The 56351-nt window shown below is 55.4% G+C and carries 55 protein-coding genes and 1 pseudogene (2 of these 56 running past the window's edge); 19 read left to right on the forward strand and 37 right to left on the reverse strand.

All coding sequences use genetic code 11. The features are described from left to right. The 3 genes in view from ACOSDR_RS11940 to ACOSDR_RS11950 are tightly spaced (at most 32 nt apart) and all read right to left on the reverse strand, a layout consistent with a single transcriptional unit that may run on beyond the window. On the reverse strand, nucleotides 1-1565 hold the 5' portion of the coding sequence (locus ACOSDR_RS11940; protein ID WP_420731411.1) for a sarcosine oxidase subunit alpha family protein. 1468 nt of this gene lie to the left of the window's left edge; 1565 of the gene's 3033 nt are visible here — the first part of the coding sequence; its start codon is at nucleotides 1563-1565; its stop codon lies beyond the left edge, outside the window. Beyond that, nucleotides 1562-1903 (reverse strand): sarcosine oxidase subunit delta, encoded by a 342-nt coding sequence (locus ACOSDR_RS11945; RefSeq protein ID WP_420731412.1) that lies wholly within the window; start codon nucleotides 1901-1903, stop codon nucleotides 1562-1564. The genes ACOSDR_RS11940 and ACOSDR_RS11945 overlap by 4 nt, the downstream gene beginning before the upstream one ends. Before the next feature lie 32 nt (nucleotides 1904-1935). Next, entirely contained in the window at nucleotides 1936-3180 is a 1245-nt protein-coding gene (locus ACOSDR_RS11950; RefSeq protein WP_420724843.1) for a sarcosine oxidase subunit beta family protein, read from the reverse strand. Between the two features lie 291 nt (nucleotides 3181-3471). Here ACOSDR_RS11950 and ACOSDR_RS11955 point away from each other — a divergent pair, with 291 nt between their 5' ends. Both ACOSDR_RS11955 and ACOSDR_RS11960 read left to right on the forward strand, forming a co-directional pair. Continuing rightward, the gene (locus tag ACOSDR_RS11955) at nucleotides 3472-4590 is read left to right on the forward strand and encodes a GlxA family transcriptional regulator (RefSeq protein ID WP_420731413.1); all 1119 of its coding nucleotides are present in this window, start codon (nucleotides 3472-3474) and stop codon (nucleotides 4588-4590) included. Further along, entirely contained in the window at nucleotides 4590-5006 is a 417-nt protein-coding gene (locus ACOSDR_RS11960) for a DUF1801 domain-containing protein (RefSeq protein ID WP_420731414.1), read from the forward strand. The genes ACOSDR_RS11955 and ACOSDR_RS11960 overlap by 1 nt, the downstream gene beginning before the upstream one ends. Here the strand turns inward: ACOSDR_RS11960 and ACOSDR_RS11965 are convergent. Further along, nucleotides 5003-5344, reverse strand: coding sequence for a hypothetical protein (locus ACOSDR_RS11965; RefSeq protein ID WP_420724840.1), 342 nt, complete (start codon nucleotides 5342-5344; stop codon nucleotides 5003-5005). The genes ACOSDR_RS11960 and ACOSDR_RS11965 overlap by 4 nt on opposite strands. A 252-nt stretch (nucleotides 5345-5596) precedes the next feature. Here ACOSDR_RS11965 and yidD point away from each other — a divergent pair, with 252 nt between their 5' ends. Next, on the forward strand, nucleotides 5597-5914 hold the full coding sequence (gene yidD, locus ACOSDR_RS11970; RefSeq protein ID WP_420731502.1) for a membrane protein insertion efficiency factor YidD: 318 nt from the start codon (nucleotides 5597-5599) through the stop codon (nucleotides 5912-5914). A gap of 288 nt (nucleotides 5915-6202) precedes the next feature. Here yidD and ACOSDR_RS11975 read toward each other — a convergent pair whose 3' ends face one another. The 7 genes and pseudogenes from ACOSDR_RS11975 to ACOSDR_RS12005 form a co-directional block, all read right to left on the reverse strand. Further along, nucleotides 6203-7594 carry an NAD(P)(+) transhydrogenase (Re/Si-specific) subunit beta gene (locus ACOSDR_RS11975; protein WP_420731415.1) on the reverse strand — a complete coding sequence of 464 codons (1392 nt, stop codon included), beginning with the start codon at nucleotides 7592-7594 and terminating at the stop codon, nucleotides 6203-6205. 24 nt (nucleotides 7595-7618) lie between these two features. Next, complete coding sequence (locus ACOSDR_RS11980) at nucleotides 7619-8044, reverse strand: NAD(P) transhydrogenase subunit alpha (protein ID WP_420731416.1); 426 nt, start codon at nucleotides 8042-8044, stop codon at nucleotides 7619-7621. Nucleotides 8045-8164: 120 nt separating this feature from the next. Beyond that, nucleotides 8165-9388 (reverse strand): annotated as a pseudogene (locus ACOSDR_RS11985) (Re/Si-specific NAD(P)(+) transhydrogenase subunit alpha); the annotation flags it as partial. Nucleotides 9389-9559: 171 nt separating this feature from the next. Further along, the gene (locus ACOSDR_RS11990) at nucleotides 9560-10909 is read right to left on the reverse strand and encodes an ABC1 kinase family protein (RefSeq protein WP_420724837.1); all 1350 of its coding nucleotides are present in this window, start codon (nucleotides 10907-10909) and stop codon (nucleotides 9560-9562) included. Between the two features lie 56 nt (nucleotides 10910-10965). After that, nucleotides 10966-11781 (reverse strand): alpha/beta hydrolase, encoded by an 816-nt coding sequence (locus ACOSDR_RS11995; protein ID WP_420724836.1) that lies wholly within the window; start codon nucleotides 11779-11781, stop codon nucleotides 10966-10968. Nucleotides 11782-11866: 85 nt separating this feature from the next. Then, nucleotides 11867-12478 carry a glutathione S-transferase family protein gene (locus ACOSDR_RS12000; protein ID WP_420731417.1) on the reverse strand — a complete coding sequence of 204 codons (612 nt, stop codon included), beginning with the start codon at nucleotides 12476-12478 and terminating at the stop codon, nucleotides 11867-11869. A 5-nt stretch (nucleotides 12479-12483) separates the two neighbouring features. After that, nucleotides 12484-14301 carry an AMP-dependent synthetase/ligase gene (locus ACOSDR_RS12005; RefSeq protein ID WP_420731418.1) on the reverse strand — a complete coding sequence of 606 codons (1818 nt, stop codon included), beginning with the start codon at nucleotides 14299-14301 and terminating at the stop codon, nucleotides 12484-12486. A gap of 137 nt (nucleotides 14302-14438) precedes the next feature. On the opposite strand from ACOSDR_RS12005, the gene ACOSDR_RS12010 reads away from it, so the two are divergent. Next, nucleotides 14439-16220: a M3 family oligoendopeptidase gene (locus tag ACOSDR_RS12010; RefSeq protein WP_420731419.1), complete on the forward strand. Its 1782-nt coding sequence runs from the start codon at nucleotides 14439-14441 to the stop codon at nucleotides 16218-16220. A gap of 24 nt (nucleotides 16221-16244) precedes the next feature. Next, nucleotides 16245-17216 (forward strand): magnesium transporter CorA family protein, encoded by a 972-nt coding sequence (locus tag ACOSDR_RS12015; RefSeq protein WP_420731420.1) that lies wholly within the window; start codon nucleotides 16245-16247, stop codon nucleotides 17214-17216. Nucleotides 17217-17309: 93 nt separating this feature from the next. Here the strand turns inward: ACOSDR_RS12015 and ACOSDR_RS12020 are convergent, their stop codons facing one another. Further along, on the reverse strand, nucleotides 17310-18320 hold the full coding sequence (locus ACOSDR_RS12020; protein ID WP_420731421.1) for an NAD(P)H-quinone oxidoreductase: 1011 nt from the start codon (nucleotides 18318-18320) through the stop codon (nucleotides 17310-17312). A gap of 86 nt (nucleotides 18321-18406) precedes the next feature. Here ACOSDR_RS12020 and ACOSDR_RS12025 point away from each other — a divergent pair, with 86 nt between their 5' ends. The 3 genes from ACOSDR_RS12025 to ACOSDR_RS12035 all read left to right on the forward strand — a co-directional run bounded on the left by ACOSDR_RS12025 (nucleotide 18407) and on the right by ACOSDR_RS12035 (nucleotide 20906). After that, nucleotides 18407-18589: a DUF1192 domain-containing protein gene (locus tag ACOSDR_RS12025; protein ID WP_420731422.1), complete on the forward strand. Its 183-nt coding sequence runs from the start codon at nucleotides 18407-18409 to the stop codon at nucleotides 18587-18589. Nucleotides 18590-18759: 170 nt separating this feature from the next. Then, complete coding sequence (locus ACOSDR_RS12030; RefSeq protein ID WP_420731423.1) at nucleotides 18760-19767, forward strand: NADP-dependent oxidoreductase; 1008 nt, start codon at nucleotides 18760-18762, stop codon at nucleotides 19765-19767. A gap of 164 nt (nucleotides 19768-19931) precedes the next feature. Next, entirely contained in the window at nucleotides 19932-20906 is a 975-nt protein-coding gene (locus ACOSDR_RS12035) for a hypothetical protein (protein WP_420731424.1), read from the forward strand. Between the two features lie 160 nt (nucleotides 20907-21066). On the opposite strand, the gene ACOSDR_RS12040 is transcribed toward ACOSDR_RS12035, so the two are convergent. From ACOSDR_RS12040 to ACOSDR_RS12050, 3 genes are all read right to left on the reverse strand, one after another. Next, nucleotides 21067-21348: a DUF7660 family protein gene (locus ACOSDR_RS12040; RefSeq protein WP_420724822.1), complete on the reverse strand. Its 282-nt coding sequence runs from the start codon at nucleotides 21346-21348 to the stop codon at nucleotides 21067-21069. 309 nt (nucleotides 21349-21657) lie between these two features. Beyond that, the gene (locus ACOSDR_RS12045) at nucleotides 21658-21942 is read right to left on the reverse strand and encodes a DUF7660 family protein (RefSeq protein WP_420724821.1); all 285 of its coding nucleotides are present in this window, start codon (nucleotides 21940-21942) and stop codon (nucleotides 21658-21660) included. Beyond that, nucleotides 21935-23968, reverse strand: coding sequence for a hypothetical protein (locus ACOSDR_RS12050; RefSeq protein ID WP_420731425.1), 2034 nt, complete (start codon nucleotides 23966-23968; stop codon nucleotides 21935-21937). Before ACOSDR_RS12050 ends, ACOSDR_RS12045 begins: the two co-directional genes overlap by 8 nt. A 442-nt stretch (nucleotides 23969-24410) precedes the next feature. On the opposite strand from ACOSDR_RS12050, the gene ACOSDR_RS12055 reads away from it, so the two are divergent. The 4 genes from ACOSDR_RS12055 (at nucleotide 24411) to ACOSDR_RS12070 (ending at nucleotide 28107) form a co-directional block, all read left to right on the forward strand. After that, on the forward strand, nucleotides 24411-25193 hold the full coding sequence (locus ACOSDR_RS12055) for a 3-hydroxybutyrate dehydrogenase (protein WP_420731426.1): 783 nt from the start codon (nucleotides 24411-24413) through the stop codon (nucleotides 25191-25193). Nucleotides 25194-25550: 357 nt separating this feature from the next. Then, nucleotides 25551-26858 carry an O-acetylhomoserine aminocarboxypropyltransferase gene (locus tag ACOSDR_RS12060; RefSeq protein WP_420731427.1) on the forward strand — a complete coding sequence of 436 codons (1308 nt, stop codon included), beginning with the start codon at nucleotides 25551-25553 and terminating at the stop codon, nucleotides 26856-26858. 14 nt (nucleotides 26859-26872) lie between these two features. Then, complete coding sequence (locus tag ACOSDR_RS12065) at nucleotides 26873-27679, forward strand: alpha/beta fold hydrolase (RefSeq protein WP_420731428.1); 807 nt, start codon at nucleotides 26873-26875, stop codon at nucleotides 27677-27679. Then, entirely contained in the window at nucleotides 27676-28107 is a 432-nt protein-coding gene (locus ACOSDR_RS12070; RefSeq protein WP_420731429.1) for an acyl-CoA thioesterase, read from the forward strand. The genes ACOSDR_RS12065 and ACOSDR_RS12070 overlap by 4 nt, the downstream gene beginning before the upstream one ends. On the opposite strand, the gene greB is transcribed toward ACOSDR_RS12070, so the two are convergent. From greB to ACOSDR_RS12100, 6 genes are all read right to left on the reverse strand, one after another. Beyond that, nucleotides 28108-28674: a transcription elongation factor GreB gene (gene greB / locus ACOSDR_RS12075; RefSeq protein ID WP_420724815.1), complete on the reverse strand. Its 567-nt coding sequence runs from the start codon at nucleotides 28672-28674 to the stop codon at nucleotides 28108-28110. A gap of 12 nt (nucleotides 28675-28686) precedes the next feature. Further along, the gene (locus ACOSDR_RS12080) at nucleotides 28687-29784 is read right to left on the reverse strand and encodes an ABC transporter ATP-binding protein (RefSeq protein ID WP_420731430.1); all 1098 of its coding nucleotides are present in this window, start codon (nucleotides 29782-29784) and stop codon (nucleotides 28687-28689) included. Continuing rightward, complete coding sequence (locus ACOSDR_RS12085; RefSeq protein ID WP_420731431.1) at nucleotides 29781-30626, reverse strand: ABC transporter permease; 846 nt, start codon at nucleotides 30624-30626, stop codon at nucleotides 29781-29783. Before ACOSDR_RS12085 ends, ACOSDR_RS12080 begins: the two co-directional genes overlap by 4 nt. Nucleotides 30627-30630: 4 nt before the next feature. Next, nucleotides 30631-31551, reverse strand: a complete 921-nt coding sequence (locus ACOSDR_RS12090) for an ABC transporter permease (protein ID WP_420731432.1) — start codon at nucleotides 31549-31551, stop codon at nucleotides 30631-30633. Nucleotides 31552-31638: 87 nt separating this feature from the next. Continuing rightward, entirely contained in the window at nucleotides 31639-32733 is a 1095-nt protein-coding gene (locus tag ACOSDR_RS12095) for an ABC transporter substrate-binding protein (RefSeq protein WP_420724811.1), read from the reverse strand. Between the two features lie 175 nt (nucleotides 32734-32908). Next, on the reverse strand, nucleotides 32909-34291 hold the full coding sequence (locus ACOSDR_RS12100) for an aspartate aminotransferase family protein (protein WP_420724810.1): 1383 nt from the start codon (nucleotides 34289-34291) through the stop codon (nucleotides 32909-32911). 214 nt (nucleotides 34292-34505) lie between these two features. Here ACOSDR_RS12100 and ACOSDR_RS12105 point away from each other — a divergent pair, with 214 nt between their 5' ends. Then, entirely contained in the window at nucleotides 34506-36407 is a 1902-nt protein-coding gene (locus tag ACOSDR_RS12105) for a propionyl-CoA synthetase (protein WP_420731433.1), read from the forward strand. A gap of 19 nt (nucleotides 36408-36426) precedes the next feature. On the opposite strand, the gene ACOSDR_RS12110 is transcribed toward ACOSDR_RS12105, so the two are convergent. Next, entirely contained in the window at nucleotides 36427-37509 is a 1083-nt protein-coding gene (locus ACOSDR_RS12110; protein WP_420731434.1) for a permease, read from the reverse strand. 21 nt (nucleotides 37510-37530) lie between these two features. Then, nucleotides 37531-37866 (reverse strand): ArsR/SmtB family transcription factor, encoded by a 336-nt coding sequence (locus ACOSDR_RS12115; RefSeq protein ID WP_420731435.1) that lies wholly within the window; start codon nucleotides 37864-37866, stop codon nucleotides 37531-37533. Nucleotides 37867-38007: 141 nt separating this feature from the next. Between ACOSDR_RS12115 and ACOSDR_RS12120 the strand changes: the two genes are divergently transcribed. Continuing rightward, a complete protein-coding gene (locus tag ACOSDR_RS12120) occupies nucleotides 38008-38253 on the forward strand; it encodes a DUF1289 domain-containing protein (RefSeq protein WP_420724806.1) in 246 nt (81 codons plus the stop codon). 7 nt (nucleotides 38254-38260) lie between these two features. Beyond that, a complete protein-coding gene (locus tag ACOSDR_RS12125; protein WP_420731436.1) occupies nucleotides 38261-39478 on the forward strand; it encodes a winged helix-turn-helix domain-containing protein in 1218 nt (405 codons plus the stop codon). A 17-nt stretch (nucleotides 39479-39495) separates the two neighbouring features. Here ACOSDR_RS12125 and ACOSDR_RS12130 read toward each other — a convergent pair whose 3' ends face one another. The 4 genes from ACOSDR_RS12130 to ACOSDR_RS12145 all read right to left on the reverse strand — a co-directional run bounded on the left by ACOSDR_RS12130 (nucleotide 39496) and on the right by ACOSDR_RS12145 (nucleotide 42362). Then, nucleotides 39496-40434 carry a DMT family transporter gene (locus tag ACOSDR_RS12130; RefSeq protein WP_420731437.1) on the reverse strand — a complete coding sequence of 313 codons (939 nt, stop codon included), beginning with the start codon at nucleotides 40432-40434 and terminating at the stop codon, nucleotides 39496-39498. Then, nucleotides 40431-41264: a pyrroline-5-carboxylate reductase gene (gene proC, locus ACOSDR_RS12135; RefSeq protein WP_420731438.1), complete on the reverse strand. Its 834-nt coding sequence runs from the start codon at nucleotides 41262-41264 to the stop codon at nucleotides 40431-40433. Before proC ends, ACOSDR_RS12130 begins: the two co-directional genes overlap by 4 nt. 31 nt (nucleotides 41265-41295) lie before the next feature. Continuing rightward, the gene (locus ACOSDR_RS12140; RefSeq protein WP_420724800.1) at nucleotides 41296-41706 is read right to left on the reverse strand and encodes a hypothetical protein; all 411 of its coding nucleotides are present in this window, start codon (nucleotides 41704-41706) and stop codon (nucleotides 41296-41298) included. A 152-nt stretch (nucleotides 41707-41858) separates the two neighbouring features. Then, nucleotides 41859-42362 carry a YbjN domain-containing protein gene (locus ACOSDR_RS12145; protein ID WP_420724799.1) on the reverse strand — a complete coding sequence of 168 codons (504 nt, stop codon included), beginning with the start codon at nucleotides 42360-42362 and terminating at the stop codon, nucleotides 41859-41861. A gap of 407 nt (nucleotides 42363-42769) precedes the next feature. Between ACOSDR_RS12145 and ACOSDR_RS12150 the strand changes: the two genes are divergently transcribed. Beyond that, nucleotides 42770-43747 (forward strand): D-2-hydroxyacid dehydrogenase, encoded by a 978-nt coding sequence (locus ACOSDR_RS12150; protein ID WP_420731439.1) that lies wholly within the window; start codon nucleotides 42770-42772, stop codon nucleotides 43745-43747. Here the strand turns inward: ACOSDR_RS12150 and ACOSDR_RS12155 are convergent, their stop codons facing one another. From ACOSDR_RS12155 to ACOSDR_RS12185, 7 genes are all read right to left on the reverse strand, one after another. Further along, complete coding sequence (locus ACOSDR_RS12155) at nucleotides 43748-44410, reverse strand: glutathione S-transferase (RefSeq protein ID WP_420731440.1); 663 nt, start codon at nucleotides 44408-44410, stop codon at nucleotides 43748-43750. It lies immediately after the preceding gene. Further along, nucleotides 44403-45407 carry a rhodanese-related sulfurtransferase gene (locus tag ACOSDR_RS12160; protein ID WP_420731441.1) on the reverse strand — a complete coding sequence of 335 codons (1005 nt, stop codon included), beginning with the start codon at nucleotides 45405-45407 and terminating at the stop codon, nucleotides 44403-44405. Before ACOSDR_RS12160 ends, ACOSDR_RS12155 begins: the two co-directional genes overlap by 8 nt. A 106-nt stretch (nucleotides 45408-45513) precedes the next feature. Continuing rightward, nucleotides 45514-46995 (reverse strand): aldehyde dehydrogenase, encoded by a 1482-nt coding sequence (locus ACOSDR_RS12165; protein WP_420731442.1) that lies wholly within the window; start codon nucleotides 46993-46995, stop codon nucleotides 45514-45516. Nucleotides 46996-47005: 10 nt separating this feature from the next. Then, nucleotides 47006-48040, reverse strand: coding sequence for an LLM class flavin-dependent oxidoreductase (locus tag ACOSDR_RS12170; RefSeq protein ID WP_420731443.1), 1035 nt, complete (start codon nucleotides 48038-48040; stop codon nucleotides 47006-47008). Between the two features lie 2 nt (nucleotides 48041-48042). Further along, entirely contained in the window at nucleotides 48043-48975 is a 933-nt protein-coding gene (locus ACOSDR_RS12175) for a flavin reductase family protein (protein WP_420731444.1), read from the reverse strand. Between the two features lies 1 nt (nucleotide 48976). Continuing rightward, nucleotides 48977-49798, reverse strand: a complete 822-nt coding sequence (locus ACOSDR_RS12180) for an alpha/beta fold hydrolase (RefSeq protein WP_420731445.1) — start codon at nucleotides 49796-49798, stop codon at nucleotides 48977-48979. Continuing rightward, nucleotides 49767-50369: an amino acid synthesis family protein gene (locus ACOSDR_RS12185; protein ID WP_420724791.1), complete on the reverse strand. Its 603-nt coding sequence runs from the start codon at nucleotides 50367-50369 to the stop codon at nucleotides 49767-49769. The genes ACOSDR_RS12180 and ACOSDR_RS12185 overlap by 32 nt, the downstream gene beginning before the upstream one ends. A gap of 105 nt (nucleotides 50370-50474) precedes the next feature. Here ACOSDR_RS12185 and ACOSDR_RS12190 point away from each other — a divergent pair, with 105 nt between their 5' ends. From ACOSDR_RS12190 to ACOSDR_RS12200, 3 genes are all read left to right on the forward strand, one after another. Then, nucleotides 50475-51407, forward strand: coding sequence for a LysR substrate-binding domain-containing protein (locus tag ACOSDR_RS12190; protein ID WP_420724790.1), 933 nt, complete (start codon nucleotides 50475-50477; stop codon nucleotides 51405-51407). A 105-nt stretch (nucleotides 51408-51512) separates the two neighbouring features. Continuing rightward, complete coding sequence (locus tag ACOSDR_RS12195) at nucleotides 51513-52673, forward strand: FAD-dependent monooxygenase (protein ID WP_420731446.1); 1161 nt, start codon at nucleotides 51513-51515, stop codon at nucleotides 52671-52673. A gap of 2 nt (nucleotides 52674-52675) precedes the next feature. Further along, nucleotides 52676-53557, forward strand: a complete 882-nt coding sequence (locus tag ACOSDR_RS12200) for a polysaccharide deacetylase family protein (protein ID WP_420724788.1) — start codon at nucleotides 52676-52678, stop codon at nucleotides 53555-53557. Here the strand turns inward: ACOSDR_RS12200 and ACOSDR_RS12205 are convergent. The 3 genes in view from ACOSDR_RS12205 to ACOSDR_RS12215 are tightly spaced (at most 4 nt apart) and all read right to left on the reverse strand, a layout consistent with a single transcriptional unit that may run on beyond the window. Next, complete coding sequence (locus ACOSDR_RS12205) at nucleotides 53540-54559, reverse strand: FemAB family XrtA/PEP-CTERM system-associated protein (protein WP_420731447.1); 1020 nt, start codon at nucleotides 54557-54559, stop codon at nucleotides 53540-53542. The two genes, ACOSDR_RS12200 and ACOSDR_RS12205, sit on opposite strands and share 18 nt — an antisense overlap. Further along, the gene (locus ACOSDR_RS12210; protein WP_420731448.1) at nucleotides 54556-55335 is read right to left on the reverse strand and encodes a class I SAM-dependent methyltransferase; all 780 of its coding nucleotides are present in this window, start codon (nucleotides 55333-55335) and stop codon (nucleotides 54556-54558) included. Before ACOSDR_RS12210 ends, ACOSDR_RS12205 begins: the two co-directional genes overlap by 4 nt. A gap of 4 nt (nucleotides 55336-55339) precedes the next feature. Then, nucleotides 55340-56351, reverse strand: partial view of a lysylphosphatidylglycerol synthase transmembrane domain-containing protein gene (locus tag ACOSDR_RS12215; protein ID WP_420724785.1) — the 3' portion only. Its footprint extends 29 nt past the window's final position; only the last 1012 of its 1041 coding nucleotides appear in the window; its start codon lies beyond the right edge, outside the window; the stop codon is at nucleotides 55340-55342.

Below are 56351 nucleotides of genomic sequence, written 5' to 3' on the forward strand. Positions count from 1 at the left end.
TTGCCATGACCCAGCGGCTTCTTGCCGGGAATGGTCCAGACCATGCGTTCAGGTCCTTCAACCAGAGGCTCAGTAGTGGGAGTCTTGGGCACTTCGCCGCTGCCAAAGCCCGCCGCCTGCGCTGCAGCGACGCCCTGCGCGAAGCCTTGTGACAGGCAATCACCCAGATCATAGGCACCGGTTCCCGACCCTGCCGCAACTGGCAGCCAGGGGCCCGCATGACCGGGGATAAAGCAGTTCTTTTCTGCGTCCCAGGTCAGTTTGCCCCGCGCCTGGCTCCACAAATGGACGGAAGGGTTCCAACCGTTTGAATTGGCCAGGATGTCACAGCCAATGAAGGTCGTATCATAGGTCAGGCTTTTGCCATCAGCAGATATTCTCGCGATCTCGCAGCCGGTCACGGAATGCTTGCCAAATGTCGCAACCACGGCGCTGCCTTTATGGATGCGGATCATCAGGGCTTCGGCCTGTTTCACCAGGGGGCCGGTCGGATCTTCCCGTAAATCGACTATGTCCACAGTGGCACCCGCTGTATGGGCGTCGATTGCGGTTTTATAGGCGCTGTCATTATTGGTGAAGACAACAACCTGACGACCGGGTAGAACGCCATAGCGATTGATATAGGTGCGCAAGGCCGCCGCCAGCATGATGCCGGGGCGATCATTGTCGGCAAATACCAGCGGGCGTTCAATCGCACCCTGGGCCAGTACAACCTTTTTCGCGCGGATTTTCCAGAAACGCTGACGGGGGATGCGATCATCCGCCTGCGGCCCCAGATGGTCAGTGACCCGCTCCAGTGCGGTCAGATAGTTATAATCGTAATAGCCAGACACGGTTGTGCGCGGCAATATGGTCACCTCGTCCAGGCGGCTTAACTCCGCCAGGGATTTTGCAACCCAGTCCAGGGCGGGCTGTCCGTCGATCAGAGCATCATCGCTGAGCAGCGCACCGCCCATTTCCTGTTGTTCGTCGGCCAGGATGACACGGGCACCGGTGCGACCTGCTGCCAAAGCCGCAGCGATCCCGGCGGGGCCACCCCCAACCACAAGCACATCACAGAAAGCGAATTTCTGGGCATAGGAATCCGGGTCCCGCTCCATTGGGGACTTACCCAATCCTGCCGCACGTCGGATAATCTTTTCATAGACCGGCGTCCACCAGGAGGCGGGGAACATAAAGGTCTTATAGTAGAATCCAGCCGGGAACAGTTTTGCGATCTTCTGGTTCACCGATTGCACATCAAACTTCACCGACGGCCAGCAGTTCTGGCTGGCAGCGGTCAGCCCGTCATACAAATCCACCACGGTGGCGCGGGTATTGGGTTCCGTGCGCGGGCCCGTTTCCAATTGCACCAGGGCATTGGGTTCTTCGGATCCGGCGCTCATGATGCCGCGCGGGCGGTGGTATTTGAAGCTGCGCCCGACCAGTTTCACGCCATTGGCCAATAGGGCAGAGGCCAGCGTGTCACCACGATAGCCGGTGTAACTCTGCCCATCATAGGTGAAGGTCAGTTTTTGGTTGCGGTCCAACCGGCCTTTGTCGGACAGGCGATAGGATTGGCTCATTTTTTAGCACCTTCGGCTAATTTCTTGTGATCATCGCAACAGGTCAATCCGTCCCAATCCTTGGGCGGCGTGGGCGCGTCTTCTCCCATTTTATAGCTGTCCCACATGACATCCGTGACGGTGTGGCGCAGCGCGTTGAACCAGCGCCCGCAGCCTTGGGTGTGTGACCACCGTTCCGCATGCACGCCCTTCGTATTCCTGCGGGTATAGATGTAATCGCCCCATTTCTGATCTGAAATCTGGCCAGGCTCCAGCGGGCGGGCGATATGGGCCTCGCCGCCATAGCTGAATTCGGTCTGATCACGCCAGCCACACCAGGGACATTTTACAAGAAACATGGCAGAAGCTCCAAATCTGAAAGGGTGTTGGCTTAGTGGGCAACAGCGGCGGCGGCCGCTTCATCGATCAGGGCACCGGTGTGGAAGCGATCCATGGAAAAGGGCGCTGCGATGGGGTGCATTTCACCATTGGCAATGGAATGGGCAAAGACATGGCCCGATCCTGGCGTTGCCTTGAACCCGCCCGTTCCCCAGCCACAGTTGAAATACATATTTTCAACCGGGGTCTTGGTCATGATGGGCGAACGATCGACAGTCACATCGGTGATGCCGCCCCATTGGCGCAGCATGCGAACCCGGCTGAAAATCGGATATAATTCCAGCACCGGGCCCACCACATGTTCGATCTGATCGAAGCTGCCCCGCTGGGAATAGGAGATATAGGGGTCGCCCGATCCGCCAATCACCAATTCGCCCTTATCGGATTGGCTGATATAGGCATGGATGGCGTTGGACATGATCACGCAATCGACGATGGGTTTCATCGGCTCGCTGACAAAGGCCTGCAAGGGGAAGCTTTCCAGGGGCATGCGGAAGCCGGCCATTTCCGCAACGACGGAGGAATGCCCGGCGGCGACAACGCCCACCTTGCCCGCCCCGATGCTGCCGCGGCTGGTCTCAACGCCTTTTACAACACCGCCTTCGATCTTGAACCCGGTGACTTCACAGTTCTGGATGATATCGACACCCATCGCATCGGCGGCACGGGCATAGCCCCAGGCCACGGCATCATGTCGCGCGGTGCCGCCGCGACGCTGTAACAGGCCGCCCATAACCGGATAGCGACAGTTCAGATTGATGATCGGCACCATCTCTTTGACCTGTTCGGGCGACAGGAATTCACTATCGATCCCATTCATATAGATGGAATTGCCGCGCCGCCCGATTTCCTGCATGTCGTGAACATTATGCGCCAGATGCAACAGGCCCCGCTGAGAGAACATGACATTGTAATTCAATTCATCGCTGAGGCCTTCCCACAGGCGCACCGCGTGATCATACAGGGCAGCGGATTCATCCCACAGATAATTGGACCGCACGATGGTCGTGTTGCGCCCCGTATTTCCGCCGCCAAGCCAGCCTTTTTCCAGCACAGCGACATTGGTAATGCCGCATTCCTTGGCCAGATAATAGGCGGTTGCCAATCCATGGCCGCCGCCGCCAATGATCACCACATCATAATGGGATTTGGGATCTGGACTGCGCCAGGCGCGTTCCCAGTTTTCGTGGTGGGTGCGGGCATTGCGGGCGATTGCGAAGATGGAATATTTCTTCATGGTCACAGATCCTCATTGAGTGGCCTTTTGTGTAATACAGCGGCCCATTCCCCCCTTTCAGAACTGCGACAGGCTTAACAAAAAATGCGACGAGACCTCCTTTCCCCCCTATGACGCGGATTGACAAGAATCCCAATCACGCCCATAGCGATGATGACGCATATGTGAAACTTGCCCCCTTGGGATACCTGTGGATGGGCAGTACACACAGAAACGGTTCTTTCCCGGGGAAAGGGCCTGTCGCTTAGACTATATTTCAGCAGGACCGGCATAAAGAAGGATCGGTTACGAATGCGCATGTTGAAGCCCCTGGCAGGATCAGGCCCTGATAAGGTCGTATTCGTGCTGATACCAAATTTTTCTTTGATTGCCCTGTCTGGTGTGGTGGAGCCGATGCGGCTGGCCAATCGGATCAGTGGCAAGACCCTGTATAAATGGGAAACTGCCAGCCGGGATGGCGCGCCGGTTCAGGCCTCTAACGGGTTTCCGATCGGAACGGATCGTTCTGTTGCGGATTTCACATTACCGCCCAGCAATGTCATCCTGTGTTCTGGCATTGATGCGCATGTTTACAAGGACAATGCGGTCTTTGGCTGGCTTCGCCGTTGGGCGCGCGAAGGCAGCCATATTGGCGCAATCTGTACCGGGGCCCATGTATTGGCCCATGCGGGCTTGTTGAACGGCTATCGCTGCACCATCCACTGGGAAAACCTGGACAGTTTTACGGAAGAATATCCAGACCTGGACGTGCGGGCGGAATTGTTTGAAATTGACCGGGACCGTTTTACCTGTGCTGGTGGCGTTGCAGGCCTGGATATGATGCTGCAGGAAATCTCCACCAAGCACGGGGCCGATCTGGCTGCGGCTGTGGCAGAGCAATTCATGCATGAGCGGATGCGCGAAGGCCATGATGATCAACGGCTGCCCCTGCAGGCCCGCCTGCGAATCAGCCATCCCAAGCTGATCCGCGCGATCTCAGAAATGGAACGCCACACCGAAGAGGCGCTGACCCGGGACGAGATCGCGGATCGTGTCGGCCTGTCCCGGCGCCAGTTGGAGCGCCTGTTCCGACGCTATCTGAATACCAGCCCGGCACGCTATTACCTGCGTTTGCGGCTGAATCGAGCCAAGACATTGCTGACCCAGACCACCATGCCGGTCACCGAAGTGGCCTTTGCCAGTGGCTTTACTTCCGCGTCCCATTTTTCAAAATGCTATCGGGATATGTTCGGGCGCACCCCACGCGCGGAACGGCGCGGTCCGGGCGGCGTTATCCTGGATGCAGAGGATGATGAGGCGGAAGACTTGGACGGCGCAGCTTTCGCCGATGAGGATTTTGAGGACGATCTGGGGGACGACCTCGGGGACGATCTTGACGATGACCTGCTGGAAGAGGGTGGTAAGGCGTAATGCCTGCCGCGTTCAAAGATGCTGCCGTTCAGGCTGTCTTTGATCAGTATGAGGCGGATGTTCGTGACAAGCTTCTGTCTCTTCGGGATTTGATTTTTGATCAAGCCGCCTTGATCCCCTCCGTCGGGCCCTTGTCTGAAAGCCTGAAATGGGGGCAACCTGCCTATCACCCCGTTGCAAACAGGATTGGCACGACGGTGCGATTGGATGCTATCCCCGGTTCGGGCGGGGCTGTGGCACTTTATGTTCCCTGCTCAACCACCCTGATTTCAGATATCTTGACTCGATATCCTGATGTGTTTGACAGTCAGGGAAAGCGGGCGCTGGTTTTCGCGCCCGACACACCCATCCCGGAATCAGAACTGCGCCATGGGATCGCGATGGCGCTGACCTATCACCGCCGAAACGTACTCTAAGACGCGGTTGGCGCAACGCTGGTTGTTTCCTGTATTGTCGGTTCCCAATCTTCACCCGCTGCCAGCAAGCAGGTGATGCCGTTTCCATTGGTATGAACAAAGGTCCATGTCCCGTTTGGGGAGACGAATAGCTCTACCAAAGACCCCCCATTGGTCATGCCAACGGCAGACTGGCGTTCCTCGAACCGGGCGGACAGACGTTGGATAATAATGTCTCTTGGCCCGCATATCTGGGGTTCGTCGCCCGCCTGTGCAGCCTGGGGAAGGCTGCCCCCAAACGCTATCAACAGGCTTAGTATGGCAAGAACTGATCCTGATTTCACATACAGCGCTTTCATAATGCTCTCCCGATCCAGAAATACAATATGACACTATGATGACAACAGAATGCACCAATTTGCATTCATCCAATATGATTGTTTTGTTACTGTAATATTAATATTGCGCAAAAATCACCCCTTTTGCATCAAAATGGCAGAAGAATTCAAATTAAGATTGAAAGGTATAATGTTTTGCTATGATAGTTATAATGTATTCGTATTAATATGGGTTTTAAGAATTTCATGGATTCCAAAATTGACACCATTGAGATGGCAATTGCAGAGGAACTGCGCCCCCGAGTCGCCCGCAAGCTCGGTATTACACTTGAATGGGATGTATTCGTAGACTCCTTTGAGAACCCACAGTTATCATCGGTATCAGGGTTAGCCGCAGCTTTTTGTCGATTTTATCGCGCTATCAGACCCGCGTCGATTGGGAATCGTTGCGGGTATGAACCAAGTTGCTCCCGTTATGCAGAATGGTGTTTTCGTCAGCATGGTTTTTGGAGCGGTCTTAAATTGACATTCTCCAGGCTTAAGAGATGCAAAGGAAATTCTGGGGGTCTTGATCTTCCTCCGTCACGTTAGAGCTATGTTTTGAGGAGAAATAGAATGCAGTACAAAGTGGAATCAATTGGTGCCGCGTTCAATGACAAAAATATTACTGCATTGTCAGATTTGTTAACTAAGCAATCGAGCCAGGGGTGGGAGTTTCATTCAGTATTTTCTGTCCAAAAAACAGGTTGCCTGGGTAACAACGAAGGGACGACTTATTTGGCTGTGTATCGAAAAGAATAAAGTTATTAAGACGAAGGGAAGCGTCATTGTAGACGCTATCCTTCGTCTTAATCACGTTCAGACTACTGCAATTATTAATCAGCCTTTCAGACTTTTCACGATCTTTTCCACCATCTGCTTGGCGTCGCCAAACAGCATCGTGGTGTTGTCGCGGAAGAACAATTCATTCTGCACCCCGGCATAGCCCGACGCCATAGAGCGTTTCAGGAACAGGACCTGACCGGCATTTTCCACATCCAGAATGGGCATGCCATAGATGGGGGAGGCCTTGTCGGTCTTTGCCGCTGGGTTGGTGACGTCATTTGCCCCGATGACAAAGGCAACATCGGTGCTGGAGAAATCGCCGTTGATTTCTTCCAGTTCCATAACCTCGTCATACGGAACATCTGCTTCCGCCAACAGCACGTTCATGTGGCCTGGCATGCGGCCTGCAACCGGGTGGATCGCATAGCGGACCGTCACGCCTTCGGCTTTCAGCAGATCCGCCATTTCACGCAGCGTGTGCTGTGCCTGGGCAACAGCCATGCCATAACCGGGCACGATGATGACACTGTCGGAATTCTTCATCATATAGGCCGCATCTTCCGGCCCGCCTGATTTGACCGGGCGGTCATCATCGCCGCCATCGCCAGATGCCCCGGCAACTTCACCGCCAAAGCCCCCCAGGATGACATTGAAGATCGACCGGTTCATGCCCTTACACATGATATAGCTGAGGATCGCGCCAGAGGCACCGACCAGCGCACCGGTCACGATCAAGGCGGTATTGGCCAATGTGAAGCCGATGCCTGCGGCGGCCCAGCCGGAATAGCTGTTTAGCATGGAGACAACGACGGGCATATCTGCGCCACCAATTGGCAGGATCAGCAGGAAACCCAAGGCAAAGGCCACCAGTACGATGGCCCAGAAGATCCAGGGCGCCTGGGTGACACATAAGGCGATAATCAAAGCCACCAACAGAATGCCCAATCCGGCATTCAATGGATGCTGACCAACGAATGACAGCGGTTTGGACCCAACGATGCCCTGCAACTTACCGAAGGCAACCAGAGATCCGGTAAAGGTCACAGCCCCGATGGCGGTGCCAAGGCCCATTTCGATCAGGGACCCAATGGCAATTTGGCCTGCGGTCCCGATATTGTATTCTTCCGGTGCGTAGAAGGCCGCAGCGGCAACAAAAACCGCGGCAAGGCCCACAAGGCTGTGGAAGGCGGCGACCAATTGCGGCAGTGCCGTCATTTCGATCTTACGGGCGATAAACGTCCCGATTGCGCCACCAACGACGATCCCAAGAATGATCCATTCATAGGACAAAACATTGGGCATTGCCAGGGTAGTCAGGATGGCAATCGCCATCCCGACGATGCCAAAACGATTGCCAACCCGGGCTGTTTCCGGGTGGCTGAGGCCGCGAAGTGCGAGTATAAAACACACTGCCGCGACGAGATATGCATAACCGGCCCATTCCATTGTCGGTCTCCCTTCCCGCCGCGCTTAGCGTTGCTTCTTTTTGAACATGGACAACATCCGGTTCGTGACAACGAAACCGCCGAAAATATTCACACTGGCCAGGACCACGGCGATAAAGCCGAAGACTTTGGACAGGCTCATGTCAGTAGGCCCCGCTGCGATCAAGGCCCCAACGATGATCACCGATGAAATCGCATTGGTGACCCCCATCAAGGGGGAGTGCAGGGCGGGCGTCACCGACCACACCACGTAATAGCCCACGACGCAGGCCAGAACGAAGGCGGTGAAGAGATGCAGAAAGGGCGTTTGCGTCGCGGTTTCTGCAGCTGAAGCCAGCCCGGTTGGATCCAGCGCGGTCACTTTCGCCGACAGAGCTTCCGCCTTCGCCGCTAAGGCCTGCGCCTGTTCTTGCAGGCTTTGGGCGGCGTTCATCAAATCTTGCTTGTCCATGGATCAGCCCTCCTTTCCATCAGTACCGGCGCTGTCATTGGCGGGCGTCTGTGCCGGGGCTGCCGCCTCTTGTGTTTCAGCAGGCGCCTTCTTGGCAGCGGCTTTTTTCGTGCCAGCTTTTTTGGGTCCTGTCTTCTTTGGCCCAGATTTCTTGGACGCCTTCTTCGCAGCGGCTTTTTTAGGCGCGGCCTGCTTGGATGATCCACTGCCCAGCGCTTCTTTCACACGGTCCTGAACAATTTCCCCATCCATACAGACCAGGGTGCCCTGAATGACCGCATCTTCCCGGTCGATCTTCATCTTTCCGGTATCTTTGTCGATCATGGGCGTCAGGAAGTTCAGCAGATTGCGCGCGAAAAGCTGGCTGGTCGTTTCGGCCAGACGGCTGGGTACATTGGCATGCCCGATCAGGGTCACATCGTGCTTTGTCACCACCTTGCCGTATTCGCTCAACGGACAGTTCCCGCCCGCTTCTACGGCCAGGTCGACGATCACAGAGCCGGGCTTCATTGATTTCACATGATCTTCCGTCACCAGAACAGGTGCTGGCCGACCCGGGATCAGGGCTGTTGTGATGACAATGTCCATCTTCTGGATTTTTTCAGCGATCAATTCCGCCTGTTGGCGTTTGTAATCGTCTGACATTTCCTTGGCATAACCGCCATCGGACTGTGCCTGTTGGAATTCTTCATTCTCAACCGCCAGGAATTTCCCGCCCAGGCTTTCAACTTGCTCCTTCGTTGCGGGGCGCACATCGGTCGCATGCACAATTGCGCCCAGGCGTTTGGCTGTCGCGATGGCTTGCAGGCCCGCAACGCCGACCCCCATGATGAACACATTGGCCGGGTTCACGCGGCCCGCTGCCGTAGACATCATCGGTAAGGCGCGACCATAATACTCCAAGGCATCCAGAACGGCCTTGTAGCCCGACATGTTGGCCTGACTGGACAGGATATCCATGGATTGCGCCCGGGTAATGCGCGGCACCAGTTCCATCGCAAACAGGGTAACACCCTGATCGTTCAGGGCTTTGACGGTATCGCCTTCTGTCAGGGCATAGGCGTGACAGGCCAGCGCCTGTCCTTTGGAAAACAGTTTAATCTCTGATTCCAGCGGCCGGGCGATCTTCAGAACAAGATCAGCCCCTTTGACCGTATCAGCCGGAGTTTTGGCGATTGTTGCGCCGGCCTCTTTAAAGGCACCATCCAGGATTGAGGCAGCATCGCCCGCACCGGTTTCTACGGTGACGGAGCAGCCAAGCGAAATGAATTTCGCAACACTATCGGGCGAGGCCGCAACGCGCTTTTCACCGTCGCGTCGCTCCTTCAATACCGCAATTTTCATGGGTTATCCCCCGTTTCCACATCCCAACACACGCCCCTCGATCCCTTTCAGGTTCGTTGGGGCACGATCCGCAATCAGTATTTATGCTCTCGACGTTACCGATATGGAACAGTCTGGGCAAAAGAAAAGGGGGGCGGGTGCAAACTTTCTTTAATGCGACTGTAACTGTCCCTAGGCAACCAGCCCGACTTTCTCAAGGGCGGCGGCCTGCCGCTGTTCCAGTTTCGCTGCATCGAAGCCGTCGATCAATTCATGAAATTGCCGGTGCCAGTTTACTTCAGCCTTCAAATGCATGAAGACGGACCCCAGGCCAATCGCGGCGCGGTCGACCAGTACGAATTCGCGGGGGGGCTGAACGCCACCCAGGCGCGACAATTCCTTCTGAACCTTTCCGGCAACTTGCGCGCCATACTGACCGTTGTCGGTTTCCTGGATTTTTTGCACCTTGTCTTCCATCAGGGGGCGATACAGAAAACGGGCCCATACATTCAGGACTTCCAGCAATTCCTTTGAGATATTCTGAAACCCCCAGGATTCATAGGCATGGACGGCCAGATCCATATCATCGTCCCGCAAGGCGCGGTACAGGTCAATCACACCGGTTACAAAGCTTGGCGGGAAGATCCGGATACAGCCGAAATCCAGCAGATTGATGCTGCGCCCGTCGTCTTGAACCGCGTAATTGCCCATATGCGGGTCGCCATGAATGACGCCATAGTCATAGAAGGGGACATACCAGGCGCGGAACATCGACAGTGCGATCTCATTGCGGGTTTCCAGGGGTGCATCGCGATAGGTCATCAGCGGGCTGCCATCCAGCCAGGTCATCGTCAAAAGCCGCTTGGTCGACAGATCGGACACGGGATCTGGTACCCGCACACGGGACTCATTGGCCAGCATATGTTGATACAGCAACATCGCCTTGGCCTCGCGCTCATAGTCCAGTTCTTCGCGCAGACGCTCCGACAATTCCTCATAGATGCGCTTGGTAGAGATCGCCTTGTCATAGCGCTCATAGATCGAAAAGATCAGCTTCAACTGTTTCAGATCAGAATCGATGGCTGAGGCCATATCGGGATATTGCAGTTTGCAGGCCAGCCGCTTTCCATCGTCCAAGGTGGCGCGATGTACTTGGCCTAGAGAAGCTGCATGGGCGGCCTCTTTTTTGAACTCTGTAAAGCGTTTGGTCCAGCCCGGTCCCAATTCTGTCGCCATGCGACGGCGGACAAAGGGCCATCCCATCGCGGGCGCATTGGTCTGTAACTGTCGCAACTCTTCCGCATATTCTTTTGGCAGAGCATCTGGAATGGTGGACAGAATTTGTGCCACTTTCATCAGCGGCCCCTTCAGCCCACCGATCGCCATCTTCAATTGGCCGGCATGTTTATCCTTATCCAGCTTCAAACCCAGATAACGCGATCCTGCCAGGCGTGCGCCCAGCCCGGCCATCGCGCCGCCCACCTGGGCCGCACGGCGCACCTGCCCGGTGAAGGATGTATCGTCGTTATAGGAATCTGACATAGTGTCTCTTCTACGTGCCGCTGGCGGTGCTGGATTGCCCAAAAAGACCGTTCCTATCACATATCGTGTTCAGTCAGCCATTGGGCAAGGGTGTCTGCGGCGGTTTGCCAGGCGTCGTCCAGCATGATGCCATGGCCGGTGCGTGGCAGAATATGGGCTGTTTCGCCCAGTAAGCGGGCTGTGGACCGAATGAAAGGCGGGGGGATCAGGCCATCATCTTCCGCCCCCAGAACAAGAATGGGCATCCGACCCGTTAATCGGTCCGGGCGGACCTGGATCAGGCCATGCATTTCCGCGACCGCACGGGAGGATTCGCCCCCCATCATCGGCAGATACTTCTTTATCAGGGACGCTGGCACATGCTTTGAAAACAGGGCTTGGCGCAGGCTGTCCATGGTCATGGCGTCGGGTCTGCCGGACTGAACCCGGCCGATATCCAACATCAGCATCGGGTTCCACATTGCCAGGCTCATCGACGGGCCGATCAGGCCTGCGGGCGGGACAGAAGATAACAGCGCCAATCCGGCGATGTTATGATCTTCCGCATATTTCATGGCAACGAAACCGCCCATGGAATGTCCGATCAGAACAGGCGGCCGGTCCAGATCTTCCACCACGGAGGCAAGGTCCTTGATATAGTCAGATATCCCGAACCTGTTGATATCCTGTTGCCCGCCGCTGCCGCCATGCCCCCGAAAGGAGGGCGCATAGCAGGTATAACCATGGGCGGCATAATAGGGCAGGAAGCGTTCAATCCAGCACCAGGCGCCCGCGAAAGCACCATGCAGAAAAACCAGCGGCACAGGTTTGCGCGCAACGCCTTCCGGTGGCGTGACTCGGAGAATTTCCAGATTTAGGGAGTCGGCGGTCAAGGAGGTTCCTTTCGAATGGTCCCTCTTAGTTAGGCCGACTCACAGTATTAGCAAAGGGTAAGGTGATATGCCGTAAACCTTCAGGCTATAGCGCAGTTGCCTGAAAGGCGGGCAGTGCCTCGCAGCGTGTGGTGAATTTGTCCAGATCGGGGACATTCAGCGTCAAGGCGGGTCGAACCTTTTTTGCGAAGCTGTGGGCGACGGCAACACTGATATCGGCCTGGCTGATCGCCTGTGTTCCCGCCATCCATCCATCGCCTGCGGCTTTGGCAAGGCCATTTAGATGCTCCAATCCGGCGATAACCTGTGCGTCATTGTGGTCGATCCAGGGCTGGTGGACTTTTTCTTCCGGATGGAAACGGGTTTCATAGAAGGCCCATTGCGCCTTTTCCATAACACCAACGCCCAGCGCCGCGATTTGCAGGACGGCACGTCGGCTGGGACCGCTGGGCGGCGTTAAGGCGCGATCGGGACCAGCCATTTGGTCGATCTCATCCAGGATGGCCCCGCTTTCGATCAGCGCACTGCCATCCTCCAGCACCAGGGTCGGAACCCGCGCCAAAGGGTTATGTTCCCGCACCACGTCTGGTCTTTCAAATACCCGCACGGCGTTATGCGTATAGGGCATGTCCAGCAAATTCAGCGCAATTGCGATACGGCGCGTATAGGGTGACAGGTAGACGCCATAAAGTTCCATCACGCTTAACCCTTTCCATACAGTGCTTCCAGGCGGTCCTGATAGCTTTGTTTAATGATGTGACGGCGGCTCTTCATCGAGGGCGTCAGCATCCCATTTTCAACACTGAATGGTTCTTCTGCAATCAGAATGCGGCGGACCTTTTCGATAATGCTCAACTCTGCATTGGCCCGATCAACGGCGGCCCGAACGGCTTTCTCAAATGAGGCATCATCCAGAAGGGATTGCCAATCGCCACCGCTGCCTTTTTGGTTATTCTTGCGCCAATCCTTCACCCATTCGGTATCCGGTACGATCAGGGCGACGATATGGGGGCGCTTGTCGCCATAGACCATGACTTGCCCGATTTCGGGTTGCAGGGCGATGACCCCTTCGATGCGCTGGGGGGAAATGTTATCCCCGCCTGAATTCACGATGATATCCTTTTTGCGATCGGTGATGCGGATGCGGCCTTTCGAATCCAATTCCCCGATATCCCCGGTATGCAGCCAGCCATCCTTGATCGTTTCGGCCGTGCGATCCGGGTCATTCCAATAGCCCAGCATGACCAATTCACCCCGCACCAGGATTTCACCATCATCTGCAATCTTGACCTCAACCCCCATCAAGGGGGGCCCGACGGTTGTCAGGTCATTCATTTCCACCCGATTGACCGAAACGACAGGCGCGCTTTCTGTCTGGCCATAGCCTTGCAGAATGCGCAGGCCCAGGCCCAGAAAGAACAGACCCACATCGTAATTCAACGGCGCGCCGCCGGAGACAAAGGCCTTCAACCGTCCCCCAAAGCGCTGTTTGACCTTGCGGCGCACCAGGAAGGACAGGGCGGCATCCTGGATCTTCTCCATCAGGGTCAGGGAGTCTGGGTCTTCATATCTTTTGCTGCCCAACTCGACAGCGCGTAACAAGAATTTTTCCTTCGTTCCCCCGACTGCGGCCGCACCCCGCAGGATTTTCGCGCGCATGTTTTCATACAGGCGCGGGACGGCGGTCATGATGGTTGGCTGTACCTCGATGATATTCTGCGCCAGCTTATCGATGCTTTCCGCATAATAGACCTGTGCGCCGATAGAGATGGGAACAAATTGGCCCACCGTATGTTCATAAGAATGGCTTAGCGGTAAAAAGGACAGGAAGACCTCTTCGCCTTCTTTCAGGCCGGGCAGGGTATGCAAAAATTCCTCTGCCCCCATCACATTGCACAGCATGTTGCCGTGGCTCAGCATGACGCCAGTTGGTTCCGCGCTGGTGCCAGAGGTATAAATGATCGCCGCCATTGTATCGCGTTTGATGGCCTTTGACTCCTCAGCCAGGGCGGTGGGCGTAATCCCCTTGGCACGTTCTGCCATGCCCAGTACATCGTCCCAGCCATGCAGTTTCAGGCCTTGGGGCAGGGACCCCGGCCATTCCATGGTGATCAGGGTCTTCAGGTCCGACCCTTCCGCTGCCTGCATGACGCGTTGCGACAGGGGGGCCAGGGAACAAATGGCAAGGGTTGCGCCGGAATCCTGAATGATATGCCGGTGATTGCTGACCGTGTTTGTTGTATAGGCGGGAACAGCGACCGCCCCGATTGCCATTATGGCCAGATCCGTAATCATCCATTCGGGACGGTTTTCGGATACGATCAGGACCCGGTCGCCTGGTTTCACGCCCAATTGCTTCAGACCATAGGCGAATTTTGTTACCCTCTCTGCGACCTGTTTCCAGGTGGAGGGACGCCATCGACCGTCAGATTTTGCCCACAGAAAGGGAGTGTCTTTAAATTTTGACGCGCGTTCGAAAAATAATGTTGGTAGGTTTGGTATGGACTCATACGCCAGCATCGCCTTGCAATCCCCTGTTTTAGCGTTCCCTGTTTCAAGTGGGCTTATTCAATTGGGTCTGGGACGAATTATCATATCGCCTTGTTCAAACGACCCTACAGACATAGATACGGATGAAATCAAAGGAGACAAGCATCATGCCAGATACGCATATTTCATCCGACTTGCCGGTTTGGGATTTAAGTGACCTTTATTCAGCGCCTGATTCCGGCGCGTTGAAACAGGACTTATCCGATGCCTTGAACCGGGCGCAAGCGTTTGAAACGCAATATTCCGGCGCTCTCAACAACTTATCGGGTGATGGACTGGCCCAGGCGGTGGTTGAGTTTGAGGCCATTGATGAAATCCTGTCCCGTATTCTCAGCTATTCGCAATTGTTGCATGCAGGCGATGTCAGTGATCCGGAAATCGGCAAATTCTCTCAGACAATGCGGGAAAAGGCGACGGAGATTAACAGCCATCTGCTGTTTTTCACTCTGGAACTGAATAAGTTGGATGATGAAGGATTCGCTAAAAAGCTGTCCGAAAGCACGTCCCTGACCCGGTATAAGCCGTGGCTGGAGTCGGTTCGCCTCTATCGTCCCTATCAGTTATCAGATGAACTTGAACGTCTGTTATTGGATAAAAGCGTTGCTGGATCGGCAGCCTGGATGCGGTTGTTTGACGAGACAATGGCCAGCCTGCGCTTCCCCTTTCGGGACCAATCACTGACCATGACGGAAATCCTGCACAAAATGCAGGACCGCGATAGCAAAACTCGAAAAGAGGCCAGCCAATCCATGGGCCGGGTGCTGTCGGAGAATATTTCCACCTTCTCGCTGATCACCAATACCCTGGCAAAAGATAAGGCGGTTGAAGATAAATGGCGCGGCTTTGATCGCCCCATCTCTTCGCGCAATTTGTCTAACCATGTCGAAGACACGGTGGTGGATGCGCTGATTCAGGCGGTACGGGAGAAGTATCCAGACCTGTCCCATCGCTATTACCGGTTGAAGGCCAAATGGCTGGGCCAGGAAACGCTGGACTATTGGGACCGCATGGCCCCGCCGCCTGCCGATGATGATCGCACCTTCTCCTGGGAGGATGCCAAACATATCGTGATGGAGGCCTATGGCAGTTTCTCGCCCGATATGGCCGGCGTGGGACAGAAGTTTTTTGATAATGCCTGGATTGATGTTCCCCCACGCCAGGGGAAATCGGGTGGGGCCTTTGCCCATCCGACTGTGCCCTCTGCGCATCCCTATCTGCTGTTGAATTTTCAAGGCAAGTCCCGCGATATCATGACCCTGGCCCATGAGCTTGGGCATGGTGTGCATCAGGTCCTGGCGGGCAAGCAGGGGCATCTTTTGGCCGACACGCCCCTGACTCTGGCGGAAACGGCATCGGTATTTGGGGAAATGCTGACCTTCAAGAGCATGCTGGCAGCAACCAAGGATCCGATGGCCCGCCGTGCGGTTCTGGCCTCTAAAATTGAAGATATGATCAACACGGTCGTGCGCCAAATCGCATTTTGTGAGTTTGAACGCCTGGTTCATGACGAGCGGAAAGAAGGCGAGTTAACCGCAGAACGCTTGGGCGAATTGTGGATGCAAGTCACCCATGACAGTCTGGGCGATGTGTTCCGGTTCGATGAGCATTATCGGCACTATTGGGCCTATATCCCACACTTTATCCACTCGCCCTTCTATGTGTACGCGTACGCCTTTGGGGATTGTCTGGTGAATGCGCTGTATGCAAAATATGAGGCAGAACCAGATGGCTTCCAGCAGAAATACATGGATATGCTGTCTGCCGGTGGAACACTGGGTCACAAGGAGCTTCTGGCGCCATTTGGTCTGGATGCCAGCGATCCCAATTTCTGGAAACTGGGACTGAGTGTAATCGAAGGCTTCATCGACGAGCTTGAGGCGACGTTTTAGGCTGTTCTTTGGGAGGGGGCGGGCATGATCAAAGGGTATGTCAGCGAGAAGGGTCGATTAGTCAGTATCGACTCCCCAATGGATCACATGGACCAGGTGATCTGGTTTGATCTGTTGCACCCGACCCTGGATGAAGAGCTGATGCTGGGGCGTCGCCTGGGAATTACATTGCCAACGCGAGAGGATATGGAGGAAATCGAAATATCCTCTCGCCTGTATTTCGAGGACAATGCGGCTTTTATGACCGCAACGCTTCCGTCTCAGGTGGAAGGCGATAATCCAATTCTGGCGCCAGTCACCTTTATCTTGTTGGACCATCGTCTCGTGACGGTGCGCTATCATGAGCCGCGCTCTTTCTTCACCTTCGCGATTCATGCCGAGAAAGCCGCCATGGGCTGCACATCGGGTGAGTCTGCCCTTATCGCGTTGCTGGAAGCGGTGGTGGATCGCCTGGCCGATATTCTTGAACATGGCGCGCGCGATCTGGATAAAATTTCGCGTGATATCCTGCAACAGGATCGCCGCTCCCCTTTAAGAAGCAAGGATTTCCAGCATTTGCTGCGAGAAATCGGACTGTCTGGTGATCTGACGTCGGATATTCGGGACTGTCTGGCGACGATGGAGCGGCTTGTGGGGTTTTTGGGACATGCATTGGGGCAGCGAAAGGTCACGAAGGAGCTTAAGGAACGGGTTAAAACCTTATCCAGGGATATTCGTTCCCTGGCAGATTACTCAGGCTTTATGTCCCAGAAGATTACCTTCCTGTTGGATGCGACACTGGGGATGATTAATATAGAGCAGAATGGCATTATAAAGATTCTATCGGTGGCGTCCGTCGTGTTCCTGCCGCCAACTCTGATCGCCTCCTTCTATGGGATGAACTTCAAATATATGCCAGAGCTGGACTCACCCTTTGGCTATCCCATCGCCTTTGGCGCAATGGTGCTGTCGGCCATCCTGCCCTATCTTTTCTTCAAATATAAGAAATGGCTGTAACCCGATATTCCAATCCCATGCGATAGAATAAGACGGGGATGGTTTATGAGCGGCCCGTTTTCTGGAATGATCGTTCTATAAATTTTATCCGTATCAATCCACCTCCATCATGATCTTGCCGATATGGCTGGAGGTTTCCATCAGCCTGTGGGCCTCAGCGGCGTCTTTCAGGGGGAAAGTCTTGTGGATCACAGGGGCCACTTTACCGGAATCCAACAGGGGCCAAACATCCCGGGCCAGATTTTCGGCAATCGTGGTCTTTTCAGCAATGGTTTGGGGCCGCAATGTCGCCCCCAGAACGGTCAGGCGGTTCATCAGGATTTTGGAGAAATCAACCTCCGCCTTTGGTCCTTTCAGGAAGGCGATGAAATTGTATCGCCCGTCGCGTCGCAGCAGTTTCAGGCCGGGATTGATATAGGGGCCGCCCACCATATCCAAAATGACATCCAGGCCGGGGCCGCCGGTCATATCCTTGGTCCAGGCGGCGGCCTGTTCGGCCCAATCACCTTCTTTGTAATTGATCGCCAGATCGGCCCCCAGTTCCAGGCAGGTCTGGCATTTCTCATTGCTGCCTGCAGTGATCGCAACCTGGGCACCATAGGCCTTGGCCAATTGAATGGCGGTCGTGCCGATCCCGCTGGACCCGCCGTGCACCAACAGGCGTTCGCCCGCGGTCAGTTTGGCGCGCATGAAGATGTTGTAATAGACGGTGAAGAAGGTTTCCGGCAGGGCGGCGGCGCGGATCATATCATAGCCCTGGGGTAAACGCAGGCAATGCCCGGCGGGCACACGGCAATATTGCGCATAGCCGCCACCGGGTGTCAGGGCACAGATTTCGTCGCCAATGCTCCAGGCCGTGACGCCCTCACCCAAGGCCACGATCTCTCCGGCGATTTCCAGGCCGGGCAGAGGGGACGCATCGGGCGGCGGCGGGTATGCGCCCGCCCGCTGGGACACATCTGGACGGTTCACCCCCGCCGCACGCACTCTTATCAGAACTTCTCCGGCGCGCGGTTGTGGCGTTTCAACTTCCGCCAGTTTCAGAACCTCTGGCCCGCCATGGGTGGTGATTTCGACAGCCTGCATATGGGCGGGAAGGGACATGAGAACTCCTTTCGGGGGGTTGCTGTGGACGCGTGTGACCGCAATACTGACAGTCGTCGTAAGACGCTGCAAGGGAGCCTGTAAAGATGTTTGACGAAGAAGAGAAACCAAAGCCCAAAGGCATCCAACCCCTGGACCTGGATATGATGAGTATCGAGGCTTTGGGGGATTACATCGCTGAACTGGAAACGGAAATTGCGCGGGTGCGGACAAAAATTGATGCGAAGAAGTCAGCCCGCGGCGCTGCGGAAAGCTTCTTTAAATCTTAAGAGGTGTGAAACCGCCAAGGACGCAAAGGAGGCGCTAAGGGCGCGGAGATAATGAGTTTGGCTTTAGAGAAACCCCTTGGCGTGCTTCGCGTGAACTTTGCGCCCTTTGCGGTTAAACCTTTTGGAAAGCGTTAAAATTCACCGCCAATGATGCGTAAAGAGAGGCCTTCATGACCACTAACAACAAGACCTGGATTCTGGATCACCACCCGGACGGCATGCCCACGCTGGACACGTTCCGAATGGAGACAAACGACATCCCCAGAGCAGCAGAGGGTGAAGTTTTGGGCAAGGCGCGCTGGCTGTCGGTGGACCCCTATATGCGCGGGCGTATTTCTGCCCAGGCGAATTACGCAGGGGGTGTCGCCATTGGGGAGGCAATGCATGGCGCTGCCGTTGCCGAAGTGGTGGAAAGCAATCACCCCGATTGGAAGCCCGGCGATCTGTTCGAAACCATCAAATTCGGCTGGCGGGAATATGCCGCCGTCCCTGGCGATGGCTTGACCCGCGTTGATCCGTCCCTGGGGCCCGAACATGCCTATCTCAGTTACCTCGGTATGCCAGGCGTGACCGCATTGATTGCCCTGGATTTGATCGGGGATGTGAAACCCGGAGAGACGGTTCTGGTCTCTGCGGCATCCGGCGCGGTGGGGCAGGTCGTCGGCCAGATTGCGAAGATCCGGGGCGCGCGCGCCATCGCCGTTGCCAGCAGTCAGGAAAAGCTGGACTGGTGCGCTAAGCTGGGTTTTGACGCCGGCATCAACTATCGCACAGAGGATGACTTGGCCGCCGCAATAAAACAGGCCTGCCCCAAAGGGGTGGATGTCTTTTTCGACAATACAGCGGGGCCGATCCACGATGCGGTAATGAACAATCTGGCCCAGAACGCGCGGATCATTATCTGTGGTACCATCAGCCTGGCCGGTCAGTTCGAACAGCCGGATATGGGCGAGCGGTTCCTGCGCAAAATACTGGTCGCCCGTGCCCGGATGGAGGGTTTCCTGATCTTCGACCATCTGGACAAATTCGACGCGGCCCGCGAACAATTGGCGGCATGGGAGAAGGCGGGCAAGCTGACCTTCAAGACCGATATCCGGGATGGCATAGACGCCATGCCCCAGGCCTTCCTGAACCTCCTGACATCCCAGAATTTTGGCAAACAGGTGGTGCGGATTTAGGGAGTGAAAGCCGATCCAACGTAACGAATTTCATCTTTCTCCAACCAACGAAACTGTTGTGAAAACGCCACAAGAACACATACTATGGTTGTGGTGGTGCTTGAGGGGTGGATGTGATGGATATGAGGGGTTTAAATAGATTTATCGCCTTGGGTGCTTTCCTTTTGAGCACGATCGCGACCCCGATCTTGGCGGATGAAATGCCGCGTCTTCCAGAACAGTCGGAATACACGAAATTCATTGCTGGTACCACCGAAGATGCCATTGCGCTGCAAAAGGCCTATTGGGGGGATTGCGGTCCCTTGCTGGAAGCTATCCCCGAAGATTCGCTGTCTGCGACAATGGAGCCGAAGAAGCGGCGGTTGGCGATTGAGTTGCTGGAGCGGGGGCTGTGCCTGCCCTATGACCCAGAACTCTCTCTCCGATTGATTGAAGCGGGTCACGATCAGAAGGATCCGCGCGCAACCCTGTTGTTGGGGTGGCGATATTGGTATGGCTATGGCGTTGACGCTGATATTGAACGGGCCAAAGCCCTGATTGATGAGGCAATGCTGGCCTTCACGCCCTACCAAACCAGTGTGACCACGGCATGGACGCAGTTTCTGAACGGCCGCCAAGTACCAGACTATGTGCGCGAGTGGGATGGTTGGTTTGCCCGGCAGGTTGATACAGAAGAGAAGAAAGTCCTGTTTGCATACCATTTGCTGGACGGGGCTTTGATCCTGCCAGACGGTCGCTTGCTGGGGTCCCGACCAAAGATTGCGTCAAAATGGTTTTCAGTGTTATCGGTCAAAAATTATGAGATACAGTATCGATATGGAATTTTGCTATACGCTGGGCGTTTTGGGGAAGAGGCGCGCAGGGATGCCGATTATATGCTTATGCGGCCAGCAAGATGCCACTTTCTGCCAGCAGTCATGACCATGGCTGAAATCAGTTTTAAAGAAGGCCTAGACGGCGTTCCTGGTGGATGGGAAAACGCTTATATTTGGTACAGGGTCGCAGAGGCATTGGGGATCGATGTAGAGAGCCAGTTAAGGACAGCGAAAATGAATCTATCCCCTTTGGATCTGTACGGGAATGACCTCCATCTAGAAAACAGAATTGATATTTGGATGGACAAAGGCTCTAGCTGTTGAACACTTTAGTGAATTAACCGGAAATTATCGCTGGTTTTACTGGTATCAACAATTTCATCATCTTTATGCACGAGCACCCAAAGTCCCTGTTTTGGGTATGAAAAATACTGTTTGCTGGTATCATGATTTCCCGATTCTGGCTGATGCCCGCTATTTCATCTTAGCTATTATAGAACGCAGCATGGAGCAGACGCGCGACCCATCGCCAGTCGGGCTGTTCGGGCGCACCTGAACCGTACCCAACGTTACGCGCCCAACTGTCTAAGGCGCGGGTCACTCCCTCCATTCCCTCCAGATAATCAATGACGCCCTGCTCTTCAAAAAGGCCGCGGTTATAAGCATCTAACAGCTTATTAATACAATCCGCCAAATCTTCATGTGAAGTAACCAACTCAGCATCCCTTGCGATTTTTTGATTAGGGGTCGCATCTGTGTTGCTCATAAGATGCTCCTTTCTATTAATAATCTAAAGGGTCGTTTGCCCTGATCCGAATATTCATACCGTGATTTTTTGTTCGTGTTTTCCAACGATTGTCCTCTACCTCCGCTGCAGTTGCCTTTCGGTATCGTAGGTCTTTTCCAGCTTCTCGGGCGGCGATGAGCCAGGGCCTTCATTTATGAAACCGCCAATTTATTCTAATGTGGAGAGAGGCGCGCTAGAATGAATTGCCCGAAGTCTCTATTTTGAATAAAATATATCTTCTTCAGGTTTTATCATTTCTCAATTTTTCGCAGTACCTATCGGCTCACCTCAACTGTGGTGAAATGCGGCTCTTAAGAGACGGGCCATCCAACGCCAATCGGGCTGCTCTGGAGCCCCAGGTCCGTAACCTACATTCCTAGCCCAGCTGTTCATCGCCGCCAATAGCGCGACCATCCCACCCAGATAGTCCGTTACGCTCTGCTCTTCAAAAAACCCTTCATCATAGGCTTCTAAAAGATCCGCAAGGAAGTCTGAGAGTTCCTCATGATTGGATACGGCTTCTTGCTGCTTTTGGAATTTGGAACTTAATGCCAAACGATCTTCTTCATTCATTTTTTGAACTCCGCTTGTTGCGTCGGTAGATGTAATTGTTGTTGATGATTTGCACAGATCGCCCGTCATCAAGTGTCGTATTTTTAGTTGGAAAGTCTTCTGATACTTCGCTGGGCGTAGCCTTTCGGTATCGAATGTCTGTTCCAGCTTCTCGGGCGGCGATCAGGCGGCGGTGGTCCAGGGTCGAGATTTTGCCATCTCGCTCATATATCCGTATTGGTGGGATATCATCCGCCTTTCCAGCCGCAAAGTCGTCGCGTGTTTCTTCTAATGATTTCCCATCCCGGAATCTCCTTGAAATTGTATCCTGCGTTGTTCGAATACGTTTGGGATCGACTTTGCCATTTTCCGGTAGGGAATCGTACTCTCTTTTTTCCATTGGATTTTCTGTTTTGGATACCGATGGGATCTGGGGTCTTGTCTTACCCTTAACGACCGGTTGAGTCTGATTTGGGCTCCCTGATTTCTGCCGCCCTTTTTTGTTACCGATACCACCAAAGCCCGCGCCTGCGGCGATTGCCATTTCGGTTGCTTTTCGGAAATCGCCGCTATTGTTTTCTGCTGCGAGGCCGAATTGTTGAAAAGCATTCAGGGCTGCTGCATCAGCATGCGCTTTCGTATCTGGGGGCGGTCTGTGATATATGGTGCCGTCCTGGTTGATCACATAGTTCCGCGCAATACCCGAACCGCTGTCGGGCGTTTGGTATTCGCCATTCGGCATGCGTAATTCATTGCGGATGTTCTCGGCTGTTCCAGTATCTGCCAGTGGCTTGAGATTGGAGATTTGATCCGCACCGATATTCTGTAATTTCAGAAACCAGTTTTTGTCTGAGTAGAAGTCATTCTGATAGGCATCAGCGATCTGTTTGACGGCATTAGGATCTTCCAGATTTTCCAATATCTGTTCATACAGGCGCGTTCGATAGTCCTCATCACTTTCGCCATCTTGCCTATGCACGCCGGATTGATCTGCTTCTGGCGGAGAGATTGATGTATCGTCAGGGTGTGGATTCGCGGTTCTACCCTGAGCCCCTTTGTCTGATCGGTCCTCCTGGTCGGATCGTTCGGGTAAATCACCTCCACCGCCTTCGGGTGCCCCGGTAGGCGTAGGTTGGTCGCCAGAATTGTGTCCAATGCCGGGCATGCTCCCCTCAGAAGCAGAGGGGTCGTTGGTGTTGATGACTGATCGGCCAAATCGATAAGGCCAGCGAGGAGCAAGAGAGACTCCTGTGCCCGGCTTGCCATTCGATGCGTCTGGCATGGGAACGGCTGTCGACGGGCCAGGATCAACGTACATACCAGGATCAATGTCGCGTGGGCTTCTAATCTCCTGATTGGAATCAGACCATGCCTTTCCATCGCGTGCATTCGGCTCATGCCGTCCGAAAATATGCTCCCAGTCCGGCGGCTGTCCAGGTCTGCGGCTTTGGGCGCCTGGATACTGTGGGGAGATGAGAAGATCTAAAATGCGATTGCCCGTTGGGCGCTTTTGCATGTGTTTCAGGCTGGATTGGGTATCAGGAACTTGAACCTTGGTGAGCAGATGCTCCAAGGATAATGCTGGCTCCTCATCCTGAATGGGGCGTCCGGTCGCGTCTGTTCGGGCCGGGTTTGGATAGGCGGTTTGCCAGAGTTTTTGGACTGTGTCTTTCAAGGTGGTTGCGGCGGGGCCTGTCTGCCAATAGTCGTCGCGCTGCATCAGTGATTTGATGTAGCCATCGACGCGGTCTCTTTCTGACTCATGGGAATCGGCAGGGTCTGGTTGTGGCGCGCGGGGTGCCTTCAGATCAGCCGCAGCCTTGCGGCGGGCCTCAATCCGGACGCGCATATGTTCATTCAATGTGAATGGTTGTTGAACGTCGGTCAATTGCGGCTCTTTGGGCCGTAATGGCGTCCCCCCATGCGCGCCGGTCGCGAGCGCGGTGCGGGCAGGCCCCATCCTGCTCGCGGCGTCTTCCAGCGACCGGCGCTTCGTAAAGAAATTAGACCCAAGCTGTTCTGGTGGGTCATAAGGAAATCGCGTCATTTAATTTACCCCCTATTTGTTCTTTTGGTAGGGTTTATAAAACCGGACTATGATGTCCGGTTAAAATACGCCTTGCCAAAATCACCCCCAAACCTCTCATGCGTCCTTCGGCAGTCTTTCTAGCCTGAAGCCTCTCTTTCACTCATCCTTGAGAAGCGACTTGACCGAAGGCTGAAATGCATGATTGTTTTTTCTATAAAACACCCTTGCCTTTGTGTCAACTATAAAAAGAACAAAAATCGTATAAATATGATAATGCACCACATTAACTCTTTGCGAATGGGGTGGCTGCAAGAAATTAGGACGGGATCGTGACGTTGGACTGGCCGGAACGCTGGCCTGTGGCGTTTCGACCGGCAGTATTTTCTGTTGCTTGTTATCTGACCGGGAATGATTAGGTTTTGACTCAGACAAACAGCTCTCAAACAAAAGGATGTCTCTCATGTTGAATGGAAAAGTGGCTCTTGTGACCGGGTCTACCAGTGGCATTGGCTTGGCGATGGCCCGGGCGCTGGCGCAGTCCGGGGTCAATGTGATGCTGAACGGGCTGGGCGACGCGGATGAGATCGAGAAGACCCGCGCCGACTTGGCCCAGGAAACCGGCCAGGAAATCGGCTATCACGGCGCCAATATGATGAAGGAGGACGAGATTGTTGATGCGGTTGAACAGACCGTAAAGACGTTCGGCAGCATCGATATTCTGGTCAACAATGCCGGTATCCAGCATGTCAGCAAGATTGAGGATTTCCCGACCGCAAAATGGGATGCGATCATTGCCATCAATCTGACCTCGGCATTTCACACGACAAAGGCCGCGCTGCCCCATATGCGCAAATCTGGCTGGGGTCGGATCGTCAACACGGCCTCAGCCCATGGTCTGGTCGCCAGTCCCTTCAAATCCGCCTATGTCGCGGCCAAGCATGGCATTGTAGGCTTTACCAAGGTAACCGCGCTGGAGACGGCGGGGGCAGGGATCACCTGCAACGCGATCAATCCGGGTTGGGTGCGCACAGAACTGGTTGAACGCCAGATTGAGGCTACGGCAAAAGACAAGGGCTGCACTGTTGAACAGGCGGCCGCGGATATGCTGGCGGAAAAGCAGCCCTCCATGGATTTCGTGACGCCAGAGCAACTGGGCGGTGTGCTGGTTTTCCTGTGTTCCCCTTCCGCGGATCAGATCACCGGGATTTCCCTGTCGGTCGATGGCGGTTGGACGGCACGATAAGATAGTCTTTCCAGGACCTTGAAAGGGTGTTTTCCCGAATTCTTCTCGGTTTGGTATAAAAAATTAAACGCTGTCCCTCGTTTGACGCATAAGACTGTTGACCAGATGGAATAGGACCGCTACCGTCCTTTCCCAGTGAGGCAAGTTGAACAGGGGGCACCGGGAGATCGGAACAATCCGACACGGGTGCTGGGATTTCAAAAGAAGGCTGTCGGGGCACCGGCAGCCTTCTTTTGTATTGGCTACTGCTGCCTGTATCAGGGGTGATATCTGAGCGATCAGCCTATGCTTTCCAGTCTTTGCTGAACGCATTACTGTGGCATGTAACAACAGTCCATCAATGGGGGAGGAATACGGATGAAACCGGATTTCCTGAAATTTGACACGTTGAGCCTGCATGCTGGGCAACAGCCCGACCCGGTGACCGGCGCGCGGGCGGTGCCGATCTATCAGACGACGTCCTATGTTTTTGACAGCACCGATCATGCCGCAGCTTTGTTCAATCTGGAACGCCCCGGTCATATCTATTCGCGCATATCCAATCCCACCGTTGCGGTGCTGGAGGAACGCATCGCAGCCCTGGACGGTGGTGTTGGCGCGGTTGCAACGGCCAGCGGTCATGCGGCTCTGTTTCTGGCAATATCAACCCTGATGGGCCAGGGCGGTCACATCGTTGCATCGAAATCGCTGTATGGCGGATCGATCAACATGTTCCTGCACACATTGCCCCGGTTCGGGATCACGGCGACCCTTGTCGATCCGCGCAAGCCGGAGGAATTTGAAGCCGCGATCCGGCCTGAAACCCGTTTGGTTTTTGCAGAAATTCTGGGCAATCCCAATCTAGAGGTTCTGGATATTGAGGCCGTGGCCGATGTCGCCCATCGCCATGGCCTGCCACTGATGATCGATGGCACGTTCAACACGCCCTATCTGTGCCGTGCTATTGATCATGGTGCGGATATCATCATGCATTCGGCAACGAAATGGCTGGGGGGGCATGGTGTTGCGATGGGGGGGGCCCTGGTTGATGCCGGGCGCTTCGATTGGTTCGCCCAGGCGGAGAAATTTCCGACCCTGACCGAGCCTTACGCCGCCTATCATGGCATTGTCTTTGCGGAAGAATATGGCCCGGCTGGATTCATTACCCGCGCCAGGGCGGAAGGGTTGCGAGACTTCGGCGCGGTGTTGAGCCCGTCCAGCGCGTTCTATCTGTTGCAGGGGATTGAAACCCTGCCGTTGCGTATGGAGAAGCATGTCGCCAATGCTCGTATTGTGGCAGATTTCCTGGCTGGACATGAAGCGGTGGAATGGGTGAATTATCCAGGCCTTGAAAGCCATCCAGATCACAAGATTGCCCAGAAATATCTGCCAAAAGGGCAGGGCAGCATGCTGGCCTTTGGTGTTAAGGGCGGTCGGGCCGCTGGGGCCAAGTTTATAGAATCGGTGGAATTGTTCAGCCATCTGGCCAATGTCGGGGATGCCAAATCTTTGGTCCTCCATCCGGCATCGACAACGCATCAACAGATGACGAAAGAACAACTGGCCGCCGCTGGGATCGGGGATGATCTGATCCGCGTTTCTGTCGGCCTGGAAGACCCAAGCGATTTGCTGGCAGATCTGAAACAAGCCCTTCGGCGGGCCTATAAAGTCGCCGCTGCGGAATAAAGGGGGCACGCGTTATGATTATCGATATGGACCATGGTCCGGTTTTCGCCAATACCGGTGGGGCGGCCTTTGACCCAGCCAAACCAACCGCCATTCTGGTCCATGGGGCAGGGGGGGATCATTCCATCTGGGGCGGCCAGAACCGATATCTGGCCCACCACGGCGCATCCGTTCTGGCAATTGATCTACCCGCCCACGGGCGCAGCGGTGGTAAGGCGATCGATAGCATCTCAGGCCTGGCCGACTTTCTGATCGCTTTTATCGCGGCGGCAAAGGTTGAAACCCCCATCCTGATTGGTCATTCCATGGGGGCATTGGCCTCGCTGGAAGCGGCCGCGCGCTTGGGCAAGGATTGTGCGGGTTTAGGGCTGTGCGGTGTTGCGGGGCAAATGCCGGTGCATCCTGACCTGTTGGGGGCGGCCCAGCGGAACGAATTAACCGCCGCCCAGTTTATCGCCAGTTGGGGCCATGGCAGCCGTGCGCATCGGGGGGGCAATCCCACCCATGGCGTATGGATGCTCAGCCAGGCGGTGACCCTGATTAATCGCACGGGTCCGGGCGTGCTGTATACCGATCTGAAGGCCTGCAATGAATATAAGGGGGCGATGGATGCCGCCGCCAAAGTATCCTGCCCAACGCAGTTCTTGCTGGGTCAGAGTGATAAAATGACCCCCTTGAAGGCGGCCCAACCCCTGATTAATGCGGTTGCAGATGCTCAAGTGACGGTGCTGCCCGCGATTGGCCATATGATGACGGTAGAATCACCGACCGATAGCTGTTCGGCGCTGATGGCCTTGTTAGAACGGGTGCAGGCCGCATGACAGACAGCCTGCCCAGCCGTGCTGATTTCTCCACACTATTGGCGATTCTCACCCGGTGGATGGATCAGGACCCTTATGGTCATGTGAACAATGTCGAATATTATTCCTATTTCGATACGGTGGTGAATGACCATCTGATCCGCAAGGCTGGCCTGGATGTCGTCAATACGCCGGTCATCGGGCTGGTCGTTGAAAGTAAATGCCAGTTCATGAAGGAAATCTCCTTCCCCCAGACTGTTCATGCGGGCATGCGGGTGGTGAAACTGGGCAATTCCTCTGTCACCTATGAGATCGCCCTTTTCCGGGATGACGAAGACAGTCCCGCCGCCATCGGGCATTTCGTGCATGTCTATGTGGATCGCAAGACGCGGGCAACAGTGCGCGTTCCAGATCAGGTTCGCGACGCGTTGGTAGAATTTATTGCGTGATCAGTCTTCTGTGTCGCCCAGATAGGCGATCTTGATGACTTCCAATTCGTCGACACCATTGGGGGTCTGGACCTTCACGACATCGCCCTCATAGGCCTTCAGCAAGGCCCGTGCGACGGGGGATATCCAACTGATTTCGCCCAGTTCCAGCCGCGCCTCATCAACGCCGACAATGCGTATTGTGATTTCCTCATCCCGCTGGTTCACATAGGTGACGGTGGCCCCAAAGAATATCTGGTCGCGATTGGTCTGCAATCGCTGATCGACGACTTCGGCGATTTCCAGACGCTTGCCCAAAAACCGCAGCCGGCGATCAATTTCCCGCAGGCGCTTTTTGCCATAAATGTAATCGCCATTTTCCGAACGATCCCCATTGCCCGCCGCCCAGGAGACAATGTCGACAATCTTCGGGCGTTCATCGCGGATCAGGTGGCGCTGCTCCGCCTGCAGGCGCTTATGGCCTGCGGGTGTCATATAGTTCTTCGCACCACGCGGCAGGGCGGGGGCGTCGTCGGGCAGGTCCTCGTCGTCCTCGGACTCCGATTCCTTTGTGAAGGCTTTACTCATTGTGTCCCGTCATCAATCTGCCAGAACCAGCGTGTCCTTTTGACGCCAGCTGATCCAGCGCCGGTCGCCGGGCTTTGCCGGGGCGACCAGGGTCCGTTCGTGGTTGGGAAGGGTGACTGAAAGTGTCAGCCCTCCATCTGTCTTCACATGAACATGGTTCTCATCCCCATGATACGCAACCTGTAGGACGGTTCCCTCCAGCGCGACACATTCCGTATCGGTGGGCTTGTCCGGACTGACCGTGGTCTTTTCAGGGCGCACCGCAATGCCGATTTCGCCGCTGGCCTCGCCATCATGGGGCAGGCGCAGGTCACCGATCCCTTCCACAGAAACAGAAACCTCGCCGCCACCACAGGATTTTACCTGGGCCTGGAACAGGTTCATTTTTCCGATAAAGTCTGCCACGAAACGGCTGGTCGGGTATTCGTACAGATCGCGCGGTGCAGCCAGTTGCCGGACGCAGCCGGATTCCATTACGGCAACCCGGTCGGCCATGCTCAGCGCCTCATCCTGATCATGGGTCACCATGACAAAGGTGATACCAACACTGGCCTGCAGGTTGCGCAGTTCCAGCTGCATGGCTTCGCGCAGTTTGGCGTCCAGGGCCGATAGCGGCTCGTCCAGCAATAGTACCTTTGGACGCTTCACCAGGGCACGGGCCAGGGCGACACGCTGACGCTGACCGCCGGAGAGTTGGTCTGGCATGCGCGCACCATAGCCAGGCAATTGCACCAGACCCAGGGCTTCCTCCACCCGCCCGGCAATCTCTTTGCTGGCGACACCTTCCATTTTCAGGCCATAGGCGACATTGTCGGCAACAGACATATGTGGGAATACGGCATAGGACTGGAACACCATGTTAACCGGGCGCTTGTTCGGGGACACGCCTTCCATATCCTGCCCATCGACCAACAATTGACCCTCGCTGGGCATTTCAAAGCCCGCAATCATGCGCAACAGCGTAGTCTTGCCACAGCCGCTGGGACCCAGCAGGGCAAAGAATTCGCCCTCCTTGATGTCGATTGAAACATTATCGACGGCTATCACATCGGACCCAAATCTCTTGGTGATACCGTTAATGCCGATGATGGTTTTTCTGGTATCGGTCATTTCTTTTTGGCCCCTTTGTTCTGCAGCCACATGGCCGTTGCCGTCAAAAACACAGTGATCACAATCAAAACTGTAGAGGCCGCGTTGACCTCTGGTGTCACAGAGAAGCGCACCATGGAATAAACTTTCACCGGGAAGGTTACGGTCTCCGGTCCGGATGTGAAGAAGGTGATGACAAAGTCGTCCAGCGACAGGGTGAAGGCCAGCAATGCGCCTGCCACCAATCCAGGCTTCATATGGGGAATGATAACATCGCGATAAACTTCCCAATCGCCTGCGCCCAGGTCCCGGGCGGCTTCCTCCTCCTCCATATTAAATCCGGCAAGGCGGGCGCGCACGATGACCGCGACGAAGGGGAAGGTGAAACTGATATGGGCGATCGTAATATTGGCTAGGCTGAGCGGCCAGGGAAGGTCATTGGGCCAGCCGATCCGCGCGAAAAAGGCCAACATCGCGACCCCCATACAGATTTCGGGAATAACAATGGGCAGGGCCATCGCCCCTTCATACACCGGCTTGAAGCTGAAGCGAAACCGCCACAACAGGATCGCAACCATTGCGCCCAGGATCAGCGATATGATGGTGGACACAAATGCGATGGTCAGCGAATTCCCGAACGCGATCATCAAATCGTCATTTTGGAACAGCTTTTCATAATATTTCAGCGAGAAACCGTTCCAGACGATGTTGCGCCGACTGTTGTTGAAGCTGAATGCCATCAAGGTCAGCAGCGGCACATACAGGAAGATAAAGGTCAACGCCATGATCGTCAGCAACGGCCATTTGCGCAGATAGTCCAAAGGACCGGCGGGTTCTAACCCAAAGAGAGATTTCTTTGCCATCGTGTCAGATCCCATCCTTGCTGTTGCGCGCCAGGACCGCCCGTAAAGCCAAGGCCCCGAAGGTGATATACATCAACAGGAATGACAGGGCGGAGCCAAAGGGCCAGTCATTGGCAGATTTAAACTGCCGTTCGATGATATTGGCGATCATCGCACTGTCGGGCCCACCCAACAGATCTGGCGTCAGGAAGCTGCCAAGGGCCGGGATGAAGGTAATAATAATGCCGGAAATGATGCCGGGCAGGGCCAGCGGCACAACGACATTCCATATGGTGCGCAAATGCCCCGCCCCCAGGTCCAGACTGGCCTCCAGATAGGATCGGTCCAACCGCTCTAATGCGGCATACAGGGGCAGGATCATGAAGGGCAGATGCACATAAACCAGCCCCAGAATGACAGCCTTATCATTATACAGCAGTTCCAAAGCCTGGAATTGTTCGCCCAGAACGGCTGCGCCAAGCCCACCCAGTCCGACCAGATCAAACATAAACCGGATTTTTTGATCGAACCATTCCAGTGTGAAATTCAGAAATCCCCGCTGACGCAAAACCGCGATCAAGGCGTAGGTCCGGATCAGCAAATTTGTCCAGAAGGGCAGCATGATCAACAGCAACAACAGGCCCTTATACCGGTTTGGGGCATAAACAATGCCCAGTGCGACCGGCAATCCGACGAACAGACAGATTATCGTCGCCAGACCTGCAACGCCCAAAGACTTCCAGAAGATTTTTAAGATATCGGGGTTAAAAACACGTATGTAATTGTCCAAGGTCCAGGTGATGTCGATGCCGACAACCCCCTGCTTTTCGCCAAAGCTGAACACCCAAATCAAGGCTAAAGGAACAAGAAAAAATAAGACGAGCCAGAAAGTCGGCGGAATGCCAACAGCCCAGAAAACCTGCTTAAATTTGCGCCACGATTCCATGCCGGATGCCCCCCATCAGAAACCCTAATCCCGCCGCGCCAACCCAAATGGGACTCGGCGCGACGGGTAGGCACTTACTGCATGCGATCAGGCAGCCAGGAAACGGGTCCAGGCTTCGTCGCGAATGCGGGCGATTTCTTCACCGGGATAGCGTTGCCATTCACATTTGGCGAGAACTTCTTCCGGCGGAAAGACGGAGGGATTCTTGTTGTAGCTGTCATTCAACAAGGCCCGAGCCGCCTGGTTTGGCGTTGCGTATTGAATATAGTCGGCGATCAGGGCCCCAACCTGTGGGTCCAGAATATAGTTGATAAATTTATGCGCATTCATCGGATGCGGCGCATCCTTTGGAATGCACAGGTTATCCGCCCAGATCAGGGAGCCTTCCTTGGGGATGACGTAGTCGATGTCGTCATCTTCAAGCATGACCTGACCGATATCGCCGGACCATTCAATGGTGATGTCAACTTCACCCGACAACAGCAAATCCTGACCGTTATCTTCAGCGATGGTTTTGAAGGCGGATTTCTGTTTAATCAACAGATCGACGGCGGCATTGATTTTTTCCGATGTATCGGGGTTCATGCCGGTGCCCAGATACATCGATGCCATGCCGATCATGGCTGAGCTTTCCGACAGGATCGCAATACGCCCGGCATATTTGTCGCTTTCGAAAATATCGCCCCAGCTGGTGACGCCATCCGGGGTTTTGCTTTTCCGAACGCCCAGGCCCATCGTGCCCCACATATAATTCACAGAATGCTTATGACCGGGGTCATAGGCGGCATCCCGGAAGGCGGGCGCGATATTCTTTGAATTGGGCAGCAGCGCGTAATCCAGCGGCTCCAGCATGTCGGCCGCAATCATACGGGCAACATAGGTATCGGACGGCACAATCACGTCAAATCCCGGATTGCCTTCGCGCAGTTTGGCGAACAATTCATCATTATCCGCAAACAAGGACATATTGGCTTCAATGCCAGTCAGGTCATTAAAGTCGCTGAGCGTGGTTTCGCCGATATAGGTGTCCCAATTGTAGAAATTGACCTTTGGTTCTTCCCCATGCGCAGCGGCAAAGGCTTTTGGACCAAAGCTGATGCCAGCCCAGGCAGCACCTGCGCCGGCAATTGTTGATTGCAGCATGCTGCGACGGGTCAGGCCCTTACGTTTTTGATCTGTCATTCCCTGTTCTCCTTGTTTGATCGACTTTAACCCGAACAGTGACTGTTCTCAGCCTTATCTGTCGAGCTATTTGTGTCCCGCATTGCCATTTTCAGGCGACAATGTCTTCCTCCCCAAATCAGGACATTTTCCAATGCGGTCTGTCAATCTGGTTCACGCATTGTGGTATCTAAAGTTACAGAATTCCCAGGTCTTTTGCGGTTGCATCCAGGCATTGTCGCAAAACACCGACAAGTTCATCTATTTCAGCCGGCTGGATGATCAATGGCGGGGACAGGACCATAGTGTCCCCACAGGCGCGCATGATCGCATTGCGTTTGAAAAAATGATCACGACACATGGTGCCGACGCGTCCTGCAGGGGCAAACCCTTCACGGGTCTGTTTGTTCTTGGTCAATTCAATACCACCGATCAGACCGATACAGCGAACTTCACCTACCAGGGGGTGATCTTTAATTTCTTCCAGTTTTTTGGCCAGATATGGTCCGGTTTCCGTCTTCGTTTTCTGCACCAGGTTTTCACGCTCGATGATTTCGATGTTGCGCAGTGCGACCGCAGCGGCGACCGGATGGCCGGAATAGGTATAGCCGTGATAGAATTCACCGCCATTATCGATAATCATGTTGGCGACGCGATCCGAAACCCCAGTTGCGGCGATCGGCAGATATCCCGATGACAGGCCTTTCGCCATGGTGATCAGGTCCGGTTCGATGCCAAACGTATTGGTGCCGAACCATTCCCCGGTACGACCAAAGCCACAGATCACCTCGTCGGCGATCAACAGAATGTCGTACTGTTTACAAATCCGATTGATTTCCGGCCAATAGGTTGATGGGGGAATGATCACCCCGCCTGCGCCCTGGATCGGTTCCCCGATGAAGGCGGCAACATTATCTGGACCCAGTTCCAGGATTTTGTCTTCCAGCGATTTTGCTGCGGCCAGACCAAATTCTTCACGCGTCATTTCCCCGCCCAGCTTATACCAGTAGGGTTGCATGACATGGTGAATTGTCGGGATCAGCTTGCCACCCTGTTTGTGCATCGGGCCCATGCCGCCCAGACCGGCCCCGGCAACAGTGGATCCGTGATAGGCATTGTCGCGCGCAATTACAAAGCGCTTATCAGGCCGACCTGCGCATTGCCAGTAATGATGGACCATCCGCAATTGGGTATCGTTCGCTTCTGATCCGGAATTGGCAAAGGTTACATGATTGAAACCCTGTGGCAGGATCGACGCGACCTTGGTTGCCAATTCGATAGAAGGGGCATGGGCGGTTTTAAAGAATGTGTTGTAAAATGGCAGTTCCTTCATTTGGCGATAGGCGACATCGGCCAGTTCATCGCGCCCATAGCCGACATTCACGCACCACAGGCCCGCCATGCCGTCTAGAATCTTGTTGTTGCTGGAATCATAAAGATAGACGCCTTCCGCCCGCGAAATGATCCGCGATCCCCCTTCGGCCGCCAGGGATTTATGGTCGGTGAACGGGTGCAGATGATGGGCCGTATCCAGCCGAACCAATTCATCTACGTCTAAATTACGTCTGATCTCAGTCATTTACAGGAATCCTTCTGAAGGCGGCGAGAGGCTTTGGTATGTGTTTCGACTCAAATTACCAAATGTGATCACATTTTGAAAGCATAGGATTGCCCACAGCCCACAACTTTTTGCGGACCCGCGTGACACTGCGGTAAAATGTTCCTTGTCCTGTGGCCTTGTTTCCAAGAAACTTTGTTGAAAGATATGAGAAAAATGCACAGGGAAACGCATCATGAGCCAATTGGACGAAATTTATCGCCGCAGTCTAGAGGAACCTGAAGCCTTCTGGGCGGAGGTTGCGTCGGACATTGATTGGATAAAGCCGTGGTCCAGTGTTCTGGATCGCAGCCGCGCACCGAATTTTTATCGATGGTTTGCGGGGGCCCAATGCAACACGTGTTACAATGCCGTGGATCGTCACGCCGATGGCGGGCGTGGGAATCAGGCGGCGATTATCTATGACAGTCCCATCACCGGCCGTAAGAAGACGGTTACCTATTCTGAATTAAAGGAACAGGTCGCGCGATGCGCCGGGGCTATGACCGCCTTGGGCGTCACAAAGGGCGACCGGGTCATCATCTATATGCCGATGATTGTTGAGGCCGTGGTGGCGATGCTGGCCTGCGCCCGGATTGGCGCGGTGCATTCGGTGGTATTTGGCGGGTTTGCGTCCAATGAGCTTGCGACGCGCATCAAGGATTGTCGCCCCAAGGCTATTCTGACCGCCAGTTGCGGCCTGGAGCCGGGTCGGATTGTGGCCTATCAGAAGCTGATTGAAGGGGCTTTGGCCCTGGCGCCCGATATTGTGGAATCAGTCCTGGTCTTTAAGCGGGAAGAGGCCCCCTGGGATCTGAAGAGCGGTCGCGATCATGACTGGGACGAAGCCCTTGCGGCGGCGGCACCGGCAGACTGTGTGCCCGTTGAGGCAACCGATCCGCTGTATATTCTCTATACTTCCGGGACGACGGGTCAGCCCAAGGGGGTCGTGCGCGATAACGGTGGTCACATGGTCGCCCTGAAATGGTCGATGAAGGCCATTTATGGTGTTGATCCGGGGGAAGTTTTCTGGGCCGGGTCCGATGTCGGCTGGGTCGTGGGGCATTCCTATATTGTCTATGCACCGCTGTTGCATGGTTGCACCACGGTTCTGTTTGAAGGAAAGCCCGTGGGCACGCCCGATGCAGGAACCTTCTGGCGGGTGATTGCAGACCATGGGGTGACAACCTTTTTCACCGCCCCGACTGCCTTCCGTGCGATCAAGAAAGAAGATCCGAAAGGGGAATTGATCGGCAAGTATGACCTGTCCAAATTCCGCACATTGTTTTTGGCGGGGGAGCGGTGCGATACCGATACGCTGGCCTGGGCGCAGGAAAAACTGAAAGTGCCTGTGATTGACCATTGGTGGCAGACAGAAACAGGCTGGCCTGTTGCGGCAAACTGCATGGGTCTGACCCCGTTGCCGGTCAAGCCAGGATCGCCGACTCGCGCCGTGGCTGGGTATAATGTCCAGGTCATTGATGATGCGCTGAAAGAACTTCCACGCGGAGAGATGGGGGCGATTTGCATCAAGCTGCCGCTGCCACCGGGCTGCCTGCCGACGCTGTGGAATGCGGATCAACGCTATCTGGACAGTTATCTGGTTGATTACCCCGGATTCTATAAGACCGGCGATGCAGGATATATGGATGAGGACGGGTATCTGTACATCATGTCGCGCATTGATGATGTCATCAATGTCGCGGGGCACCGCCTGTCCACGGGGGCTATGGAGGAGATTTTATCCTGTCATCCAGACGTTGCCGAATGTGCCGTTATCGGTGCGGCTGATGCCCTGAAGGGTCAGTTGCCGGTTGGTTTTCTGGTTTTGAAATCCGGCGTGACCCGCAGCGAGGACGAGATCATCAAAGACGTCATTGCGATGGTTCGGGATCAGATCGGACCGGTTGCCGCCTTTAAGACGGCAACCGTTGTGAAACGTCTGCCTAAGACCCGATCTGGCAAGATTTTACGTCGATCCATGTCCTCTTTGGCCGATGGGCTGGAGACGAAGGCGCCCGCAACGATTGATGATCCGGCGATCCTGGATGAAATATCCGAAAGTCTCAGCAAGATCGGATATCCATCCAAAGGATAGGTCTGGTTATAGGGTGAGGCTATAGGGTGACATAACCGGCATACAGCAAGCCAACGCTGATTGACCCTACCATCGCGATGGTCAGATACAGCAGGAATGTCTGGGTGTTGACCAGCGCCTTGACTGCAATCGCGGCGGGGATGCAGGTCACACCGCCTGCCACCATAAAGGCCAAGGCGGCGCCCGGTTGCAGCCCGATATCCATCAGGCCACGCACCAGCGGGATGGCAGCATAGCCATTCAGATAGGCAGGCACACCGACTGCGGCGGCGGCGGGCACGGACCAGGGCCCCAAGGTGGACAATTGCGCGGCAACTTGATCCAGCGGCACCCAGGATACCATCATCGCCTCCAGCAGGAAGGCGAGGCTGAGCCACCGGGTCAAGAACCAGCCCATGGTGCCAATCTCGCCCATAAAGGTCCCGCGGCGCTGCGACTCCTGCCAGAAGGCCCATACAGGTTTGGTTTCAGGCAGTTTTGATGGCCCACAGGAGGATGTGCCACATGCTGGCTTTGCCCGGGCCAGCAAGACATCTTTCAGATATCCAGCGCGCTGTAACAGCATCACCGCGCCCCCGCCCAACAGGCCGATGGCAATGGCTGAGATTGTCTTGGCGACGGCCATTTCCAATCCCAACACCCCCCAGGTCAGAACCATCATTTCTGGATCAATCACGGGGGAGGCGAGCCAGAACGCCATGACCGGGGCCAAAGGAACGCCTGCTGCCAACAGGGCCGCAATCAACGGCACAACGCCGCAGGAGCAGAAGGGCGATAAGGCGCCAAAGACAGCGGCGGTCAGGACGGCTTTTTCCTGGCGGCCCGACAGAGCCCGCGCAATCAACTGGTCCGCCCCACTGGCCTTGATATAGGCGGCGATCAAAACGCTGATGATGATGAAAATCCCGGTATGAACCAGGCTGCCCCCCATCGTTGCGGCAAAATCCAGAGCTTGGCCAGCCCCCGTAAGCAGCGCAGTTGTCAGCAACAGGACCAGGATGGTCCAAAGGACGCGGTCCTTAGGCAGGGATTTTAACCATGAAACGATATTACTAGAAATATCGAATTTAGGGGAAATCGGGTCCAGGCTTTGATCAACCATTTCTGATATCCTTTTCGAAGGTTAGGCGCTTAGCTTATGGGCGCGGTGTGGGACGGTTGGTGCGGTGCTACTGTCCGCACAGCATTCTTCTGTCAGGAAGGTCAACAGCCAATTCATGGTGCCATAGTCGGCACGGCATGTATGGGTCGTGCCTTCGCGATGACGCGAAACCAGGCCGACCAATTCCAGATGCTTTAGGTGATGCGACAGGGTAGAGGCGGGGATAGACAGGCTGGCCTGAATTTCACCGACACTTTTGCCAACATCCCCTGCGCGAACCAACAGGCGGAACATCGCCAGGCGGGTCGGGTTTCCCAATGCCTCTAAACAGGCTGCTGTCTCATCAAGATCGCTCATGAGCGTACCCATACGATGAATTCAAGAAGGAGTCAACCATATTTCTAGAATTATCGAATTAATGAATCATACTTGCATTCCCATTCGTGCCGTCTTAGCTCAAAGGATGACTGTGCGATCTTTTGGGGACCAGGTATAACCATGGCGCAATTGCCGAATATTCCATCACCCTGTGTCGGCGTCTGCGTGATGCATCCGACCACCAGCCTGTGTCAGGGCTGCATGCGCACAATTGGGGAGATTGCGGAATGGTCCCGCGCCTCGAATGAGCGTCGCTATGAGATCGTTTTGGACTTGAAGCAGCGGCGCATCGCGTCTGGTCGTGTTTCGGAAAGTGATCTGCGCCCCCGGCGGCGTCGCGCGCCCCCGTCGAGCAGCACTGGATAGACCATCCATGGGCCTGCCTCTTCCTGTCACCACCAAGGATGCGCGCGCGCTTATCCTGAACTTGCAAGGTCTGGGGCAATCCCATCGCAGACGCTTGTCAGATGGGGACTTGATGGACCTGATCCGACAGATGGGATTTGTTCAGGTCGACAGCATCAATATGCTGGAGCGGGCGCATCAGATGATCCTGTCGTCGCGTGCGACGGGGTATCGACCCAAACAATTACAGCGTCTGTTGGAAAAACAGGGGGCTTTGTTTGAGAACTGGACCCATGATGCCGCAATTATCCCGTCTGACTTCTTTCCCTATTGGATGCGACGATTTGAGAATCGCCGAGCGGCTTTGGCGGATCGATACAGCCGTTGGCATGGCCCGGAATTCCTGAACGAGACGGAAAGTGTCATCGCACATATCGAAGCGAATGGCCCAATTCTGTCGCGTGATCTGTCACCCGATGAACGCAAAGGTCCGGGTGCCTGGTGGAATTGGCATCCCTCAAAGACAGCCCTGGAGTATCTCTGGCGGACGGGGGCCTTGGCGGTGGCGAGACGGGAAGGATTTCAGAAGGTCTATGACCTGACCCACCGTGTCATTCCTGAACCACACCGGGAAACCCCGGCGGAGCATGCGGATCTGGTCGACTGGTCCTGTCGCAGTGCGCTGGAGAGGTTAGGGTTCGGGACACCCGGAGAGATCGCTGGTTTCTGGGATCATATCACGGCGGATGAGGCGAAGGCCTGGTGTGAGGCGAATCTGGGCAGGGCTGTTATTCAGGCCAGTGTGGATCAGACGACGGGACGACCCCGGTTGCTCTATGCCAGACCAGACTTGGAAGCTGCTTTGAACCAAGTTGAATCGCCGCCGCCGGGCCTGCGCATTCTAAACCCTTTTGATCCTGTCTTGCGGGATCGCAAACGGCTGCAGGGCCTGTTTGGATTTTCCTATCGCATCGAAGTTTTTGTGCCAGCCCCTCAGCGGACCTATGGCTATTATGTCTTTCCCATATTGGAAGGGGATCGCCTGATCGGCCGCATTGATATGAAGGCGGATCGACCCGCTGACTCCTTGCAAATCACAGCCGTCTGGCCGGAACCCGGGATCAGTTTTGGAAAGGGCCGCATGAGGCGCCTGGAAGGGGAATTGGACCGACAAAAAAACTTCGGTGGCCTGTCGACCCTTCGTTTCGAAGACGGCTGGCTGCGGGAACCTGTCGTTTCGGCGTAATCTCAATCTGGCGTTACTCAGACGCGCCCGCGCAGTTTTGGCGTTTTCACGGGGCGGACTTTCGCCACGCGGGTTTCGCGGTGGACAATATAGATCCCGCTGGCAATAACGATGGCAGCGCCAATGAAGACACGCAATACTGGAATTTCTCCCCAAATCCAATAGGCCAATAATGTGGTCCATATGATAGCGAGATAATCCAAGGGGGCCAGAATGGCGACTTCTGCATGGCGAAAGGCGATCGTCATTGTCAATTGTGCAATCGCGCCGATCAAGCCGACACCGATCAATAAGGCCCAATCCAACGTTGCCATCGGCATCACCCAGCCATCCAGATAAACCCATATCGCGCCCACGATAGCACCCGAAAGGGTAAGCCAGAAGGTGATGGTAAGGGCGGTTTCGGTAGCGGATAGTTTGCGGGTAATGATCATTGCCAACGCCATGCCTGCGGCTGCCAAGAGCGCAGCCATAGAAGCCCAATCAAACACGCTGCTGCCAGGATTGACGACGATCAACACACCGACAAATCCAACGCAAACCGCAATCCATCGGCGAATCCCCACGCGCTCACCCAGCAAGGGAACGGATAAGGCGGTCATTAGGAGTGGGGCGGCAAACAAAATTGCTATGGCATCTGCCAGCCGCATTTGACTGAAAGACCAGAAGATCAGGCTCATGGTGACGATGCTGATCGTCGAGCGCATCAGATGGACTAATGGCCGTTGCGTCTTGAGCGTCACAAGGCCACCATTCATCATTACTAAGATGAATATCGGTACAAGCGCAACGCCACAGCGGAAGAAGACAATTTGCGATGTTGGGTAGCCATCGCCCAACCATTTTACAGTCGTGTCCATGAAAGCAAATAAAAGGACAGACAGGCACATCGTGGCGATGCCCAGGCCGTTCTTGGAAAGATGCGATGATTTTTCGGAGACTGAAGCGTCAGTCACGACGTCGCGCCCAATTCCTTGGATCGACGGGTGGCGGCGGCAATGGCCTCAACCATTAATGGCCCCAGACCATCTTCCTCACGCATCAGAACTTTCAATGCTTCCAGGGTCGTTCCGCCTGGACTGGTCACATTTTCTCGCAGGGTCGATGGGGGCGTATCGCCGCTGGCCAGGGCCAATTGTCCGGCACCAGCGACGGTGACCAGGGCCAATCGGGCAGACAGGTCTTCTGGTAAACCGGCGGCAATGCCCGCTTTCGCCATGCATTCCATCAACAGGAAGGTGTAGGCAGGCCCGCCGCCGCTCAGCGCGGTTACGGCATCGATCAGCGCTTCGTCCTGAACCGTTGCGGCCTCTCCCACCGCACGCAGCAGGGCTTCTGCCTGCGACGACTGGGCATCGCTGGCAATCGTATTCGGGCAGGCTACCGTAATGCCCTGACCGATGGCGGCGGGTGTGTTGGGCATGGCGCGAATGATTGCAGCCCGGTCGCCCAGATGCGTTTCAAAATAGGATATCGTCTTGCCCGCCGCGATCGACAGGAACAGACAATCGGGTCCGGCAAAGCGCCGATAATCCGCCAGCAATGCATCCATCTGCTGGGGTTTGACCGCCAAGATAATGACTTCCGGGTTCAGGTCGTCAGGCACTTCATTGGCACCGGCAACAACAGTGACGCCTGCGCGATTCTTAAAGGCGTCGCCGCCAACCGGATCCACAACAGTGACCCCCCCAGCCACAATCCCGGACTTCAACCATCCGTCCAGCATCGCGCCACCCATTTTCCCGCATCCAATGAGGAGTAGCGGTCTTGATAGTGTGTCGGTCATTTTGGTCCTCTTGTTTCCAGTGGATTTTGGCTTAACGGGTGCTCATGCGCGTGAACAGGCTTTCTGTGTCTTTTATCAACCGTCCCTGGCGTTCGGCCAGGTCCATAACGGCGGCAATATCAGAGGCCGAGAAATTGACCTGCTCAGTTACTTTCATCAGCACGGAGGATTCATTGGGATGGAAGTTGTCGTCAACGAAGGCCATGGTCGCCAGGGTGAGGATTAAGACGACCTGAGAATGCGCATCGTCAAAGACAGAAACATCAATTTCGCCGAAGACGTCTTGAGTCGGTGTCGAAATATTCGTGCCCAATTCAGCATGCAGCATGCCAAATAAGGCATCTTCTTCGATGACAACTTTTGAATCAGCGATCATCATCCGTTTGGCCAGCGCCAACAGGACGGTCTTTTGTCTCAAGCTCAGTTTATCAAAAACAATCATGGTCGACCCTCTATGCAGTCGGGCCGTCTTGGCATGTCAGGCCCACGCTAAAGGGTATTCGCCACAGCACTTAAGGGATGTCAAACCTGATCACAGGAAAACATTTCTTCCAGGACGGAATATCCCATGATGGTGATGGGTATGATCCCGCGTTATGCCTCCCCCTGACAATCCAGCAAGGCCGCCTGCACGGCTTCTTCTGGTTTGTATCCACCCCACAGCAGGAATTGAAACGCTGGATAAAAGCGCTCGCACTCTGCCAAGGCGATGTCCATTAAATCTTCCAATTGCTCGACCGAAAAACCGCCCATGCCGCGCGTCGGGATGGTATGGCGATAGGTGGGAGATCCGCTTTCTGAACACAGATCGAAATGACCCATCCACATTTTTTCATTGATCAAGGCCAACAGTTCGACCACGCCCTTACGACGGTCCCCCGGGATCTTCAAATCAAAGGTGCAGGTGTAGTAAAAGGCGTGCATGTCTTCGCGCCAAACGAACAGCATGCGGTAATCGCACCAGCCACCTGTCGTTTCGACGATCAATTCTTCATCGTCTGAACGTTCAAATGGCCATTCGTTGGCTTGAAACATTGCTTCAAGGATATCGAGCGGGTTGGCGAGCTGACTGGAATGATCGACCTGCAAGCTGGTCATGGGTTCTCTCCCCTTCGAAGGCCCGGCGGGGGCGGGTGCCGATCTTGCACCGTATGCATGGGCATAACGATCAAAACCGGACGGATTCACCATCCACCGTGCCGCGATCCACGCATCTCTCCACCTCTCTCCAGAGTGTTCCAGGCATCGCATCTATATATAGATATGTATGCGATATCTGGTGAGATCAACGCTTCACCACACAAGACCTAGATTGCCATAGGGGGTTTCGCGGCGCAAAGACTTTTTAAAAGAAAGTTTTGTGGCGCTTGATCAGGCTTATGGGGCGACTCGCGGGTTTGGGAAAGTCTTGTAACCTCTGTTCCGCTTTTTTCCTGTCGATACATGCTTTTAGAATTCGGATCAGTAGGCTAGCGTTCCAGGATAAAATTGTTGCATGGGAGAAAATGAAAACAATGGAACATGACCACAGAGTGCTGATCACCAATGACAAGCCCGAGGCTCTGGCGCCCCTTTTCAAAGAGCGCTTCCCGGATTTAACAATACGATTCCTCAGCGATGCAGATACGCTGGACGCAACTCTGGCAGAATTCAACCCGACGGTGATTTTTGCCTATCCAGGGGAACCGGTTCCAAAATCCAAGTTTCCGGTCATGATCAATCATCCTTCCGTGCAATGGATTTCCAACAGTGGTGCCGGTGTTGAACATATGGGGCAATGGAACCCCAAAGAGAAAATCGTCACCAACGCATCGGGCGTAAATGCACCCTTCTTGGCGCAATATGCCATTGCGGCTCATATGTCGGCGAATATCGGCATGCCCCTTTATGCGCGGCAACAGCGCCAGAAGCTGTGGCGCATGGAAGAATGGCAACCGTTTGATGACCGGCGATTCTGTATCATCGGGCTGGGCAATATCGGACAGGCTGTTGCCGGGTATGCAAAGGCGCTGAATCTGCGCATTGTAGGTACCCGCGGCACCGCCCGCCCGACGCCCAATGTTGATGAGGTCTATGATTCAGACAATATCATGCGGGCATTGACGGGGGCTGAATTTGTGTCGGTCCATACGGCGCTGACACCGGAAACCAAAGGCATGATCAGCGACGATGCCTTCGCGGCGATGGCAGATGGGGCGATCTTCTTGAATGCCTCACGCGGGGCAGTGGTGGATGAAGACGCCCTGTTGCGGGCGCTGGACAGCGGAAAGGTGAAAACGGCCATTCTGGATGTGTTCCAACAGGAACCCCTGCCCAAAGATCATCCCTTATGGGAGCATGAAAATGTTATTGTTACACCGCATATGGCCGATTCGGTGAAAGACTGGCACGTGAACAATGCGCGCGCCTTTTGCGATAATCTGGATCGCTGGTTGATGGGAGAGAAACTGCAAAACATCGTCGATCCAAAAAAGGGATACTGATCAGGCAGGCAGGGGAAAAACGGGTTCTTCATCGCCAGCCTGCCAGGCGGGGTACTTTGTCATGATCCCCTCAAACAGGGGGGAGGCAAGGTGACCCGCCAGCCAGCGTTGCAGATCCGCCAGGGGCTGGGCGTCAAACCAGTCCCGGTCAGTATTGGCGAATTGACGGATGAAAGGGACCAGGGCGGCATCGGCCAAACTGATTCTGTCACCAAAGAGCTGGTCCGTCTTCGCCAGTTGGTCGTTCAATTCGGTCAGGATGTGAAACCCCGCCTGCCGATGTTCGGTCGCATCGGTCACATCGTCATATCGGTGGGGATATTTGTATCGATCCAGATGATGTTTGAAGGGACCGTCATTTCGGTCGATCAGGGTTGTCATCTCGGACAGAGTGCCGTGTTGTGGGGATAGCCAGTGATCGGGGTCGTTCTGGTTCAGCGCCCACAGCATGATATCCAGGCTTTCTTCCAGCACGTTGCCCTGGGGCAGTTGCAGCACCGGGACCGTTGCCTTGGGGGAAATCTCAATCATCTCCGCGGGCTTGTCGCGCAAAACGACTTCGCGCAAGGCACAGTGCTGGCGACTGATGCTGAGCGCAAGGCGCGCCCGCATGGCATAGGGGCAGCGCCGGAAGCTGTAGAGGACAGGCAGAGTATCAGGCATGGCTTTTCTTAGCGGCTGGTTTGGTGCCAGGCGCGCGAGACTGATCGCCAATATGCATTCTGCCCTTTGCCTGGGCCAGTTCGATCTGGCGCTGTCTTTCCCGAAAGCGTTCTTTGCGGTCCTCGTCATGGGCGTCATAACAGGCGGGGCAACTGACGCCGATCACATATTTCCAGGACTGCATCGCGACTGAATCGACAGGTTGGCGACAGGCATGGCAAACCTGATAACTGCCCAATTCCAGATTATGTTTTACCGACACACGCTGGTCGAATACGAAACATTCCCCCTGCCATAGGGAGTCTTCAGCAGGCACAGTCTCCAGATATTTCAGAATGCCACCCTTCAGGTGAAAGACATCGGCGATCCCCTGTTGTTTGACAAAGGCGGTCGCTTTTTCACACCGAATGCCCCCGGTACAGAACATCGCCACCTTTTTGCCCGCCAGGGCATCTGGTCTCAGGTCTGGTTGTGACGCGAACCAGGACGGGAAATCACGGAATGTCTCCGTCTTTGGATCAATTGCGCCTTGGAACGTGCCGATTCCAACCTCATAATCATTGCGGGTATCGATGACGATGACATCGGGATCACTGATCAGCGTATTCCAATCTTCGGGCGCGACATAGGTGCCAACCGTCTGCGTCGGGTCGATCCCCGGCACACCCATGGTGACGATTTCCTTCTTCAGCTTCACCTTCATGCGATAGAATGGGGTTTCCACGGCGTGGGATTCTTTGTGCTCCAGATCGGTGCAGTTCAGCAATTCCCGAATGCTGTTCAGGGCGGCATCGATACCCGCACGGCTGCCCGCGATGGTTCCATTGATCCCTTCTGGTGCCAGCAACAGAGTGCCGCAGACATCCACCGATTGGCAGGCCTGAAGAATGGGCTGGCGCAGCGCGTCAAAGTTCGGCAAGGCCATGAACTTATACAATGCCGCCACGATAATGGGGGCTGGATGTGTCTGGGTACGGGACTCGGTGACAGGGGTCACGACGCATTAACTCCGAATTTAGCTAAGATGGTTCTGCATTGCGACGTGCTGTACCATGCTCTGGCGATAATTTCGAGAGTCAAGCGCCCCTTGGGCCCTATTCAAATCAGCGCATGACAAACGGGTTGGACATGGGCGCGTCGGAGATGTTGATCCAGGTTGTACGCGTACGGGTGTAGTCCAGGATGGACTCCATGCCGGCCTCTCGACCATAGCCCGACTGATTGAATCCGCCAAACGGTGCGATGGGGGATATGGCGCGGTAGGTGTTGACCCAGCAGATCCCGGCCCGCAGGCGCGATGAAACCCGGTGTGCCCGGGCCAGGGATTGCGTGAAAACACCAGAACCCAGGCCATAGTCGCTGTCATTGGCCAGGGTGATGGCCTCTTCTTCCGTATCGAATGGGATCAGGGTCATGACAGGCCCGAACATTTCCACTTTCAGGGTTTCCAGGTCGGGCTGGTCATGGGTGACCAGTGTGGGCATGAAATAGTTGCCCTCCGTCCCAGGCTTGCGCGCGCCCCCAAACTGAATTTTCCCTCCCTGGTCCGTGACCTTTTGCAGGGTTTCCTCAATGCGGGAGATCTGGGCCATGGTGCATAACGGACCAATATGTGTCTTCGGGTCCTGTGGGTCACCCACGATCAGGTCCTGGCACTTCTGCTGCACCAGGGCAGCGATCTTTTCATAGAGGGAGCGGTGAACATAGCCCCGTGACCCGGCCACACAGGACTGTCCCGAGGCCCCGAAATTGCCTGCGATCAAGCCATTGGCGGCGCTGTCCGGGTCTGCATCTTCAAAGACCAGAATAGGGGATTTCCCGCCCAGTTCCAGGGTAGTGACCGCAAAATTTTCTGCGGAATTGCGCACCACATGGCGCGCGGTTTCAGGGCCGCCAGTAAAGGCAATGCGATCCACCTTTGGATGCCGGGTTAAGGGGATGGCACAGCCTTCTGCAACCCCGGTGATGACGGAAACGACGCCCGCCGGGAAACCTGCCTGTTCGATCAGTTTGGCAAAATGCAGCATAGGGGCTGGGGCGATTTCAGAGGCCTTCAGCACAATGGCACAACCTGCCGCCAAAGCGGGCCCCAGCTTTGTCGCGGTCAGGAACATCTGTGCATTCCAGGGGACGATGGCCGCGACGACGCCGATGGGCGCGCGCTGGGTATAGACATGCATATCCGGCTTATCGATGGGCAGAACCGCGCCTTCGATCTTGTCGGTCAGGCCTGCAAAGTAACGATAATAATCGGCGACATAGCGGGTCTGCCCGACGGTTTCCGTCGCCAGCTTCCCGCTGTCGGTGGTCTCCAGCCGGCCCAATTCTTCTGCATTCTCTTCAATCAGATCGGCTAGGCGATATAGCAATTTGCCACGCTGTGTCTGGGGTATGTCCCGCCAGGCGGGATCATCCAGAACCCGGACTGCGGCGGCGACGGCGCGGTCGATATCCTGCGGCGCGGCGCAGGCGAAGGTGGACCAGACCTGCCCCGTGGCAGGGTTGCGGCTTTCCATCACTTGCCCGGATGCGCCCTCGCACCAGGTGCCGTCGATGAACATTTGAAAGTGGGGGAGGTTGGTCATGGCAATTCCTTTAGCTGAAGGCGGGCATTACTTCATCGATGAAGCGGGACAGGGAGGCGTGTTTCCGTTCCGCCGTCATGCCGCTGTCGATCCAGAAGGAGAATTCATCATAGCCCAGATCCTCGATGCGTTTCAGGCGATCAATCACTTCCTGCGCGGTTCCCATGGTCAGGTCGCGACGCATATTTTCCGGGGCCATCATGGCATTGCCCGCAATTTCTGACTCGTCCAGCGTTTCGATCAGGCCTTGGGAGACCGGCTTCTTATTCTGGAACCAGGCCCCAAAGTAGCAATAGAAGCGGCTGAAGATAGTGGCGGCTTCCTGGGCGTCGTCTTCATCCGCCGCAACATAGGTATGGTGCAGCAACATGACCTTGGGTCTGGGGCCGGTATGGCTGGCACAGGCCGCGTTGAAGCGCTGCATCAGGCTTTCGATTTCCGCTGACCCCTGCCACAGTGGCGTTACTTGCACATTAAAGCCGTTATGCACGGCGAATTCATGGCTGTTGGGATCGCGGGCCGCGACCCAGATGGGCGGTCCCTTTGGCTGCAAAGGTTTGGGAGAGGCGGTCGTGCTGGGGAATTGAAAAAACTCCCCCTCATGGGCGCAATCCCCCGCCCACAGTTTCGGCAGCAAGGGTGCTATTTCCCTGAGTCGCTGGCCCGCCTGCCAGGCATCCAGGCCAGGATGCAGGCGTTCATATTCATAACTATAGGCCCCGCGCGCGATCCCCAGCTCCAGGCGTCCACCGGTGACCAGATCGGTCATCGCGGCTTCTCCCGCCAGTTTGATCGGGTGCCAGAATGGTGCGACAACGGTGCCGGTTCCAAGGCGCAGGTTCTTTGTGTGGCGCGCGACATCGGTCAGTGTGATGAAGGGGTTGGGGGCGATGGTGAATTCCATGCCGTGATGCTCCCCGGTCCAGACCGCGCGCATCCCGCCTTCATCGGCCATCTGGCATAAATCCAGGAATTCCTGATACAGAACATCATGGGGTTGGTCTGCGGTCAGCCGTTCCATATGGGCGAATAATGAAAATTCCATACTCAATTTCCTTTTTGAACGGGATGCACGGGGTGCAGGTCGCCATATTCATCATCCCCGACATACAACCCGAATTGCTGGTTCTGACTTTCCAGGATGTATCTCTCGATGATGGTCCGCTCTGCCATGGGGCCGGTCAGCGCCTGTGGCACAGTTTCCAGGGGTATGAAGTGCCCCAGATTCGCAACCTTTAATGAGGGGGCGACAGCGCGATAGAAGGTATAACTGCGATTGGCCTTGGTATCGGTATAAATTGAATAGACGGCACCGATTTCGATGCCTGTTCCGTCAAGCGCATGGGTCAGGGTATCCAGGGCGCTTGTGCGGGCGGGGACCCGGAAATGGGGTAAACGCAGCCCGGTTTCTGTGGGTGTCAGTAGAAGCTGATCCTTGTATGAAATTATGCCGCCGACAAAGCGTTTCTCCATTTCCGTTGCGACACCGGTCTGGGCCTTATGCTCCAGGGTGCGACTGAAATATCCACCACTGGCATAGCCCAGGCCCGGCTTGTCACTGATATCGAAATCCAGAACTTCCCCGATCAGAATATCGTGGTCACCCGCTTCTACGCGATTATGGACGCGGCAGGAAAACCGTGCGGTCGCCCCCCCAATCAACGGACTGCCCCAGCTATCGCGACGCCAGTTCACCTTGCCAAAGCGATCTTCTGTGCGACTGGCAAACAGGGTGGAAATCGCAGATTGATCATCGGCCAGAATGTTGACGGCAAAGTGGGTGCAGGTGTGAAACAGGTCATAGCTGCTCAAACGCTTTGCAGGACAGATCAGCAACAAGGGTGGATCCAGGGAGACCGAGGTGAAGGAATTTGCCGTGAAGCCGACGGGAACGGAGTCCGGGCTCATCGCTGTGACGACGGTGACGCCCGTCATATAGCTGCCAAAGGCAGTGCGCAGGGCAATCGGATCCAAGGTCATATCACGCATCCCCTCCGGCCATTGTGAAAAATTCTGCCAGGATTTTTGCGATCATCGTGGCATGGGTCATCGGGGCCATATGGGCAGCCCCGCTAATGATATGGGCGCGACCATTTGGGATGATCCGGGCCAGAGCCTCAGACATTGCCGGGGTGGAATTCGGGTCACCGGATGCGGTCAACAGAAGCGCTGGACAGGCAATCTGCTCCAAAGCCGTATCCTCTGGCCCATCCGAAAAGGCAAAGGCATGATAGGCCGCCGCATATCCAGTCAGGGACCCATGGATCAGCCAGTCCCGGCAGGCATCATTTGCGGCTTGATTGGCCGGGGCTGGCGGATTACCGAACCAACGCGTCAGCGTCGGCTGTGGATCCGCATCCTGACCGGACTGTGCCTGGGCCAGGGATGTCGCGCGGACGCGGACCGCCTGTGCAGAAGCCGGACTGCGGCGATAGATGCTGTTCAGCGCTGCGACCGCCTGAACCATTTCTGGATACCGCGCAGCCAGGTCCAGCGATATCAGTGCCCCCAAGGAATGCCCTGCAACACAAACGGGCCCAGGAAGCTCCTGCAGGCTGGAAGCGATTTGATCGGTATAGTCTGAAACTGTTGGATCAGCCTTATCGATCATAGGGCTGTCGCCATGTCCCGGTAAATCCAGGGCATAGACAGTGTGTTGTGTTGCCAGGCCCGGCAGAATACCGCCCCAGCTTTCGGCGCGCAGGCCAACCCCGTGGATCAGGATAACGGCAGGTCCCGATCCGCGCTGGTGCCAGGCCAGGCCAGTGGCGCTATTTGACCGCGGCAGGGTTGTCCAGGTCATGTCCCAGATCCTTTAAGTCCTGATAGCGATCCCCAATGCGATGATGGGGCCGTCCCCCGCTGGCACCGCCCAGCACGACGACAATCTCATCGGCACGGGGCGCATCGGGAATGGCGAATTGGATTGTCAGATAATGGGACCGGCGGCCCGCATCATTCTTGTCCATCAAGGGCACACTGATTGGGGCATTCGCACCGCCGCGCGTATTGGTGAAGGACAGGTAGGATTTCGCCCCGACCGCCTCTCGGTAATGATTGCCAAATCGCAATGTGTGGATAAGGCCCGATGCGTGTTCGATCTCTCCATCCAGCCCCACGACGGCGGCCTTGCCATAGGCTTCAACAGCGTCGCCGCCGCCTGCCATGGCCAGAATGCGTTCGGTCAGCATGGTCCCCAGGATCGGCCCATAGGCCTGTATTTCCGGTTTCAGGTCCTCAACATATCGACCAGCCCAGGGGTTGCGCACAACGGCTGCAACCGCATACAGCCGCCAGGGCGTCTCGGTGGCCTTGAACCCTTCGATCAGTGTTTCTTCCTCGAAGGTCACTATTTTGCGAATTTCCGGCTTCATTCTGTCTATCCCTTTATTGTTATCGGCGAGTGTCCGACCCTGGGCTGAATTTGACAAATGATGCTTTTGACGTCATAGACATTAGTATCATTAATGGTTAGGTTTATGCTGATGGCACGCGCATTGCCGCCTGTGGCTTGGTTCAGGGCTTTTGAAAGTGCCGCCCGCCATTTGAGCTTCACGGCGGCTGCGGAGGAATTGGGGCTGACCCAATCGGCCATCAGTCAGAATGTGCGGTCTTTGGAAGTTCGGTTCTCCACAATCCTGTTTGAACGCAAACCCCGTGGATTGGCGCTGACCGATGCCGGGCGCAGGCTGTTGCCCGATGTGACGGCCGCCATGGGCAGCCTGAGCAATGCCGCGGGTATATTTGAGGGCGCATCGGAGTCCGGTCTGTTGACTGTCGCGGCCAGTGTCAGCTTCGCGCAATGGTATTTCGTGCCCGGACTGGCGCGCCTAATGGACCCCAATCCTACCCTGTCCCTGCGTGTGATCACGACCGTGTGGCCTGATGAGTTCAGTCGGTCTTCAGCGGATGTGGAAGTGCGTTTTGGAACCGAGTCCCATATGGGGAAGGGGGCTGAACGGTTGGGACCGGATGAATTGATCGTTGTCGCTGCGCCGCATCTGGTCGCCCGCACGGGCCGTCCTGTTATGTCCACAGAGGCGTTGCGCCAGCAGCGATTGATACAGGCTGTTGGGACCAGCGATAACTGGAAGCGCTGGGCCCAGCATTGTCGTATATCCACCCTGCCGGAGCCGGATTTGATGGCCGATTCCCACGGTCTGGTTATTGATTTTGCCCGTGCTGGCCTGGGTGTTGGCGTGACCAGCGCGCTGTTGGCTGCCCCCAGCCTGGCCGCCGGGGATTTGGTGCAGGCCCACGCGATGACGGCCCCCACCAAAGACGGTTATTTTCTGGCAATAAATCCACGGGCCAATCCGTCAGATGTTGACCTGTTCACAACCTGGTTGCAGTTGGAAACGAGCCGTGCAACGGCAATGGCTGACGCAAAAAGACAGCATTTCGGATCATAAACCAGGCTTTCCCGTTTGATCCAGATATCGATCGCGTTACTGTGCGGGAGGGGATTTTTCGTGATATGTCTTGTGCAATAAGCTGCTTTGGGAATTGGAAATTCTTTGTCCGATAGAAAAAATGCAAAAATTCTGATCGTGGGTGCGGGAATCGCGGGGCTTACCGCTGCGATCATTTTGGGGAAATCTGGAATCGCCGTGACGGTGGTAGAGCGTGATGCGGAAATGCGTGGCGGTGGATTTCTGGTATCCTTGTCCGATGCCGCCTATCAGGTCGCCCAAGAGCTGGGCATTCTGACACCGCTTCAGCAAATGGTGCACCGGATCGAACGGTCCAGTTATCATGATCGAACCGGTACGCGGTTATTGGCATTGGAATATGATAGGCTTTTCGGGCAGGTCGCGGTCATTCAGCCCATGCGCAATGATGTCGCGCAGTGCCTGTCAGATATAGCGACGGCCCATGCTGACATCCAATTGAACGCATCTATTGTGGCCCTGTCTCAAGACGGCGAGGGGGTTGATGTCACTTTCAGCGATGGCCGTCAGGATCGCTTTACGGCGGTCATCGGTGCGGATGGGGTGCACTCCATTACACGCAAACTGGCCTTTGCGCCTTCGGATATTCGCAATCACGATCTGGGTCTGTTCTGCGCTGCCTATCGCTGTGACAATCGTCTGAATCTAAATAGAGAATTCCGCACATATATGGAGCGCCACCGGTATATGGCGACGTTTTCCACCGCACCAGATCAGATCGGATGTGTCTTCGTTTGGGCGGAAAGGGCTCAGGCCCCGCCTGCCGACGGGCCGGGCCGGGCATCTCTGTTAAAAAATGCGTTCCAGGACAGTTCGCCGCAATCGCAGGCCGCCTTAGAACACTGCCCACAGGATCGCGCCTTTTATATGGATCGGCTCAGCCAGATCGAATTGACAAATTGGTATCAGGGCAGGGTTTCCCTGGTTGGGGATGCAGCCCATTGCCTGACCCTGTTTTCTGGTCGGGGGGCGGCGGCGGCGATGGTTGGTGCCGCTCATTTGGCAAAGGAATTGGTTATTTATATCCATGATCCAATGCAAGCCTTCGCCTCCTATCAGGGGGCTCAGAAGTCGAAAATAGATGCGATGCAAAAGGCTACGCGGGATGCCGTGAAATGGTATGTGCCGCAAAGGGGGACGATTGAGTTCGCCCGCAATAATGCCATGCGTTGGCTTCCCCGGCTCGTTTTTGAAAATTATTTTCAAGCCAAGTACACGACGGTTTAGGGATGTCGAAAGATTCTTGCCTAACCATCACGCTGGATATCGAAGATCATCGTGGCGATGCCCCTGGTCCAAAGCGTCATGCGGTCTGCACGCGTGAGCTGCTGGACCTGCTGGCACGGTATAGAGTGCAGGGAACGTTTTTCGTAGTCGGAGATTTGATTGAGACCGATGCGGACTTGTTGCGGCAAATCTCAGAAGCTGGTCATGAAATTGGCCTGCACTCCTTCAATCACAAACCGTTAAGGGCCCATACTCTGACGGAGTTTCAGGAGCAGACCCACCGCGCAAAGGCCCGGCTGGAGGATTGTATTTCTGCTGCGGTCATTGGGTATCGCGCGCCCAGTTTTTCGCTGACAGCCCAGACACACTGGGTGACCGATATTCTGCCCCAATTGGGGTTTGGGTATTCGTCCAGCACATTGCCTGCCGGAAGCCCGCTTTATGGCTATCCGGGCCTGCCAAAGACACCGTTTAGATGGCCGTCGGGTTTGCTGGAACTGCCATCCCCGATCACGAAAGTGGGGCCGCTGACTGTGCCCTTTCTGGGGGGCATTTATTTTCGATATCTGCCACGGTCTCTAATTCGGCGTGCCTTGCGCGATAGGCAGGATCAAACGGCTTTGTGGAGCTATCTGCACCCCTATGACATCGACGCTGCGGAACCGTTCTGTCGCCCGCATGGTGCGCCCCTATGGATGAGCATATTGTTATGGGCCAACCGTCGGCCCGCATTGGCGAAGCTAGAATGGCTTTTGGAAGGAGGCGCTGGCCTGCCCGTTGGCAACCCTTTAGGGGTGCGATTGGCGGCGGGTGAGTTTGAAGCGGCCCCGCCTCTGCCGCTTAATCCTTGCACGGAACAGCCTGTATCAAACCACCTGTCTTGATACCCAGGGACCCAATCGATTGGCAATCAGGGCGGGCAGCATTTTCCATGCGGCGACAATGGGTTTCAGGCGGGGATTGTCCGGGCGCATATCGGGCGGCTGGGTGGCGCGGATCAAGGCTACGCGGTAGGTCAGGGGGGTCGGCTCAAACCCGAAGTTCCTTTTGAAATCGAAGGCCCCGGTTCCTGTGATGCTGCGGCCAAAATCAAATCCATGATCCTCGCGCTGCACTGCGCGTTCCATGGCTGCGGCATACAGGACTGGAAAGGCGGACAGCGCCATTGCCTTGTTGGTGCCACCCGCGTGATAGGGCATGGCCCAACCCTTATGGCGCAAGGACAGAAGACTGGCGATTGCCTCATAATTTTTTGTGACAGTCAGGATTTCGCAATCCTCACCAAATTCCCGCATCAGCCCTTCTGCATAGCGCCTCGGGAAAACCGGGCTGCCCAGGCGATGGACGCTTGTCGCGTAAATCGGATAGAAACGATCTAGTGTTGTATCAACCTCAACGGTCAGGCCCAGCTTCTCGCCTTTCCGAACCTCAGCGCGTTGTTTGCGGGGGATGCTGCCCAGAACCTCGCAGGTCTGACGCGGCAGCGTCTTTCGGAAGGTGGCATAGTGGGACAGGCTGTGCCACTCACCAACACTACCGGCTCCCCGAATTTCCAGATAGGCGACCCCTGCTTGCGCGGCAATGGCGCGGGCTTGTTCCTCCAAAGCCGATTGCACCATTACATCCTTGGCCAAAGCGCCCCCGTAAACGGCTTGTGGTGCTGAAATCAGGACGCGCCCGCCCAGTGGCTGACGAACCAGATACAAGGGCAGAATACCGGTGATGTCTCCATCCTGTGTGGCGATCAGACTTTTGTTTGGAAAGCCGTATCCATGACGCAGCACTCGATGCCAGGCGCTTGTGTGAAAGGGGGTGCTGTCTGGGTGATCCCTGACAAAGGCATCCCAGGCGTCAGTGGGACAGGTTTCGATTGCTTCAATCTTCACACCCCCCTCCGTTTTTCCAACAACAGAAAATTGGATGCGCCAAGGATATCCGATAGTGGATTTTCTGATTTCAGGATTTTCGGACGCTGTTGTGTTCCAAGAGAAAAGGGAAGCGTCACGCCCGACCGTTTGACGTCAAATCCCACCCGTTCTGCCTGGTCAATGATCTGGGCCAGGGGGTGGCGTATCTGCGGAAATTGCGGCAGGCCGCGCAGATGATCCAATCGAGACAGGATTGCATGGGCTGTTTTATGCAACAGGCTGTCTGCATGACGCCATAACAACACAAACCGACCGCCCGGCTTCAGGCATCGATGTATTTCCACCAGGAAGGGACGGCGGGCACTTTCCTGTTGTTGATTCAGGAACTGACAGTTGACCATCTGGAACACACTGTCATTGGCGAAGGGCAGGTTAAAGGCATCCCCTCGCAGTATCGCAACGCCATTCTGGCGGGCATCGTCACAGGCCTGCTGATTATAGTCCACGCCAAATACCAGCCTTTCCGATGCGCCGGGCCATGGGGTCAGCATCAGGCCGGATCCGCAGGCGATGTCGATCACGGGTGCCCGTGTCAGATCTGACGGCAGAGTCATGATATCCTGGGACAAGGCCTGAAAGACGATCAGTTGTTCCCGGCGGAAAAAGCCTGTGCTGCGATATCCATTCGCCCCCGGATTTTGTCCCCCGAACCGGGCCCGCATGGATTGATACAGGCCATCTACGTCCCGGTCCGCGTGAAAGGAGGGCTTATCGTTGGAAGGGTGTGACGTCATGGGGCTAACTTCGGGGTAAGGATGTTGGGGGAACCTTGCGCAGCACGACCAGACCGACCCAGGTCAGGCCACCATAAAGCACAGGTAACAGCAGTAAAACCACCCGGGCAACCACGCTTATGGCAGCAGCAGATGCCACTGGAACACCAATCAATGTCAGCAAGGCGGCCAGGCCAATTTCGCTCAACCCAATACTGCCAAGGGTGGGGATGGGGACCGCCAACAGGAAATTATAGAACACCGCGACCACCCACAGAACCGGGGCGTCCCGTTCAATGCCAAAGGCAGCGATCAGTGCCCATAGACCAAGAATATTCGCTAACCATTTCCCAAGTGTTGTCAGCACCGCGCCGCGCTGGTTCATCTGTGGGTAATGATGGCGTGACCAGGATCTGGCTTGCAGTAACATCTGAAAAACGCGCTGCAATCGCCCCCGGAACAGGCACGCCCTGTGAGCAAAGGCAAGGATCGGTGTCAGCAGGACGTCAGGGCGCATCAACAGGATCCAGGAAAGGGCCAGGACCAGCAATGCGCCCCCGATCAGCGCGGCCCCGAAAGCAGATACTATCATTGATCCCAGCGTAGAATACAGCACGGCAATGCCAGCGACCGGCAGCACCAGACCTGCGAGGACGGCCAGATCAAACAGTCGTTGAGAGAATATCGCCATTGCCGCATGTCCACCGCGCATGTTCAGAATGCGGTGCATCAGGATAGCACCGGCAACTTCACCCAATCGTGCGGGTAACAGGGCAATCGCCAGCACATACCAAGCATTCACGCGAAATGCGGCCTCGATAGGGGGCATGACGCGCCTTGGAATGGAGGCAAACAGATGCAATCGAAGACTGGCAAAGACCCCTTCCAAGCATAGAAGTGCGATACTCAGGGCGATCAGTGTCGTGCTGCATTGCGCCAGCGTATCTTGCAGCACATCCAGGTCGACCTGTCGAAGAACCAGCGCCAGCAGGAATGCGCTGCCCAGTGTGGCCAGGATCCAGGCCCCGCGGTTCTGG

This window comes from Hwanghaeella sp. 1Z406 (genome assembly GCF_048892425.1).
Taxonomy (GTDB): Bacteria; Pseudomonadota; Alphaproteobacteria; order UBA8366; family Aestuariispiraceae; genus Pacificispira.

Excerpts from the sequence above, each read along its gene's own strand:
- ACOSDR_RS11945 (WP_420731412.1), bottom strand. The coding sequence starts at position 1,903 with ATGTTTCTTGTAAAATGTCCCTGGTGTGGCTGGCGTGATCAGACCGAA.
- ACOSDR_RS11950 (WP_420724843.1), bottom strand. The coding sequence starts at position 3,180 with ATGAAGAAATATTCCATCTTCGCAATCGCCCGCAATGCCCGCACCCAC.
- ACOSDR_RS11955 (WP_420731413.1), top strand. The coding sequence starts at position 3,472 with ATGCGCATGTTGAAGCCCCTGGCAGGATCAGGCCCTGATAAGGTCGTA.
- ACOSDR_RS11960 (WP_420731414.1), top strand. The coding sequence starts at position 4,590 with ATGCCTGCCGCGTTCAAAGATGCTGCCGTTCAGGCTGTCTTTGATCAG.
- ACOSDR_RS11965 (WP_420724840.1), bottom strand. The coding sequence starts at position 5,344 with ATGAAAGCGCTGTATGTGAAATCAGGATCAGTTCTTGCCATACTAAGC.
- yidD (WP_420731502.1), top strand. The coding sequence starts at position 5,597 with ATGGCAATTGCAGAGGAACTGCGCCCCCGAGTCGCCCGCAAGCTCGGT.
- ACOSDR_RS11975 (WP_420731415.1), bottom strand. The coding sequence starts at position 7,594 with ATGGAATGGGCCGGTTATGCATATCTCGTCGCGGCAGTGTGTTTTATA.
- ACOSDR_RS11980 (WP_420731416.1), bottom strand. The coding sequence starts at position 8,044 with ATGGACAAGCAAGATTTGATGAACGCCGCCCAAAGCCTGCAAGAACAG.
- ACOSDR_RS11990 (WP_420724837.1), bottom strand. The coding sequence starts at position 10,909 with ATGTCAGATTCCTATAACGACGATACATCCTTCACCGGGCAGGTGCGC.
- ACOSDR_RS12000 (WP_420731417.1), bottom strand. The coding sequence starts at position 12,478 with ATGGAACTTTATGGCGTCTACCTGTCACCCTATACGCGCCGTATCGCA.
- ACOSDR_RS12005 (WP_420731418.1), bottom strand. The coding sequence starts at position 14,301 with ATGCTGGCGTATGAGTCCATACCAAACCTACCAACATTATTTTTCGAA.
- ACOSDR_RS12010 (WP_420731419.1), top strand. The coding sequence starts at position 14,439 with ATGCCAGATACGCATATTTCATCCGACTTGCCGGTTTGGGATTTAAGT.
- ACOSDR_RS12015 (WP_420731420.1), top strand. The coding sequence starts at position 16,245 with ATGATCAAAGGGTATGTCAGCGAGAAGGGTCGATTAGTCAGTATCGAC.
- ACOSDR_RS12020 (WP_420731421.1), bottom strand. The coding sequence starts at position 18,320 with ATGTCCCTTCCCGCCCATATGCAGGCTGTCGAAATCACCACCCATGGC.
- ACOSDR_RS12025 (WP_420731422.1), top strand. The coding sequence starts at position 18,407 with ATGTTTGACGAAGAAGAGAAACCAAAGCCCAAAGGCATCCAACCCCTG.
- ACOSDR_RS12030 (WP_420731423.1), top strand. The coding sequence starts at position 18,760 with ATGACCACTAACAACAAGACCTGGATTCTGGATCACCACCCGGACGGC.
- ACOSDR_RS12040 (WP_420724822.1), bottom strand. The coding sequence starts at position 21,348 with ATGAGCAACACAGATGCGACCCCTAATCAAAAAATCGCAAGGGATGCT.
- ACOSDR_RS12045 (WP_420724821.1), bottom strand. The coding sequence starts at position 21,942 with ATGAATGAAGAAGATCGTTTGGCATTAAGTTCCAAATTCCAAAAGCAG.
- ACOSDR_RS12050 (WP_420731425.1), bottom strand. The coding sequence starts at position 23,968 with ATGACGCGATTTCCTTATGACCCACCAGAACAGCTTGGGTCTAATTTC.
- ACOSDR_RS12055 (WP_420731426.1), top strand. The coding sequence starts at position 24,411 with ATGTTGAATGGAAAAGTGGCTCTTGTGACCGGGTCTACCAGTGGCATT.
- ACOSDR_RS12060 (WP_420731427.1), top strand. The coding sequence starts at position 25,551 with ATGAAACCGGATTTCCTGAAATTTGACACGTTGAGCCTGCATGCTGGG.
- ACOSDR_RS12065 (WP_420731428.1), top strand. The coding sequence starts at position 26,873 with ATGATTATCGATATGGACCATGGTCCGGTTTTCGCCAATACCGGTGGG.
- ACOSDR_RS12070 (WP_420731429.1), top strand. The coding sequence starts at position 27,676 with ATGACAGACAGCCTGCCCAGCCGTGCTGATTTCTCCACACTATTGGCG.
- greB (WP_420724815.1), bottom strand. The coding sequence starts at position 28,674 with ATGAGTAAAGCCTTCACAAAGGAATCGGAGTCCGAGGACGACGAGGAC.
- ACOSDR_RS12080 (WP_420731430.1), bottom strand. The coding sequence starts at position 29,784 with ATGACCGATACCAGAAAAACCATCATCGGCATTAACGGTATCACCAAG.
- ACOSDR_RS12085 (WP_420731431.1), bottom strand. The coding sequence starts at position 30,626 with ATGGCAAAGAAATCTCTCTTTGGGTTAGAACCCGCCGGTCCTTTGGAC.
- ACOSDR_RS12090 (WP_420731432.1), bottom strand. The coding sequence starts at position 31,551 with ATGGAATCGTGGCGCAAATTTAAGCAGGTTTTCTGGGCTGTTGGCATT.
- ACOSDR_RS12095 (WP_420724811.1), bottom strand. The coding sequence starts at position 32,733 with ATGACAGATCAAAAACGTAAGGGCCTGACCCGTCGCAGCATGCTGCAA.
- ACOSDR_RS12100 (WP_420724810.1), bottom strand. The coding sequence starts at position 34,291 with ATGACTGAGATCAGACGTAATTTAGACGTAGATGAATTGGTTCGGCTG.
- ACOSDR_RS12105 (WP_420731433.1), top strand. The coding sequence starts at position 34,506 with ATGAGCCAATTGGACGAAATTTATCGCCGCAGTCTAGAGGAACCTGAA.
- ACOSDR_RS12110 (WP_420731434.1), bottom strand. The coding sequence starts at position 37,509 with ATGGTTGATCAAAGCCTGGACCCGATTTCCCCTAAATTCGATATTTCT.
- ACOSDR_RS12115 (WP_420731435.1), bottom strand. The coding sequence starts at position 37,866 with ATGAGCGATCTTGATGAGACAGCAGCCTGTTTAGAGGCATTGGGAAAC.
- ACOSDR_RS12120 (WP_420724806.1), top strand. The coding sequence starts at position 38,008 with ATGGCGCAATTGCCGAATATTCCATCACCCTGTGTCGGCGTCTGCGTG.
- ACOSDR_RS12125 (WP_420731436.1), top strand. The coding sequence starts at position 38,261 with ATGGGCCTGCCTCTTCCTGTCACCACCAAGGATGCGCGCGCGCTTATC.
- proC (WP_420731438.1), bottom strand. The coding sequence starts at position 41,264 with ATGACCGACACACTATCAAGACCGCTACTCCTCATTGGATGCGGGAAA.
- ACOSDR_RS12140 (WP_420724800.1), bottom strand. The coding sequence starts at position 41,706 with ATGATTGTTTTTGATAAACTGAGCTTGAGACAAAAGACCGTCCTGTTG.
- ACOSDR_RS12145 (WP_420724799.1), bottom strand. The coding sequence starts at position 42,362 with ATGACCAGCTTGCAGGTCGATCATTCCAGTCAGCTCGCCAACCCGCTC.
- ACOSDR_RS12150 (WP_420731439.1), top strand. The coding sequence starts at position 42,770 with ATGAAAACAATGGAACATGACCACAGAGTGCTGATCACCAATGACAAG.
- ACOSDR_RS12155 (WP_420731440.1), bottom strand. The coding sequence starts at position 44,410 with ATGCCTGATACTCTGCCTGTCCTCTACAGCTTCCGGCGCTGCCCCTAT.
- ACOSDR_RS12165 (WP_420731442.1), bottom strand. The coding sequence starts at position 46,995 with ATGACCAACCTCCCCCACTTTCAAATGTTCATCGACGGCACCTGGTGC.
- ACOSDR_RS12170 (WP_420731443.1), bottom strand. The coding sequence starts at position 48,040 with ATGGAATTTTCATTATTCGCCCATATGGAACGGCTGACCGCAGACCAA.
- ACOSDR_RS12175 (WP_420731444.1), bottom strand. The coding sequence starts at position 48,975 with ATGACCTTGGATCCGATTGCCCTGCGCACTGCCTTTGGCAGCTATATG.
- ACOSDR_RS12180 (WP_420731445.1), bottom strand. The coding sequence starts at position 49,798 with ATGACCTGGACAACCCTGCCGCGGTCAAATAGCGCCACTGGCCTGGCC.
- ACOSDR_RS12185 (WP_420724791.1), bottom strand. The coding sequence starts at position 50,369 with ATGAAGCCGGAAATTCGCAAAATAGTGACCTTCGAGGAAGAAACACTG.
- ACOSDR_RS12190 (WP_420724790.1), top strand. The coding sequence starts at position 50,475 with ATGCTGATGGCACGCGCATTGCCGCCTGTGGCTTGGTTCAGGGCTTTT.
- ACOSDR_RS12200 (WP_420724788.1), top strand. The coding sequence starts at position 52,676 with ATGTCGAAAGATTCTTGCCTAACCATCACGCTGGATATCGAAGATCAT.
- ACOSDR_RS12210 (WP_420731448.1), bottom strand. The coding sequence starts at position 55,335 with ATGACGTCACACCCTTCCAACGATAAGCCCTCCTTTCACGCGGACCGG.